The 57,671-nt window shown below is 56.1% G+C and carries 49 protein-coding genes and 2 tRNA genes; 24 read left to right on the top strand and 27 right to left on the bottom strand.

What is annotated here, in order from left to right; genetic code table 11:
- Window positions 1-334: 334 nt before the first annotated feature.
- Genes HNQ38_RS13460 through HNQ38_RS13470 form a run of 3 tightly spaced genes read right to left on the bottom strand, consistent with a single transcriptional unit; the run spans window position 335 to window position 3,285 of the window.
- Window positions 335-1,585: an amidohydrolase family protein gene (locus HNQ38_RS13460; RefSeq protein WP_183722220.1), complete on the bottom strand. Its 1,251-nt coding sequence runs from the start codon at window positions 1,583-1,585 to the stop codon at window positions 335-337.
- A gap of 9 nt (window positions 1,586-1,594) precedes the next feature.
- On the bottom strand, window positions 1,595-2,461 hold the full coding sequence (locus HNQ38_RS13465) for a YitT family protein (protein WP_183722224.1): 867 nt from the start codon (window positions 2,459-2,461) through the stop codon (window positions 1,595-1,597).
- Window positions 2,462-2,487: 26 nt separating this feature from the next.
- Window positions 2,488-3,285, bottom strand: a complete 798-nt coding sequence (locus HNQ38_RS13470) for a sulfite exporter TauE/SafE family protein (protein ID WP_183722227.1) — start codon at window positions 3,283-3,285, stop codon at window positions 2,488-2,490.
- A gap of 418 nt (window positions 3,286-3,703) precedes the next feature.
- On the opposite strand from HNQ38_RS13470, the gene HNQ38_RS13475 reads away from it, so the two are divergent.
- From HNQ38_RS13475 to HNQ38_RS13525, 11 genes are all read left to right on the top strand, one after another.
- A complete protein-coding gene (locus HNQ38_RS13475; protein ID WP_183722230.1) occupies window positions 3,704-4,660 on the top strand; it encodes an aspartate carbamoyltransferase catalytic subunit in 957 nt (318 codons plus the stop codon).
- A complete protein-coding gene (locus HNQ38_RS13480; protein ID WP_183722233.1) occupies window positions 4,657-5,919 on the top strand; it encodes a dihydroorotase in 1,263 nt (420 codons plus the stop codon). The genes HNQ38_RS13475 and HNQ38_RS13480 overlap by 4 nt, the downstream gene beginning before the upstream one ends.
- Before the next feature lie 31 nt (window positions 5,920-5,950).
- Window positions 5,951-7,411 (top strand): NAD-dependent succinate-semialdehyde dehydrogenase, encoded by a 1,461-nt coding sequence (locus tag HNQ38_RS13485; protein ID WP_183722236.1) that lies wholly within the window; start codon window positions 5,951-5,953, stop codon window positions 7,409-7,411.
- 335 nt (window positions 7,412-7,746) lie between these two features.
- Window positions 7,747-8,661: an AmmeMemoRadiSam system protein B gene (gene amrB / locus HNQ38_RS13490; protein WP_183722240.1), complete on the top strand. Its 915-nt coding sequence runs from the start codon at window positions 7,747-7,749 to the stop codon at window positions 8,659-8,661.
- Between the two features lie 1,121 nt (window positions 8,662-9,782).
- Window positions 9,783-10,133, top strand: a complete 351-nt coding sequence (locus HNQ38_RS13495; RefSeq protein ID WP_183722243.1) for a NifB/NifX family molybdenum-iron cluster-binding protein — start codon at window positions 9,783-9,785, stop codon at window positions 10,131-10,133.
- A 6-nt stretch (window positions 10,134-10,139) separates the two neighbouring features.
- Entirely contained in the window at window positions 10,140-11,192 is a 1,053-nt protein-coding gene (locus HNQ38_RS13500) for a nucleotide-binding protein (RefSeq protein WP_183722246.1), read from the top strand.
- On the top strand, window positions 11,185-12,099 hold the full coding sequence (locus HNQ38_RS13505) for a nucleotide-binding protein (protein ID WP_183722250.1): 915 nt from the start codon (window positions 11,185-11,187) through the stop codon (window positions 12,097-12,099). The genes HNQ38_RS13500 and HNQ38_RS13505 overlap by 8 nt, the downstream gene beginning before the upstream one ends.
- 12 nt (window positions 12,100-12,111) lie before the next feature.
- On the top strand, window positions 12,112-12,492 hold the full coding sequence (locus HNQ38_RS13510; protein WP_183722253.1) for a NifB/NifX family molybdenum-iron cluster-binding protein: 381 nt from the start codon (window positions 12,112-12,114) through the stop codon (window positions 12,490-12,492).
- An 8-nt stretch (window positions 12,493-12,500) separates the two neighbouring features.
- Entirely contained in the window at window positions 12,501-12,878 is a 378-nt protein-coding gene (locus HNQ38_RS13515) for a response regulator receiver protein (protein WP_183722256.1), read from the top strand.
- A 236-nt stretch (window positions 12,879-13,114) separates the two neighbouring features.
- Window positions 13,115-13,825 (top strand): DUF134 domain-containing protein, encoded by a 711-nt coding sequence (locus tag HNQ38_RS13520; RefSeq protein WP_183722258.1) that lies wholly within the window; start codon window positions 13,115-13,117, stop codon window positions 13,823-13,825.
- Window positions 13,826-13,916: 91 nt separating this feature from the next.
- Window positions 13,917-14,645, top strand: a complete 729-nt coding sequence (locus tag HNQ38_RS13525; RefSeq protein WP_183722261.1) for a TetR/AcrR family transcriptional regulator — start codon at window positions 13,917-13,919, stop codon at window positions 14,643-14,645.
- Window positions 14,646-14,878: 233 nt separating this feature from the next.
- On the opposite strand, the gene HNQ38_RS13530 is transcribed toward HNQ38_RS13525, so the two are convergent.
- Complete coding sequence (locus HNQ38_RS13530; protein ID WP_183722264.1) at window positions 14,879-17,623, bottom strand: cation-transporting P-type ATPase; 2,745 nt, start codon at window positions 17,621-17,623, stop codon at window positions 14,879-14,881.
- 783 nt (window positions 17,624-18,406) lie between these two features.
- Between HNQ38_RS13530 and HNQ38_RS13535 the strand changes: the two genes are divergently transcribed.
- Both HNQ38_RS13535 and HNQ38_RS13540 read left to right on the top strand, forming a co-directional pair.
- On the top strand, window positions 18,407-19,759 hold the full coding sequence (locus tag HNQ38_RS13535) for an MATE family efflux transporter (protein ID WP_183722267.1): 1,353 nt from the start codon (window positions 18,407-18,409) through the stop codon (window positions 19,757-19,759).
- A 60-nt stretch (window positions 19,760-19,819) separates the two neighbouring features.
- Window positions 19,820-20,347, top strand: a complete 528-nt coding sequence (locus HNQ38_RS13540) for a metal-dependent transcriptional regulator (protein WP_183722270.1) — start codon at window positions 19,820-19,822, stop codon at window positions 20,345-20,347.
- Between the two features lie 453 nt (window positions 20,348-20,800).
- On the opposite strand, the gene HNQ38_RS13545 is transcribed toward HNQ38_RS13540, so the two are convergent.
- The 18 genes from HNQ38_RS13545 to HNQ38_RS13630 form a co-directional block, all read right to left on the bottom strand.
- Complete coding sequence (locus HNQ38_RS13545; protein WP_183722273.1) at window positions 20,801-21,661, bottom strand: energy transducer TonB family protein; 861 nt, start codon at window positions 21,659-21,661, stop codon at window positions 20,801-20,803.
- Window positions 21,618-22,016 (bottom strand): ExbD/TolR family protein, encoded by a 399-nt coding sequence (locus HNQ38_RS13550; protein WP_183722276.1) that lies wholly within the window; start codon window positions 22,014-22,016, stop codon window positions 21,618-21,620. The genes HNQ38_RS13545 and HNQ38_RS13550 overlap by 44 nt, the downstream gene beginning before the upstream one ends.
- A gap of 9 nt (window positions 22,017-22,025) precedes the next feature.
- Complete coding sequence (locus tag HNQ38_RS13555; RefSeq protein ID WP_183722279.1) at window positions 22,026-22,712, bottom strand: MotA/TolQ/ExbB proton channel family protein; 687 nt, start codon at window positions 22,710-22,712, stop codon at window positions 22,026-22,028.
- Window positions 22,713-22,901: 189 nt separating this feature from the next.
- Window positions 22,902-23,420 carry a flavodoxin family protein gene (locus HNQ38_RS13560; protein WP_183722282.1) on the bottom strand — a complete coding sequence of 173 codons (519 nt, stop codon included), beginning with the start codon at window positions 23,418-23,420 and terminating at the stop codon, window positions 22,902-22,904.
- Entirely contained in the window at window positions 23,420-23,956 is a 537-nt protein-coding gene (gene hutX, locus HNQ38_RS13565) for a heme utilization cystosolic carrier protein HutX (RefSeq protein ID WP_246388165.1), read from the bottom strand. The genes HNQ38_RS13560 and hutX overlap by 1 nt, the downstream gene beginning before the upstream one ends.
- Before the next feature lie 12 nt (window positions 23,957-23,968).
- A complete protein-coding gene (locus tag HNQ38_RS13570) occupies window positions 23,969-25,432 on the bottom strand; it encodes an ABC transporter ATP-binding protein (protein WP_183722285.1) in 1,464 nt (487 codons plus the stop codon).
- Window positions 25,432-26,214: an energy-coupling factor transporter transmembrane component T gene (locus tag HNQ38_RS13575; protein ID WP_183722287.1), complete on the bottom strand. Its 783-nt coding sequence runs from the start codon at window positions 26,212-26,214 to the stop codon at window positions 25,432-25,434. Before HNQ38_RS13575 ends, HNQ38_RS13570 begins: the two co-directional genes overlap by 1 nt.
- On the bottom strand, window positions 26,192-26,737 hold the full coding sequence (locus tag HNQ38_RS13580; RefSeq protein ID WP_183722290.1) for an MptD family putative ECF transporter S component: 546 nt from the start codon (window positions 26,735-26,737) through the stop codon (window positions 26,192-26,194). The genes HNQ38_RS13575 and HNQ38_RS13580 overlap by 23 nt, the downstream gene beginning before the upstream one ends.
- Before the next feature lie 73 nt (window positions 26,738-26,810).
- On the bottom strand, window positions 26,811-28,916 hold the full coding sequence (locus HNQ38_RS13585) for a TonB-dependent receptor plug domain-containing protein (protein ID WP_183722293.1): 2,106 nt from the start codon (window positions 28,914-28,916) through the stop codon (window positions 26,811-26,813).
- The gene (gene hutW / locus HNQ38_RS13590; RefSeq protein ID WP_183722296.1) at window positions 28,900-30,315 is read right to left on the bottom strand and encodes a heme anaerobic degradation radical SAM methyltransferase ChuW/HutW; all 1,416 of its coding nucleotides are present in this window, start codon (window positions 30,313-30,315) and stop codon (window positions 28,900-28,902) included. Before hutW ends, HNQ38_RS13585 begins: the two co-directional genes overlap by 17 nt.
- Window positions 30,316-30,846: 531 nt before the next feature.
- Window positions 30,847-32,676 carry an SLC13 family permease gene (locus HNQ38_RS13595; RefSeq protein ID WP_183722298.1) on the bottom strand — a complete coding sequence of 610 codons (1,830 nt, stop codon included), beginning with the start codon at window positions 32,674-32,676 and terminating at the stop codon, window positions 30,847-30,849.
- A gap of 218 nt (window positions 32,677-32,894) precedes the next feature.
- Window positions 32,895-33,347, bottom strand: a complete 453-nt coding sequence (locus tag HNQ38_RS13600; protein ID WP_183722301.1) for a hypothetical protein — start codon at window positions 33,345-33,347, stop codon at window positions 32,895-32,897.
- Window positions 33,348-33,414: 67 nt separating this feature from the next.
- Complete coding sequence (locus HNQ38_RS13605; RefSeq protein ID WP_183722304.1) at window positions 33,415-34,083, bottom strand: DUF1641 domain-containing protein; 669 nt, start codon at window positions 34,081-34,083, stop codon at window positions 33,415-33,417.
- A 12-nt stretch (window positions 34,084-34,095) separates the two neighbouring features.
- Complete coding sequence (gene sqr / locus HNQ38_RS13610; protein ID WP_183722307.1) at window positions 34,096-35,337, bottom strand: type III sulfide quinone reductase, selenoprotein subtype; 1,242 nt, start codon at window positions 35,335-35,337, stop codon at window positions 34,096-34,098.
- 579 nt (window positions 35,338-35,916) lie between these two features.
- A complete protein-coding gene (locus HNQ38_RS13615) occupies window positions 35,917-37,629 on the bottom strand; it encodes a sensor domain-containing diguanylate cyclase (protein ID WP_183722309.1) in 1,713 nt (570 codons plus the stop codon).
- 459 nt (window positions 37,630-38,088) lie between these two features.
- Window positions 38,089-38,430 (bottom strand): carboxymuconolactone decarboxylase family protein, encoded by a 342-nt coding sequence (locus HNQ38_RS13620; RefSeq protein ID WP_183722312.1) that lies wholly within the window; start codon window positions 38,428-38,430, stop codon window positions 38,089-38,091.
- A 650-nt stretch (window positions 38,431-39,080) separates the two neighbouring features.
- Window positions 39,081-39,157, bottom strand: a tRNA-Pro gene (locus HNQ38_RS13625).
- A gap of 41 nt (window positions 39,158-39,198) precedes the next feature.
- Window positions 39,199-39,274 (bottom strand) — tRNA-His (locus tag HNQ38_RS13630).
- Between the two features lie 266 nt (window positions 39,275-39,540).
- Between HNQ38_RS13630 and murA the strand changes: the two genes are divergently transcribed.
- The 3 genes from murA to HNQ38_RS13645 all read left to right on the top strand — a co-directional run bounded on the left by murA (window position 39,541) and on the right by HNQ38_RS13645 (window position 42,150).
- Window positions 39,541-40,794 (top strand): UDP-N-acetylglucosamine 1-carboxyvinyltransferase, encoded by a 1,254-nt coding sequence (gene murA / locus HNQ38_RS13635; RefSeq protein WP_183722316.1) that lies wholly within the window; start codon window positions 39,541-39,543, stop codon window positions 40,792-40,794.
- Between the two features lie 19 nt (window positions 40,795-40,813).
- A complete protein-coding gene (locus HNQ38_RS13640; protein ID WP_183722319.1) occupies window positions 40,814-41,527 on the top strand; it encodes a BON domain-containing protein in 714 nt (237 codons plus the stop codon).
- 161 nt (window positions 41,528-41,688) lie between these two features.
- Complete coding sequence (locus HNQ38_RS13645; protein ID WP_183722321.1) at window positions 41,689-42,150, top strand: GNAT family N-acetyltransferase; 462 nt, start codon at window positions 41,689-41,691, stop codon at window positions 42,148-42,150.
- 215 nt (window positions 42,151-42,365) lie between these two features.
- Here the strand turns inward: HNQ38_RS13645 and HNQ38_RS13650 are convergent, their stop codons facing one another.
- The 4 genes from HNQ38_RS13650 to HNQ38_RS13665 are packed head-to-tail and all read right to left on the bottom strand — an operon-like array spanning window position 42,366 to window position 45,615.
- Window positions 42,366-42,869: a translation initiation factor 2 gene (locus HNQ38_RS13650; protein ID WP_183722324.1), complete on the bottom strand. Its 504-nt coding sequence runs from the start codon at window positions 42,867-42,869 to the stop codon at window positions 42,366-42,368.
- 46 nt (window positions 42,870-42,915) lie between these two features.
- Window positions 42,916-43,419, bottom strand: coding sequence for a cob(I)yrinic acid a,c-diamide adenosyltransferase (locus HNQ38_RS13655; RefSeq protein ID WP_183722327.1), 504 nt, complete (start codon window positions 43,417-43,419; stop codon window positions 42,916-42,918).
- Window positions 43,419-44,441, bottom strand: coding sequence for an AmmeMemoRadiSam system radical SAM enzyme (amrS, locus tag HNQ38_RS13660; RefSeq protein ID WP_183722330.1), 1,023 nt, complete (start codon window positions 44,439-44,441; stop codon window positions 43,419-43,421). The genes HNQ38_RS13655 and amrS overlap by 1 nt, the downstream gene beginning before the upstream one ends.
- A gap of 1 nt (window position 44,442) precedes the next feature.
- Window positions 44,443-45,615: a hypothetical protein gene (locus HNQ38_RS13665; RefSeq protein WP_183722333.1), complete on the bottom strand. Its 1,173-nt coding sequence runs from the start codon at window positions 45,613-45,615 to the stop codon at window positions 44,443-44,445.
- Between HNQ38_RS13665 and HNQ38_RS13670 the strand changes: the two genes are divergently transcribed.
- From HNQ38_RS13670 to gmhB, 4 genes are all read left to right on the top strand, one after another.
- Window positions 45,602-45,901 carry a hypothetical protein gene (locus HNQ38_RS13670; protein WP_183722336.1) on the top strand — a complete coding sequence of 100 codons (300 nt, stop codon included), beginning with the start codon at window positions 45,602-45,604 and terminating at the stop codon, window positions 45,899-45,901. The two genes, HNQ38_RS13665 and HNQ38_RS13670, sit on opposite strands and share 14 nt — an antisense overlap.
- Window positions 45,858-46,919, top strand: a complete 1,062-nt coding sequence (gene purM / locus HNQ38_RS13675; RefSeq protein WP_183722339.1) for a phosphoribosylformylglycinamidine cyclo-ligase — start codon at window positions 45,858-45,860, stop codon at window positions 46,917-46,919. The genes HNQ38_RS13670 and purM overlap by 44 nt, the downstream gene beginning before the upstream one ends.
- Before the next feature lie 273 nt (window positions 46,920-47,192).
- On the top strand, window positions 47,193-47,645 hold the full coding sequence (locus tag HNQ38_RS13680; protein ID WP_183722389.1) for a YccF domain-containing protein: 453 nt from the start codon (window positions 47,193-47,195) through the stop codon (window positions 47,643-47,645).
- Window positions 47,646-47,816: 171 nt separating this feature from the next.
- The gene (gene gmhB / locus HNQ38_RS13685; protein ID WP_183722343.1) at window positions 47,817-48,506 is read left to right on the top strand and encodes a D-glycero-beta-D-manno-heptose 1,7-bisphosphate 7-phosphatase; all 690 of its coding nucleotides are present in this window, start codon (window positions 47,817-47,819) and stop codon (window positions 48,504-48,506) included.
- A gap of 174 nt (window positions 48,507-48,680) precedes the next feature.
- Here gmhB and fliM read toward each other — a convergent pair whose 3' ends face one another.
- Window positions 48,681-49,661 carry a flagellar motor switch protein FliM gene (fliM, locus tag HNQ38_RS13690; protein ID WP_183722345.1) on the bottom strand — a complete coding sequence of 327 codons (981 nt, stop codon included), beginning with the start codon at window positions 49,659-49,661 and terminating at the stop codon, window positions 48,681-48,683.
- Between the two features lie 173 nt (window positions 49,662-49,834).
- On the opposite strand from fliM, the gene HNQ38_RS13695 reads away from it, so the two are divergent.
- The 4 genes from HNQ38_RS13695 (at window position 49,835) to HNQ38_RS13710 (ending at window position 57,164) form a co-directional block, all read left to right on the top strand.
- On the top strand, window positions 49,835-51,649 hold the full coding sequence (locus HNQ38_RS13695; protein WP_183722348.1) for an ASKHA domain-containing protein: 1,815 nt from the start codon (window positions 49,835-49,837) through the stop codon (window positions 51,647-51,649).
- Between the two features lie 873 nt (window positions 51,650-52,522).
- Window positions 52,523-54,091 carry a small ribosomal subunit Rsm22 family protein gene (locus HNQ38_RS13700; protein WP_183722350.1) on the top strand — a complete coding sequence of 523 codons (1,569 nt, stop codon included), beginning with the start codon at window positions 52,523-52,525 and terminating at the stop codon, window positions 54,089-54,091.
- Between the two features lie 244 nt (window positions 54,092-54,335).
- Window positions 54,336-56,645: a vitamin B12-dependent ribonucleotide reductase gene (locus tag HNQ38_RS13705; RefSeq protein WP_183722353.1), complete on the top strand. Its 2,310-nt coding sequence runs from the start codon at window positions 54,336-54,338 to the stop codon at window positions 56,643-56,645.
- A gap of 12 nt (window positions 56,646-56,657) precedes the next feature.
- Window positions 56,658-57,164: a metal-dependent hydrolase gene (locus tag HNQ38_RS13710; protein WP_183722356.1), complete on the top strand. Its 507-nt coding sequence runs from the start codon at window positions 56,658-56,660 to the stop codon at window positions 57,162-57,164.
- The last annotated feature ends 507 nt before the right edge of the window (window positions 57,165-57,671 follow it).

Consider the following 57,671-nt stretch of genomic DNA (forward strand, 5'->3'; position numbering starts at 1 on the left):
CGCTGCCATACTAGGCTGACGCCGTATATATGCGAGCATCCGAACGAATTTCCAAAGTCTATTTTCCCTTGACCATAGGGCGGGGCCATATATGCACTAATGCTGCACAGGGGAACGACACGCCGTAACACGGTGTGGATTCTGCTGAAATTCGTATTCTTCGGCAGAATGACAACTTTGAAATGTACTACATTTCAAAATTCATCTGCTCCAGAGCTATTTACGAATGAGATGAGCCACTTGTTCTGCAAGAATTTGCGTACAAATTCTTGCCGCAAAATAGGTGCAGGCGGGCTTTGCTAGCCGTTAAGCGGCTGCTTCAGGTGAAGACGCTCTAGTAGGTGAGCGCTTCAGGCAGAACGCAGAAGTCTGCAGGGCTTCCCGGTTCCAGGCGTCCAGCGCCGCTCTGGAGCATGTTGAGGGCTTCTGCCCCGTTGATGGTCATGAGGCGCACTAAGGCTTCGGGGGGCACATCGAGATTTTCACGTAGCCACACGGCTTCTTGCCGCACATCCAGGTCTCGGTTGCTGGTCAGGCCATCAGTGCCGAGGCAGAGCAGGCAGCCGCTTTCAAGCAGATCGCGTACTGGCGGCACGCCCAGCCCAAGGTTGCGGTTTGAGCGCGGGCACATGCACAGGGCCGCGCCGCTGGCAGCCAGCACTTCCACTTCCTGCGCGTCCAGTTGCGTGCCGTGTACAGCCAGGGTGCCAGCATCCAGAAGACCCAGCTTGACGGCATAAGCAAGGGGGCGCAAACCGGGGGCCTGCCAGTCGGGGGGCAGAACCACCTGTTCGTAGCACTGGCGCAGGGGGCCGTCGCCTGTGGTCAGCAGTTGTGTTTCATCCGGCGATTCCGCCAGATGAAAGCTGAAAATGCGGCCCATGCGGGCGCAGTCCTGCTTGGCTGCACGCAAAATATCAGGCCCGGTGGAGTAGAGGCCATGCCCGCCCGGCGCACAGCGTGCAGCCAGAAAAGGATCTTCTTCAAGGGCTTCGCGGCAGCGGGGCGGCCAGGGGCGCACGCCGTCGGCAAAGGGAGCGCCAAAACCGAACCATTCGCAGAAATGGTTCACAGCAAGGCCCGCTTCACGGCAGGCGGCGTCAGCCAGCAGCATGCCGCCGGGCAGGGACCCGGTGATATTGCCAGCGTATAAGGTTCCGGTTCCTGCCATATGGGCGCAGGCGTTTTCAGCGGCTTGCGGGTCCGGTGCTTCGCGGAGCAAAGAGATAAGGCTTTGCAGCCATGCCGTGAAGCCTTTGCCCCAGCGGGTACGCTCTGCAAGGTGCGAAAGTTCCAGGTGGGTGTGGGCGTTGACGCAGGCAGGGGCAAGGCATACCGCGCCCAGATCCCGCACCAGCGCTCCAGCCGGGGCAGCGCTTGCGGACCAGGGCCGCACTTCGTCCACCATGCCGTCCCGCACGATGAGTACGGCATTATCAATTTTTTTCAGGGGGGCGAACAGGCGTGCGCCCCTGGCCGGATCTTCCCCCGCAAGAGTAACAATACTTTTAGCTCTGATGGCCAGCGCCTGAGGCTCTGGCTTGTCAGAATAGGATTCGGGCGTGAGGGGGGCGAGGGGCGCCATGCTCTGATCCTACCTGCCCCTGCGGGCGAACTGCCCGCCGGAAACGTAAAAGGTGTTTTCAACAATGAAGAGCGCGTTGCGGTCGATGCTGAAAACAAGATTTTCCAGCCGCTTGAGCGCGATATTGTTGGTAACTGTAAGCAGAATTTCGCGGTCAGAACCGGAGTATGCTCCCTTGCCACGCAGCATGGTAGCGCCAAAGCGTTCTGTTACCAGAATGGCTTCGCTGATTTCCTCACCGTGATCGGAAATGATAAAGACCAGCTTGCGTCGGTTGAACATGCCCAATACATACTCAAGCGCGTTGGACGAGATGAACATCATAATCATTGAGGCCACTATGAGATCGAAAGGCAGGCGGTAAGCGCCCAGCAAGAAAAGCAGGCCGTTGAAAATGACGTTGAACTGGCCGATGGAAAAATTCCAGCGGTCCTTGAGTACCACGGCGATAACGTCCGTACCCCCGCCACTACCCAGGGTACGCAGCATCAGGCCCCCGGCGGCGCCGTGCAGAACGCCGCCCACCACAGCGGCATACAGCTCGCTTTGCAGGGGGATGGTAAAGTTGATGAAAAAGCCGAAGACCGTCGTACAGAGGGTGCCGTAAGCTGTATAGAGCAGAAAGCGCTTCCCCACAAAAAACCAGCCGAAAAGATAAATGGGTACGCAAATCATAGCGTACCACACAAGGGGCGTTAGCGTGCCTGTCCAGTAGTTGGTAAGCAGCGCCACGCCCATAATGCCGCCAGCGAGAAAGTCGTGTGGAGCCGCTACGCTCTGAATGCAGACAGCGGTTAGCAAACCGCCCAGAGTCAGCAGAAAGAGGTTCCACCAGACGGATTCAGCCAGTTTGTGGTTGTAGGAATAGAGTTTCATGTTCCTATCTTGACAGCAATTACGGGTTACAGCAATCCCCAGGCCATCTTGACGGCCACGATAATCAAAAAGCAGGCAAAGCCGCGCTTAAGTTTGTCGGCGGGCAGGGCGTGCGACAGCTTGACCCCAAGGGGCGCGGTAAGAAAGCTGGCCGAGGCTATGCCCAGCAAAGCCCACAGATTCACAAAACCCAGCGTCATTGAGGGAAGGTCGGGCCGTCCCCAGCCGCCCACAATAAAGCCCAGAGTTCCGGCCACAGCTATGGGAAAGCCGATGGCGGCTGAAGTACCCACGGCATGGTGCAGGGGCACATTGCAGGAAGACATGAAGGGCACGGAAAGCGTGCCGCCGCCAATGCCCACAAAGCTTGAAAGAAGACCTATGCCCAGGCCCACGCCCGATGTGCCGGCAAAACCCGGCATGTTGCGTGTGGCCGGAGGCCGATAGCCTGAAAGCATCTGGGCAGCCACCACAAACAGAAAGCAGATGAAGATAATCTTGAGAGCAAGCGTGGGCATGTGTGTGGCGATAAGCCCGCCCACAAACGTGCCAAGAAGGATGCCCGGCGTAATGTTGCGAAAGATGTCCCAATGCACTGCGCCGCGTTTGTTGTGAGCGCGGGCGCTGGAAATGGAGGTAATCATGATACTGGCGAGGGACGTGCCCAAAGCCATTTGCTGCACGTATTCCGCAGGCACGCCAACGGTGGGAAATATGGCTACCATCATAGGCACAAGCACTATGCCGCCCCCCACGCCCAGCAGTCCGGCCAGCACGCCAGCCACAGCGCCACATGCAAGGTAGATCACAAGAGTCAAAAGCATCGGTTACATCCTCCAGAAGAGAGCCTGATGGAATACTGATGAAAAAGGCCGGGTTTCGGTAACAAGCCGTGCTGCAACACTGAAACCCTGCGTATGTTGGCGGCCGCATACAGATGCCAGTCGTCAGCCGGATTGGCCTGTGCCGTCAAGAAGACGGTATTGCCCTCCTCTAACTAGACAATGGCCCAGCGGGCGTCAACAGACTTTTTGCTTTACAAAGCCCCTTTGCGCGCCTACAAAATAGGAATGATGTCTGCCGCTCCCATACTCTGCATATTCAGGGGGGCGCCCCTATCGGCGCCTTGGACGCCCGGTTTTTTTGAACTCAAATCGTTCCGGGTCAGGGCCGCAGCCATTCCCGCCGTTCCCCGTTGATAAAGTCAGCGGGGCTTTTTTTTACCTTTTACACAGCAGTGCCATGAATACTGAAAATCGTTACCACTGGCCACACAAAGACCTTCTGGACGTGACCCAGTTGAGCAGGCCCGACACCCTGCATCTTCTGGATCTGGCCGCCAGCTTTCAGGAAATAAACACCCGTCCCGTCAAGAAAGTGCCTACACTCAAGGGAAAGACCGTGGTGCTCTTTTTTGTGGAAGACAGCACCCGCACCAAGACCTCCTTTGATGTGGCGGGCAAGCGTCTTTCGGCGGATACCTTCGCTCTGGGCAAAAGCGGTTCCAGCCTCAACAAGGGCGAAAGCCTCAAGGACACGGCCCTGACGTTGCAGGCCATGTCGCCAGACGTGATTGTCATTCGCCATTCCAGCAGTGGCGCGGCCCGTTATATCGCGGACCTGCTGCCCTGCGGTGTGGTTAATGGCGGCGATGGCTGGCATGCCCATCCCACCCAGGCCCTGCTGGACTGCTTCAGCCTGCGTCAGGCATGGGACAATACTTTTGAAGACCGTACCCTGCTTATTCTTGGCGACATTGCGCACAGCAGGGTGGCGCGGTCAAATATTCACCTGCTCACCAGCCTTGGCGTGCGCGTGCGCATTTGCGCTCCGCGAACGCTGCTGCCCGCAGGGGTGGACCACTGGCCCGTGGAAGTGTACACAAATCTTGAGAAGGCCGTGCGCGACGTGGACGCCGCCATGTGCCTGCGCCTGCAGCTGGAACGCCAGCAGGCCGGGCTTTTGCCGGATTTGGCTGAATACTCGCGGCGCTTTTGCCTGGGCCTCGGACATATGGAATTGGCCCGGCCCGGAGCCAAGGTGCTGCACCCCGGTCCGATGAACCGCGGGTTGGAAATTTCCGATGACATGGCCGACGCTTCTGCCAGTCTGGTGCTGAACCAGGTGGCGGCGGGCGTGGCAACGCGCATGGCCGTACTCTATCTTCTGGCTACGCGCAACGATGGAGGACGCGCATGAGGCTTTGCATCAAAAACGCCCGTCACCTTGAAGCTCCTGTGGATCTTCTGGTGGACGACAACAAGATTATGACAATGACCCCGGCTGGCCATCACGCGGCTCCCGAAGGGTGCGAAATTTTTGATGCTTGTGGCCTCGTGCTTATGCCAAGCCTCATTGATGCCCATGTACACCTGCGCGAACCCGGCTTTGAATACAAGGAAGACGTGGCTTCCGGGCTTGAGGCCGCAGCGCGCGGCGGGTTTGGCGCGGTCATGTGTATGGCGAACACCAAGCCTGTAAACGATACTGCCAGCGTCACCCGGCATATGCTGGACAGGGCGCGGCAAAGCCATCCCCACGGCCCGCGCCTCTTGCCCATAGCGGCGGCCACCATCGGCCTCAAGGGGGAAACGATGGCCCCTCTGGCTGAACTCAAGGAAGCGGGCTGCGTGGCCGTGTCCAACGATGGCCGTCCTCTGGAAAATACCGAACTGGTACGCCGTATTATGGAATATGGCGCTGATCTGGGCCTGATTCTTATTGACCACTGCGAAGACCCGCACCTGGGACGCGGCTGGATCATGCACGAGGGGGACGTCAGCGGGCTTTTGGGGCTCAAGGGGCAACCGCCCGCAGGCGAAGCCCTGCAGGCAGCGCGTGACATAATGCTTGCGGAATATCTTGATATTCCTGTACATATTGCACATGTTTCTGCAGCGTTGACTGTGGACATCATTCGCTGGGCCAAGGAACGCGGCGTTAAAGTGAGTGCTGAAACGTGCCCGCACTATCTGCTGCTGGACGAAACAGCCCTTGAGAATTATAGTACCCAATCTAAAGTGAGTCCGCCCCTGCGTACGGCGCATGACCGCGAAGCTTTGCGTGAAGCCGTAAAAACGGGCATTGTGGACATTCTTGTGACTGACCACGCCCCGCATGCCGCGCACGAAAAAGACGGTACGCTGGATGAGGCCCCTTGCGGCTTTACTGGGCTTGATCTGGCCCTGAGCCTTACCTGGGCGCTTGTGGACGAAGGTGTTTTGACCGAATCGGACGCGCACCGCCTGTGGTGCCGCCGCCCGGCGGAAATTTTTGGTTTGCCCTGGAACGGATTTGCTCCTGGCGACCCGGCAGATTTCTTTTTGTTTAACCCGGAAGAAGCATGGATTCCTTCAAGGGAGACCATGTATTCAAAAAGTCTGAACACGCCCTTCTTGGGGCAGACCTTGCGTGGGCGCGTCAAGCACCACTGGATGGGAGGCAGAAAGCTTTTCTGATCCCCCCAGCCTGCGCATAGCGGGGGCACACATGCATCGGATACTACAGGATAAGAGTCTCTTTCGTCCCCACTGCCTGATCAACGGGCAGTGGCGTGATGCGGCAGACAAAAGCGTTCTGAATGTCATCAATCCGGCTAACGGCAAACAGTTGGGCCATGTGCCCAACTGTGGTGCCGAAGAAGCCCGGCTTGCCGTTGAAGCCGCTCACACTGCTTTTACCGCCTGGAGCGCCAAAAGCCCGCAGGAACGCGGGGCTTATCTGCACGCCTGGGAGCAGGCCATTCACGCCAATCTTGAAGATCTGGCCCGCCTGCTCACGCTGGAACAGGGAAAGCCTCTGGCTGAAGCCAGAGGGGAAATTCTTCAAGGAGCTTCCTACTTTCCCTGGTATGCCGAAGAAGCCCGCCGCGTCAGCGGCGAGGTGGTGCCCGGATTCCGGCAGGGCGTACAGGCGCTCACCCGGCACGCCCCCGTGGGCGTGGCCGCGGCCATCACTCCCTGGAACTTCCCCATGTCGATGATTCCCCGCAAGGTTGCTCCGGCACTGGCTGCGGGTTGCACGGCCATTGTCAAGCCTGCCAGCGCCACGCCCTACAGTGCGCTGGCTATGGCAGAACTGGCCATGCGGGTAGGTATTCCTGCCGGGGTTTTCAACGTCATTACGGGCAGTGCCGGGGCCATTGGCTCCGTCATCACTGAAAGCCCGCTGGTGCGCAAACTCAGCTTTACGGGTTCCACGCCTGTGGGCAAAACACTTGCCGCCCAGTGCGGCCCCACCCTCAAGCGTGTGTCTCTCGAGTTGGGAGGCAACGCGCCCTTCATCGTTTTCGACGATGCCGATATTGACCTGGCGGCCCGCATGGCCCTGGGCAATAAATTCCGTAACGCGGGGCAAACCTGCATCTGCGCCAACCGTTTTCTTGTACACAAAGACGTGTTCGACGCCTTTGTGCGCCGCCTGCTGCAAGGCATACGCGAACTCAAGGTCGGTGACGGGCTCAAGGCCGATACCACAATGGGGCCGCTTATCAATGCCGAGGCTGTAGCCCATGTGGACGCTCTTGTGCGTGACGCCCTGCAAAACGGCGCTTGCCGCATTGCAGGCGGGCAGGCCCACAAGTTGGGCGGCAATTTCTACGAGCCTACACTGCTGACAGGTATCAAGCCTGATATGCGGATTTTCCGCGAGGAAATATTCGGTCCTGTGGCGGCTGTCATGTCCTTTGAAGACGAAGAAGAAGCCGTGGCCCTTGCAAATGATACGGAATACGGTCTCGCGTCCTATGTCTGCACGCGCGATATGGCGCGCACATGGCGGCTCTGGAAGAGCCTGCAGTATGGCATGGTGGGCGTTAATGATGCGGGGCTGGCCTCAGCCGAAACGCCCTTTGGCGGCGTCAAGGGCAGCGGCATGGGCCGTGAAGGCGGCCGGGAAGGTTTGCTGGAATATATGGAAACCCATTATGCCTTGCTTGGAGGCATAGGATAGGCGATAATAAAAAATCATAAGTGCACGGCGCGTTGCAGGTGCAGCTTGATGTTCTGTAAGATGTGATGATTTCGCAGTCCGCAAGGATAGCGGGTCGGCGCGCGGAAGTCCGGGAAGTTTTGAAACCCGGACAACCCCGTTGTGCGGGGTTCGCAGCGTTTATTCCAGAGTAGATTAGCTTTGCAATGGTCAACAGTTCGACGTTGGCTTTCTGCCACAACGCGGATTGGCAGAATCCACACTGCATAGCAGCGGATGCTTCAGTCTACTCGCCGCCGGGTATGTAACATTTTATATGTTAACTACCTCTAATTCGCCATATTTCGGGAGCGGCCATGAGCACACGACACCCCATAGCGGCAGGGCGTTTTTACCCTGCTGATGTTGAACAGTTGAAAAAAGAACTCCACGCATGGCTTATGACAGTGTCCAGCTCAGCGGGATCTGTGCCGGACGGGCACGCGCATGATGCTGGTTCGCGTTTGCTGGGGCTTATGCTGCCTCATGCCGGATATGTTTATTGCGGGCGTATTATAGGGGGCACGCTGGCCAGTTCGTGGAAAAACTCCACTGCCGGAGCCAGTTTGCCGCAGCGGCTTTTTGTCCTGTGCCCCAACCATACCGGTCAGGGAAAACCGCTGGGGGTCTGGGCCGAAGGGCAATGGATGACGCCATTGGGCCCCGTGCAGGTGGATGAAGAGCTGGCTCAGACCTTGATTCAAGCACCAGGTGGTTTTTTGCCAGACGAGCTTTGCCATTTGGGCGAACACTCCATAGAAGTTCTGCTGCCCTTTTTGCAAAGTCTTCCTTTGGCAGCGGGAAAGGATGGCTCTACGGCCATGCACCGTACCATTGTTCCTGTGTGCGTGGGCACGCGCCGGCCTGATGTTCTGCGTTCGGCGGGGTTGGCCCTGGCCCAGATTGTGGAAGACTACAGAGCCAGCGGGGAGGATGTGGGCTTCATCGTCAGTTCTGACATGAATCATTACCAGAATCAGGAGCAGACCCTGCATAAGGACGCGCAAGCTCTGGCGCAAGCGCTGGCGTGTGACCCCGAAGCCCTTTTGGCCGTAGTGGACAGGGAAGGCATCACCATGTGTGGGGCCGGACCGCTGGCCCTGGCCTTGTTTGCCGTGCGCTCCCTTGGCAACCCGTGGGCCGAGCTGTGCTTGTATGACACCTCGGCGGCGGCATCTGGCGACACCAGCCGTGTCGTGGGATATGCGGGGCTGAGGTTCGGCCTTGCCTAGGTGTACTGCTGTATTTTGAAATAACTTGTGGGGTAGGGACCCTTTTGCAAAAGGGTCTCCTCCCCCTAAAACGTTTACTCCTCCTTCAATACGCCACAAGGCGTCCCCGTACCCGTTGGGCACACTGAGCTTACTATTGCGTAAGTAACTTCAGGAGGAATGTCCTGTTCCCGCTGGGTACTACACCGGGCTTGTTATGCGTAAGAAGCGTCCCGCAGGGTATTCCCCACCTCTCGCCAAAGCGACTCCCTCTCTTTCTTCACTACGCACCGCTAACTATTCCCACTCCGCGGCTCAAAATTCTCACGATATTTACACTTCGATCTCCCACCAAGCAAAAGCTATCGGGTATTCCCACTCGAATTTGACCACCCCTCAAAAGTAATCAGATAGATCCTTTCCACCTCGTCCACCAATGAAAACCCGGCCTGATCCTTCATTCCAATCCGCCCATCATTCAAAGCCTCACCCGTTGATGGCATTGCGCGGCGCGCAGGGAGATCACCCGACCGAAGGGAGGGAAGCTCCCGAAGCGGAAGCCGCGCAGCCTTCGGATATTGGTAAAATATGGAAAGCCCTTGAAGGTTAACACGGGGGAATGGAGAGGTATGAAAACGCAGCGGGGTTGTCCGGGGGGAGTGCAGAGGGGGCCCCGGAGGGGCGCAGCCCCTAACAGGCCCCCTCTGCCGCCCGCCGCGAAGGCGGTGCCGTCACTAGCGCATTTTCAGTTATTTCTGCGTTGAGCCTCCGAGGCGACCAAAACAAGATAAAATAAAAGCCTCCGTGCCCGCAGGGCATCCCCACCCCTCGCCAAAGCAACTCCACCTCTTTCTCCTCTGCTTATCACCAGCCCCCGCCGCCTATTTGAAGTGCTTTGTGGCTCCTCTTATTCTGGCCTTAAAGCAGCCCTGACAGCCTGTACTCCGCTTGATTGCTTATGTCTGCTTCCGGCTGCGTATGCTCATATTTGGCTGCTTTTGCCTGCTCTAGTTTGCCTGCCTTTTCACCTATGCAAGAACGTCTGTGAAAAGTCCACACCTTCGCTTGACATTTGAGATGTGAAGATTATGCTCGTTTGAGCAAAACAATGGCGTGGCATGGCTGCGCAAAGGAGCGGACACATGAAAATTGCCGTCTCAAGTGAAGGCCCGGGCCTGGAATCCCAGGTAGATCCGCGTTTTGGGCGCGCCGCTGGTTTCGTGATTGTGGATATGGAAAGCATGAACACGGAATATGTAGACAACGGCGCATCCCAGGTCATGGCGCAGGGCGCGGGCATTGAAACTGCCGAACGCTTGTCTGCCCTGGGCGTTGGCGCTGTGCTCAGCGGTTACGTCGGACCCAAGGCCTTCACCGCTCTTCAGGCGGCAGGCATGCAGATATATCAGGATCTGGATGGCCGCAGCGTGGGAGATGCCGTGCGCTGCTATGCCGGAGGAACCCTTAACCCGGCTACGGCCTCCAACAAGTAGGCTGCCATGCGCATAGCATTTGCCAGCGGCAAGGGGGGCGCGGGAAAAACCACGGTGGCGGCTTCGCTGGCCGCCATATGGCCGCACCCTTGCCTGATAGTCGACGCTGATGTGGAAGCTCCGAACCTGCATCTTTTTCTGCATCCCCATCTGGAAGCGGCCCAATCTGTGTATTTGACAGTGCCGGAACTGGACTCGGAAAAATGCACGGCCTGCGGCGACTGCGCAGCCATGTGCTCCTACAAGGCCATTGCCAAACTGGGCGCAGGTCTGATCGTCTTTGCAGACATGTGCCACGGTTGCGGCGGTTGTTTTGAGGTTTGTCAGGCCAATGCCTTGAAAAAGGGCAAGCGTGAACTGGGCAGCCTGCAATGGGGTTCGTGGAGCCTGAAGATGGGCGCGGACCAAAATTCTGACCAGAATTTGAACCAAGCTTTGGGACAAACTTCCAGCCAGACCTCGGGCAAAAATTCCGGCAAAACCCTGCTTATGGGAAAAAGCCGGGTAGGGGAGGCTATGTCGCCGCCCTTGCTGCGTGCGATTGATGGCGCGCTTGCCGCTATTTCTGTGGGTGATGCTGCCTCTGTGCCGGACATTCTTATTGACTCGCCCCCCGGCGTGAGCTGTCCGGCCATGACCACAGCCCGCATGGCCGACGCGCTTGTATTGGTGGCGGAATCCACTCCTTTTGGTACTTACGATTTCAAGCTGGCGCATGCGGCCTTTAAAAAGCTGAATATGCCTTTGGCAGTTGTCATGAACCGGGCTGGTATGCCGGGAAATGAAAGCGGCGACGCAGCGCTGGAAAAATATTGCGCAGCAGAAGGCCTGCCGTTGCTGGCCCGTCTGCCCTTTGATCTGCAAGCCGCAGAGGCTTATGCGCGCGGGTATCTGCCCCTTTTGGAGCAAAGCGCCAATGCCTTGATCTGGCAGAGACGTTTCGGGCTTCTTTACGATGCCGTGCAGCGGTGGGCAGGGGGCAAGATTGGTCAGATTGCGGAACCTTGCAGCGCCGTGAACATATGCGCGTCAGGCACAACAGGGGCGGGGCATGCGTGAAATAGTCGTCATCAGCGGCAAGGGCGGCACAGGAAAAACCACGGTATGCGCGGCATTGGCGGCTCTGGCGAGCCGCGAGGGCCGCAACCCGGTGCTCTGTGATCTGGATGTGGATGTGCCGGACCTGCACATCATCTTTGATCCCCATGTGCAGCAGGAACATCCCTTTGTTTCGGGCAATACGGCAGTCATCAATGAAAATGTCTGCACGCAGTGTGGCCGTTGCCTGGAGTTGTGCCAGTTTGGAGCAGTGGGGCAGAACGGGAACGGGCAGTTCATAATAGACGCCCTGGACTGCGAAGGCTGCGGCGTGTGTCACAAGCTTTGCCCCACGGGAGCCATAGAGTTTCCTCAACGGCACTGTGGCACTTGGTACTTGAGCCAGACGCGCTTTGGTTCTTTTGTTCACGCCCAGCTTGACCCCGGTCAGGAAAATTCGGGCCGTCTGGTCAGCCTCCTCAAACAGCAGGCGCGCCAGCTGGCCCCCACCGCAGAAGACAGCCTTATCCTCTGCGACGGATCACCCGGCATCGGCTGCCCCGTCATCAGTTCTCTTTCGGGGGCCACCCTGGCTGTGGCGGTGGTGGAGCCAACTCCTTCGGGACGGCATGATTTCGAGCGGGTGGCGGATTTGTGCAGGCATTTTCGTATTCCTGTATCCGTCATCATTAACAAGGCCGACCTCAATAACGATGAGGCGCGCGCCATAGAAGAGTACGCCGTCCGGCAAGGCTACACGCTGGCAGGGTGTTTGCCTTTCAGTCCTCTTGTGACGGAGGCCATGATACGTGGCGAAGCTCTTACGGAAAGGGATTCGCCCCTGGCCAGCGAGCTTGAGAAAATATGGGGGCGCATCTGCGCCGCGGCAGACAAGCCCGCCCGGCGGGCCAACATCAACTCTTTGTAAGGACATACCATCATGAGCAAGACAATTCTGGCAATTCCCTCTGAACTTCCCGGCGGCATGGATGCGGGTATGGGTATGCATTTCGGCCATTGCGCCATCTATACCATTGTGGAAATGGAGAACGGCGCGGTGTCCGCCCAGTCCACGCTGGCTTCCATACCGCATCAGCAGGGTGGCTGCATGGCTCCTGTACAGTATCTGGCCGAACACGGCGTTACTGCGCTGCTGGCCGGGGGCATGGGCATGCGTCCTCTTATGGGCTTCAACCAGATGCATATTGACGTCTTTTTTGCTGGCAACTATCCCACAGTGGGGCAGGCTGTTGAGGCCTTTTGTCAGGGCAAGTTGAACCGTTTCAGCACAGAACAGACCTGCGGCGGCGGCTCGCACTAGGGGCGGCCATGAAAAGCAGGCATATCATGCTGCAAACCAGTCGACCTGAAGCCTGGGCGGACTTTGTGGCACAGCTGCATGCCCACGGCTGCACCGTGGGCATGGCGGAAAGCTTTGAACAGTGTAAGGAAGCGGCGCAGCGTGAACATCCGGTTTTGGCTGTACTTGACCCTCCTTCCGGTGAGCTTGCGCGGTCTTGGGTGACGGCTCTTATGATGATTGATGCCGGAATGCACACCGCTGTTGTGACGGACATGCCCGCAGAAGTCTTTCATGATGAAATGGAGGGGCTGGGCATACTAACGTCGCTTCCGCTGAAACCAACAGCGCAAGATGCGCAAAAGATGTTTGAGCTTTTGAGGGGAGTGATGGGGAACTGGGGATAAATTCAGCTGCCATCATGCACCGCTGGCATATAGAATACCAGATGTAATATGCGGAACCGGTTTTTGCCGCTGGTTCCGCTTTTTTACTTTATCTGTTTGCAGGTAATATATGCGGAAAATCGGTATGTTGCCTGTTTCAAACTGCGGTACCGAGCCGTCTTGCAGTAACTTACATCACTCTTGACGTGTGCCATTCCGTGCCGTACTTTATAATAAAATCGTATCAGTGTGAGAATATGCCAAGACCCAGTCATTGCAGGCGTGTGAGCGCCCTTCCCAAAGTCAATTATTTCAAGCCTAAAGGCATCCCCATATCAGACCTCGACGAGAGGGTTCTGCCGCTGGATGGCCTTGAGGCCTTGCGTCTGGCCGATTACGAAGGCCGAAACATGGATGAAGCCGCTGCCCGTATGGGGGTGTCGCGCCACACCTTTGGCAGGCTGTTGCGAAGGGCCCGGCATTGTGTGGCCGAAGCCCTTGTGGACGGTCTGGCCCTGCGTATTGAGGGCGGCGTGTGCGCAATGGACGCCTTGACCGACGATGTGCGTCCTTCCGATTCCGATGGCGTGCTGGTGGCGGTTCCCTCGCAGGAACCTGGCGGGCTTTTGGCCGCGCCTCACGCACATTTTGGCCGATGTAGCGTCTACACCCTGGCCAGGGTAAAAGCTGGCGAAGTTGGCGAAGCTATGGTTCGGGCAAACGCGGGGCATATGCCCGGAGATTGCGCCAACCCTGTGCAGATATTGGCCCGCCTGGGCGTGACTGTGCTGCTGGCTGGCGGTATGGGGGTTCGCCCTTTGCAGGCCATGCAGGCAGCCGGAATAGCCGTCTACCACAATGCGGGATTGCCCAGTGTGGGGGCTTGCCTTGAAGCCTTTGCGCAAAACAGGCTGGCGGCTTTTGGCACCGAACACCTCTGCCGAAGTGGCTGTGCTTCAGGGGAATGAGGTTTCGCGAATCTGTAAATTTGTAAAAGCGCCCTTGCTGTTCGCCGGAGGTGTTTTTGCAGTAGATGTGCGGGTTGGCCGCACTGCCTGAATGTTGATAAAACAAAAACATTGGTTGGAGCAGGGCAACGCCTTTCACGACCATTATAAAAAATGCAGGGACGCTATGAGCAATGCAGTCAAAAATGACGGCAATGCCCCTGTAGCCGCCATGCCTCCCGAACAATTGCACCCAGTGGCGGAGCAGGGCAAACAAGGCCGCAATGCGGCACAAACTCGACAGCGGATACTGGTTGCAGCACGTTGTCTTTTTGCCAAAAATAACTACGAAAGTGTGGGCACGAGAGAAATTGCGGCAAAGGCTGGGGTGAACGCCACCCTTATCAACAGATACTTTGGTTCCAAGAAAAAATTGTTTGCAGCAGTAGTGAATTCCTTGACCGAGCTCGCCAAGGCGCCAGGGTCGAGTATCAGGGATACCCTTGATCAGGCTTTGGACAGCATAGTGCTCGCGAAGGAGCATAACATATGGATAGACGAGTTTCGGATCATCCTTTTTTCTGCCCTTAATCCGGAAGTTGCAGACATCATCTCTGATTTTTTTGAGCAAAAACGTCAAACATTCAGAGAACGCCTGGGTGGCCCAAGCATGGGGGCCAAGGCGGATGTTGCCTATTCTCTGCTCACGGGTTCGGCTGTGATTCTAACTCTCTTGCGCAGCAAGAAGTACAGTAAAAAAGACCGGGAAGATTTTCGTCATGGTCTTGGTCTGGTACTGGATCAACTTCTTGCCCCCGAGGCGTTGGCACCCGCACATTGATGCCCGCCCTGCAAGGCTCATGAACTAGTACGCCCAAGAGCTGATATTTTTAAAAACAATCATGTCCAAAAAGGCCGCCTGCTCATATGCAGGCGGCCTTTTGAGTGTTTGTTTCTAAAGCAAATCAACGTTGCGAATATATATTCGCAACGTTGATTTGCTCAAAGCCTTTTCACTGCGCAATACTTGCGTAAAGGCATATGCTCCAGCATTGGCGCGCATGCGGCGGCGCATCAGATTTCGCAGTGATCGTTGTCTCCAGCGGCAGCTCCAGCCTTGGTTGTAAAGTTTTGTGCATCTCTTTTGCGCATAAAGGCCTTTTCGCCCTCAACTATCAAAAAGACAATAAAACCGAGCAGTATGGGGACTGGCCAATACTGCAAGGGCAGGGGCACGGTGCCGAACACGCTGTTCATAAAGGGAATGTACGTTACTGAAAGCTGAAGAACCACAAGCAGGGCGCTGACCACAAGAACGGCCCGGTTGGAGAAGGGATTGATCTTGAAGGCAGATCCTCGGATGCTGCGGCTGTTGAACAGGTGGAAGAGCTGGCACATGACTATGCTTTGCACTGTCATTGTGCGCACAAGGTCTTCGGCATAGCCCATTCGCCCAAGGCCCACGCTCATAATCAGGGTCATGCCGCCGATAAGTATGGACACAAAGGCGATGCGCCAGATAAAGTAGCCGTCCAGAATTTTTTCTCCGGCAGGCCTTGGGGGACGCCGCATGACGCCGTCTTCTTTAAGCTCAAAGGCCAGGGCAAGAGACACCGTCACCGACGTGACCATATTCACCCAAAGTATCTGAACTGGCGTCAGGGGCAGTGTTGTGCCAAACAGGATGCTGGCTATGATGAGAAAACTTTCGGCCCCGTTGGTGGGCAGGATAAAGAGGATGGTTTTTCTCAGGTTGTCGTAAACCCTGCGGCCTTCTTCCACCGCTGCCACGATGGTACTGAAATTATCGTCCGTGAGCACGATTTCAGCAGCGTCCTTTGTGACTTCGGTTCCCTTGATGCCCATAGCAATGCCCACATCAGCCGCTTTAAGGGCCGGGGCATCGTTGACGCCGTCGCCAGTCATGGCCGAAACCGCGCCGTTGGCCTGCAATGCTTTGACAAGCTTGAGTTTGTGCTCGGGGCTTGTTCTGGCAAAAATGTCGCATTTTTTTACCGCGCACTGGATCTGCTGGTCTGTCATTTCGTCCAGCTGTTGCCCGGATATGGCCATACTGCCGTCACCGATGCCCAGTTCAAGGCCAATGGCTTTGGCAGTGTCCACATGGTCGCCGGTGATCATTTTTACGGTGATTCCTGCGTCCTTGCAGGCGCGTATCGCTTCAAGCACTTCATTGCGCGGCGGGTCAACAATGCCCGCCAGGCCAAGAAAAACAAGGCCGTCCTGCAAATCTTGGTGGGTAATGGTTCTGGTTTGTGGGGGCATGATCTTCAGGGCTGCGCCAAGCAATCGCTGGCCTTTGCCCGCCGTAATGCTCATGGCGCTTTCCCAGCAGGCGGGATCAAGAGGCACGTCACCCGCTGCGGTACGCTGCTGCGTAGACATGGCCAGCAGGCGGTCGGGCGCGCCCTTGACCAGAAGCAACGTTTGCCCGCCTTCTTCAATAAGTATGGCCATATATTTGTATTGGGAGTCAAAAGGCAGGGTGGCAATTCTGCTTTTGCCAGCGCCCGTGAGGCCTGATTTTTTATAAAGGGTCTGCAACGCGCCTTCAGTGGGTTCACCCTGTATGATCCAGGCTCCATTGGCGTCTTGCGTAAGCACAGAGTCGTTACACAGGGCGAAGCAGCGGATCATTTCCGCCAGCAGGGGGGCGGAAGCGGCGTCTACTGTGGTGCCGTGCTGTGTAATGGAGCCTTCGGGCGCGTATCCCGACCCTTCAACATCATAGCGCTCCTCCGCAAGAACAAGACTTTTAACGGTCATTTCATTTTTGGTGAGTGTGCCCGTTTTGTCAGAACAGATGACGGATACCGACCCCAGCGTTTCCACAGATGGCAGGGTGCGCACAATGGCCTTGCGCCGGGCCATGTGCTGCACGCCGACAGCGAGAATGATGGAAAGAATGGCGGGAAGCCCTTCAGGAATGGCCGCAATGGCCAGCCCTATGGTGGCGAGCAGCAGTTCGCTGGCGTCGTAGTTGTGAAAGAACCGCCCGAACAGAAAGATCAGCAACGACACGCCAAGAATGAACAGGGCCACGGTTTTGCCAAGCTGGGCCATCTGGCGGATAAGAGGCGTAGATATGTTCTGCGTTTCTTCCAGCAGCTGACTGATGCGCCCCAGCTCTGTCTCTTGCCCCACAGCCACCACCAGGCCTGACCCTGTGCCTGCGCTTACAGAGGTTCCGCTGAAAGCCATGTTGATTCTGTCGCCAAGCATGGTTTCCGGGTCAAGGGAGTGCGTGGTTTTTTCGGAAGGAACGGATTCGCCAGTCAGCGCGGATTCTTCAACGCGCAGGTTGTCAGCGATCACAAGGCGCAGGTCTGCGGGAATTTTGTTGCCTGGTTTCAAAAGTACAAGATCACCCAGAGCCAGATCTTTGGAATCCACTTCGGTGCGTACGCCGTCGCGAATAATGGAGGCCTTGAGAGACAGCATGCTCTTGATATCCTCAAGAGCCTTTTCTGCCTTGAATTCTTGCGAAAACCCTATGAAAGCGTTCACAACGGCCACAAGCAGAATGACAATGGTATCCGCGTAATGCCCCAGAACCAGCGTCACAAAGGCTGCCACAAAAAGCATGTAGATGAGAATATCGTGAAAGTGACGAAGAAAGCTGATAATGCGGCTTTGCTTTTTCTTTGCTGGCAAGGAGTTGGGGCCGTATTCTTCAAGTCTGGCGGCAGCCTGTTCCTGGCTGATGCCCTGCCGCACGTCGGTCATCAACACCGCGGCGACGTCAGGCACATCCTTGGCAAACCATTTGCGGTGGGTGTGAACATACTGTTTTTGCATACAGACCTCGTTCCAGAGTTAGAGCAGTCGAGGGGTACATATGGATCAGCGCAATACAAACCTTCTGGTTATGTGTGGTGGCTGGCAGGCGGCGCTTTGGGCACAGCATCTGCTGCCAGTTCAGCCTGATGCCTGATTTCAAAGAAGTGTTTTGCGGCAACATCCTGGCCGGGCGTCACTGCGATCAGCGGTTGCAACAGAGACACATACCAATACTGGCACATATCATTATTGATATTGTTATCGAAAAACCCTCTGGCCGTAAACCTCTGGGCAGTTGGCGCAGCGGTTTTGAGCTCCGGTGTGTTGATGAACCGGGCAACAGTTGCAACTGGAGTTCCAGGGAGCTACGGCAACCTCGAAACCCGCGGCAAGCGGGGCAGCTGTTGCGCAAAATTATTTATTCAGGGAAGCACTGACTAAAGAGCCTTCTGGAAACGAGCAGTTATTTCGTTTGGCAAGGCGTGATCTTTTTTTGAAGCAGGAGTGGACTCTTCCGTGCTCGACGGTTTCAAAAAAGTGAAGCAACGCAGCCAAACGGAATAAATCAGCGTTTCCTTAGAAACAGCTCTTGGAGCTGAGTTAAAACTGGCTTTGATGCTGGCAGGCAGCACCTCCATTTTGGGTGTGCAAAGGCTGCGTTTCCTTACGGTAAAGGAAAGGATTTTTCGAAAATACTCCTGTTATTATGGTCTGATATGTGTATTAACTATTATATGACTAATTAAATTATTTAAAGCTAACTTTATTTGACATTGAGAATCCCGTGCGGCACTATGCCGCATGCCCGAAACCAAGGTCGTTTCCGCCCGCGAAGTCGCGCTTCTTACCATTCCGCAGCTGGGTCTGATGTTCTGCTACATGGTCATGTCCATGATAGATCTTTGGGTGGCGGGGCAGCTCAATGAGGGCGTGTTGGCCGCGCTGGGATTTACAGCCCAGATACTTGCCTTTTTGATGCTGCTGACGGCTGTGGTGGGCAGCGGCTGTATGGCTATGGTCAGCCAGTCGCTTGGGGCGGGAAAACCCTTGCGTGCCCGCCGCTATTCCGGCCTGATAGTTGCTCTTTCCTTTACCGCTGGTTCCGTCATTTCTCTTTTGGGGCTCGGCGTGCTTCTGGCATTGCCCATGACAGATCTTGTGCCTGAGGCCATAGCGCCGATGGTGCGCACCTTTGGCTTCGCCTACGCAGCCCAGTTGCCCTTCTATTACAGCCTCGTCATGCTTAATTCCGTGTTTCGCGCACACAAGATGGTCTGGCTGCCCACGGCCACGCTTTGTCTTGTGACAGCCATCAAATTTGTCAGCAGCGTGGGGTTGGGCCTTGGCTGGTGGGGCTTCCCACAACTCGGGTACGCCGCCGTTGCCTGGACAACGTTTGCCTCGTCTGTGGCAGGCTTTATCTGCAACATCATTCTGGCCGTGCGTGTAAATATTTTGCGGGCGTCGTCATTTGCCGGGTGGCGGTGGAACAAGCTGGCCATGCCCCGGCTGTGGCGTGTGGGCGCTCCGGCGGCACTTGGCAATGTGGCCGGGCATGCGGGCAGCATTGTGCTTCTTGCCTGCGTTTCCAGCCTTCCTTTGCATGCGGTGGACGCCATAGCGGCGATGACCCTTGGTATGCGCGTTATGGGCTTTTTGTTGTTTCCGCTTGCCGGGCTGGGCATGACCCTGACCATCCTCAGCGGGCATTTGCTGGGGGCTGGCCTGGGGCGCGACGGGTATGCCCTGGGGTTGCGCTATGGCCTGTGGGTGGCTGCGGCTCTGGCTGTGGCCGGGCTGGGTTTGTATGTGTTATGCGGGCCAGTGATAAGGCTTTTTACACAAGAGTCTGGCACCGTAGCCCTTGCGGAGACGTTTTTGCAGATTTCCTGCCTTGTGCTGCCCTTGCAGGGGATGAGCCAGATGTTGAGCGCGGTTCTGGCCGGAGCCGGAGCCACGCGCTTCACCTGCCGGGTAAGCTGTTTCACAACCTGGGGAGTGTCGGTGCCGCTGGCGTATTGTCTGGCTCACTGGCTGGATTTCGGGGCCTTTGGGGCGTATGTTGGCATGGCTTGCGGCACGCTGGTGGCATCCATCTGGACGCTGCAAATCTATGTGCAAAAAAAATGGTTTGGTGCCATACGTGTTCTCTGATATTTGTGTGGCACGTTTTTAGGCCTATGGACGAAGCAGAATATGCAAGGAGCTTGTTCAATGGATCAGGAAGAAAAGGATCTTTCTCCTGCCCTGGAAAACTACCTGGCCATTATTTTTAAGCAGGAGTTCGCCACTGGCGCATGTCGACCCAGTGATATTGCCGATGCGGCCAAGGTTGCGCGCCCATCTGTAACCAATGCCCTGCGCTCGTTGGCCAAGCGTGGCTATATCAGCTATGAGCCGTACAGCCTTGTGAATTTGACGCAAAAAGGCCTTCAGGCCGGGCAGCGACTGGCTCACCGGAATATGGTTTTGCGGGAATTTTTTTCAACGGTGCTGCAATTGCCCGAAGAAACCGCGGCTGACATGGCCTGTCAGCTTGAGCACGTCATGCCCGATGACGTGATGCTGCGCTGGCGGCTCTTTGTGTTGTACATGCGTCACACCATGCCCCAGTGGGAAGGCTGGCTGGAAAAAAGCCTTGCCCTGCGGGACGCGCATGCGGCCAAAAAGCACAGACTGCCCACGGCCGATGAGGCTCCCCCTGCAATCGTGAACCGCCGTGATTTTGTGGATGAAGGCTAGAACATTTAAACTTTTTCAAAATTTAAATGTTCTATCGCTGCCAAGAGTGCAGTGCGCCGCAGCGCGGCGTGGATTCTGCCATAAATCGCATTTTGGGGCAGAATGACAACTTTGAAATGTGATGCATTTCAAAGTTAACCTGCTCCAGACCGGATTTTTAGCGTTTTTTACAGCTGCTGTGTCAGGTGGCCCTTTTTCCCGGACGTGTATGAAGAGTACACTCCGGCGAAAGGGCCGCTTTTTTATTTTTGGGTCAACCTGCCGTTGAAAACAGCTCATGGTCGGCACGACAAAAAACAAGCAGCCCGGCGATGAATCTGCCGGGCTGCTCGACGGGAAGGTAAAAAATCCTGTAACATGTTGCCTTGAAACAGAAAATCTTTTCAGAGGCTTACCCCCCTCTGGGGTTCCTCACGGCGCAAAAGATCTTTTGCACCTGTGCGGCTTCAAGGGCTATTTCAGTTTGTATTCCACGGGCACGCGCACGCTGAAGGCCGCGCCCTGCACCCCGGTGTTCAGGCCAATCAGCTTTTCCCCCAATTCCTTGGTGGCATTGTCCAGTGCCGCCTGCCCGCAGTGTTTGTCCAGACTGCTAGCCGTAATGCGTCCCTGATCATTTATGCTGACCAGCAGAATCACAAGCCCTTCTGCGCCGCTACGGCGGGCATGCTTGGGGTAGTTTTTATTTTTCTCCACAGCATTGAGAATTTTGCTCAGGGCCGTGTTTTTAGTGGAGGCTGAAACGCCGCCTGCTACCCCGCCAGCCACGCCGCCTGGTTTTCCGCCGGGTACGCCACCCAAGACTCCCCCCGCAACGCCGCCGTCAGGGCTGCCCTCAGGATGGCCCACCTGCTGACGCGGGCCGGGAACCGCATTTTTCTGCTCAAGCAGCTGCGTTTTTTGCGCTGCGATCTTGCGCGGTTCAGGCTTTGCCACGGGCGGTTGAACCTTGGGCTTTTGCTCCACAACCTTGGGTTTTTCTTCCGGCTTGGGCTCTTCCCTTGGTTTTTCCAGCTCGGGTTGGGGCGGCAGCACCGCAGTAAAGGGCGAATCATCGGCCATAAGGCGTCGCTCGACGGGTTGCTCGCTAGACTCAATGCGAATCTCCACAGATTCAAGCCGCATGGACATGACCATAGGCCCTGCCGCAGCGGCAGGAAGCAGCACCCTTTGGGGTTGCCTTGGCAAGGACATGAGCAGCGCCGCCAGCATAATTATGCCGGATGTTATGCACAGGGCATAATTGCGGCTGCGCGTCTGCGCCGCAACGTCACAATGGCGTGGACGCCGAAGTCGCTTGTGTGCTGATAACAAAGCGGCCTCCTCTCTTGGTCTTGGCCTGGTCCACCACACCCACAAAGGCGTTGAATGGGGCCTTTTCATCCACATGCAGGTTCAGCAATGCGTCGGGCATGGTCTCCAGCAGGGCGGGCAGGGCTTCTTTGCTGACCTGCTGCCCTTCATGATGGATGGTGCCGTCCTGCTTGATGGAAATGACCAGCTCCCGGGTGCGGGTAGCGCCCGGGTCTGGGGCTTCGGCCTTGGGCAGAACGATTTCCAGTATGGGTTTGCTGAACGAGGCCGTGAGAATAAAGAAAAAAAGCAGCACAATGATAACGTCAACAAGCGGCGTGAGGTCAATGCTGACTTCTTCGTCCAGATCGAACATAGGATCTCCTTATGCGGATTCCGGTTCCGGACTCACAGGGCATGACGCCGGGGTGTCCACCACGCCGTGCTTCATGGCGGGCGCGGCTACGCGAACAGGACGGGCCGCTCCCTGGCAAAGCTCAAGGGCGCGGTAGCTGTGTTCCACAGCCTCAATATGAAAGCCTTTGAACTTGAGCAGCAGGAAATAGTAGGCAATGAGCATGGGAATGGCCACGCTCAGGCCCATAGCCGTGGTAATGAGCACTTCCCAGATGCCAGCTGCCAACTGGGCAGGATCGGGAGTTGCCGTGTCGGCAATGGCCTGAAACACGCGCACCATGCCAAGCACCGTACCCAGCAGGCCCATGAGGGGAGAAATCATGGCCACAAGGCGCAACCAGCACAGACTTTTGGTAGTCTGCTCAAAGTTGCGGTGAAACAGGTAGGCCACTTCAGCCCTGATGTCCTGCGAGTGCCCGCTGTGGGTTTTGACCACATCACGCACAATGGCGATCAGGGGGTTATCGCTGTTGTTGTTGCGCAGGCAGCGGCTTTCCCCCGTGTTTTCCAGATCAAGAAAGCCGTGCTGAAAGTTTCTCCACACCAGAGCGAGGTAGAAATATGTGCGGAAAGCAATGTACACGCCAGCGCACCCCACAACCACAAGGGCGCAGCCTGCAGGGCCGATGGCGTTATAAATGGCGGCCAAATTCATGCCTGATATCCTTATGCGTTGTCCTGAGCGTTTGCAGCGCCCGGGTTTGAACTGGAGTATGCAACCTTGAAAGAGGCTGCATACTCCAACGCTGCACGAGAGTGCAGCACGCCGCAACGCGGCGTGGGTTCTGCCGTAAATCGTATTTGGGGGCAGAATGGCAACTTTGAAATATGAAGCATTTCAAAGTTACTCTGCTCCAAGTGCGCGGGCAAAATCCACAAAGGCTTCACGAGCCTTGCGGCAGTCTTCTTCGTCGGGGTGCTTGGCCGCTTCTTCAAGGCGGGCACGGCGTTCTTCAGTCATAGGGTGAGCGCTGTTGGCCATTTTCTGCATCATGGCCACCACGGCGGGGTCCACGCGCCCCTGGCAAAGAAAGGTGCCAAGCACTTTGTTGCCCTGCGCGGGGTCGGTCAGCAATGCCTCGCCCTGCACCTTGCAGTGGGCGGCGTGTTCAGAATCCGGCCACGCGCCGAGTGTGCCGAAGAGGGCCACGTTGCAGTTTTTGATCTGCTCCATATACTTTTTGGCCTTGTCGTCAGGCATTCCCTTGTCTACCCAATAGCCCACGGCCACGAGGTCGTAGCCCTCGGGCAGCGGCGCTTCTTCAACCGGGTGCAGATGGCAGCCGGGCAAAGCTTCGGCCACGGCCTCGGCGATTTTGCGGGTATTGCCTGTACGCGAAGAATAAACCACAAGACTTTTCATTATATTTCCTCCTTGCCGAAGGCGTCGCGCAGGGCGAAAAAGCCGTCGCGGGCTTCGGGAATAAGCGCTTTCTTTTCACGGCCCACATAGATGGCGAACAGCACCGCGCCCGCCGCATCCAGAAATTGCACGCTGTGGCTTTCCAGCCCCATGAAGGGCAGGGAAAGGAAGCAGATGTGGGCAACTTCATCACTGCAAATATGGCCGCTCAGGGGAAGGCCGTGCTCAAGATTGAAGTAGCCTCCGCCGTGTTTGCCGCCGGGAATGCGCCCCTTGATCTCCACAACACTGCGTCCGTGACGCATGATGAAGGTCGCACAGGGCCACTGGGCCAGACCTTGCCACACATCGTCAAAGGCCGTGCCGGGGGCAAAAGCCCTCATGCTTTCGGGCAGGGCGCGGGCGGCGCACAGTTCAGTGACCGCGAACTGCCGGGCAATGGTGTCGAGCATGACCATCTTTTGCGTGGTCAGCATCGTTTCCACCTGCGGGCGCAGGGCTTCAATGGCAGATGTGTCTGCAGTGCAAGTGCTCATAATAAATCTCCTCTATGCTGCCGGAGCGGCGGCGTCGTGTATGCCGGTACGGTCCCCTTGCGCGGCGGGTAAGCTGTAATCCGGCGGCAGGGGCAGCCGCAGGGCATGGCGGCCCATGCGGGCCAGTAATTCAAGGTCATGCGTGATAAGCAGTATGCAGCGGCCTTCCAGCGCCTGAGCTTCCAGCGCCTGCGCCAGCCGGGCCATGTTTTGTCCGTCCAGGCCGCTGGTGGGTTCGTCCAGTATGAGCAGACGCGGCTTTTTAGCCAGCGCGCAGGCAATGACAAGACGCTGCTTTTCGCCGCCGGAAAGCGATTGGGGATGGCGCTGCGCCAGAGCTTCCAGCCCGAAGGCTGTCAGCAGGTCCAGAGCGGCCTTTTTGTCTTTTTGGCCTGCCAGATCAAGGCAGGTCTGCACCTCTGCGAGCACCGTTCTCATATGGAGCTGATGGTCGGCATTTTGTAGCACGATGCCAGTGCCAGCGAGACGTTGGCGCGGGGGCATGGGCTGCCCGTCCAGCGTGATTTCTCCGGCCTGGGGCAGGTTCAGTCCGGCCAGCACGCGGGCCAGTGTCGTCTTGCCCGTGCCGTTGGGGCCGATGAGCGCCGTGATGCCCGAGGGCAGCGCAATGCGGGCGTTTTCGTACAGGGGGTCCTGCCCTTTGTGAGCATAGGTGAGGTTGTGCGCTTCCACCGGGCATGATTCGGCGATGGAACAGGAGGGCAGCACGTCGCGCACGTCAGGCACGCAGGCTTCCCGCAGACCGTAACTGGCACGCAGGTCTGCATCGTACAGGATGGAAAAATCTCCCTGCTCGCGGATACGCCCGTCCTGCATGACGATGACCCTGTCGGCCACGTCGGCCAGCCAGTACAGGCGGTGATCCACCACCAGAATGGCCATGCCCTGTGCTTTGAGCTGCTTGAGTTGCAGGGCCAGTTCTTCTGTGGATTCGGGGTCCAGGTTGGCGGTGGGTTCGTCCAGAATGAGCGCCTGCGGGGTTTGCGTCCACAAGGTCGCAAGGCCAACTTTTTGTTTCTGCCCTTCCGAAAGTTCGTGAATGGACGCGCCCAGCAGCGGTTGCAGGTTGAACTGGCGCACTGACCGCTTCACGGTTTCGTGCATTGTATCCACGGGCATGCCTTGCCATTCAAGGGCAAAGGCCAGCTCGTCCTCCACATTGAGCGCAAAGAACTGCTGTTCCGGGTCTTGAAAAAGCGTACCTGCCTGCTGGGCCAGATGAGGCAAATCCTGTTCCACGGTGGGGGTACCGTTGACGAGCACCTGACCCTCCAGAATACCGGCAAAATGCAGGGGGCACAGCCCGTTGGCCAGGCGGATGAGCGTTGATTTGCCGCAACCGCTAGCCCCGGTGCAAAGCACCACTTCGCCGGGTTTGACATGCAGCGAGATATTTTCCACCGCTGGCCGCCCCTGGAACGGGTAGGTGTAGCTGACATTATTAAAGCGCAACATCAGCGCATGCCTCCTGTCACAGGATTATTCAACATGTACTGGCAGGCAAGCGCGCCGACCACCACAAGCATAGCTGCTGCCAGCAGCAGGCTGTCGCGGCGGGTCCAGGCATTGGTGCGGTAGGGAGTGAGTTTTTCACCCATGCCAAGCCCCTTGAGCTCAGCCGCGACCCCCAGATCTTCCGAAGTGCGCAGGGAGCGGAACAGGAGGGGCGTAAACAGCAGGCGCAGGCTGAGTATGGGATGGCACGTCATTGTCCACGGATTCAGCTTGTAGCCACGCAGCTTGAGGGATTCCGTCACCTGCTTCACGTCATTGATGAAGGTGGGGATAAACCGGATAATGACCGCCGCTGGCAGATATATGCAGAAGGGCAGGCGCATCCCGCGCAGTGCGTCCAGCAGATATTGCACCCGGCTGGACAACGCCAGCGGCAGCACCACATGCAGCATGGTCAGCACACGCAAAAAGGGAATTGCCAATGACGTGAAGTTCATCCCGCCCATGAGGCGGGGCGAAAACTGCCCCATAATCCATACGCAGCCCATTGCCATAAAAATCATGACAGTCAGGACGGCATAGGCCACAAGCAGGGCCTTGGGTTTGCGCATGCACAGGGCATAGCACAGTGAGGCCCCGGCCAGCACCAGCTGGCCTTCAAGGTTGGAAACAATAAGGGTACCCAGCGAGGCAAGCACACTTACCCCGATTTTGGCCCGCACGTCGGCCTCATAAAGCCAGCCCTGCGGCAAAGGGCGGTTACTGGCGTACAATGCCTGCATGGCGCAGCTCCCTTACGGCTCTGACGCCGGTAAAAAGACCTATAAGCGCACCCGCGTACCCCAGAATCACAATGGGCACGGCGGCCACGAGCATGGCTGGGTTTTCACGCATGTACAGCCATGAAACACCCAGAGAGCAAATCCTGAACAGGAGGTCGAAGACGGCCACCGCCACCAACGGCCCCCAGGGTCTTGCATAACCGCCTGCGAGAGCCACTGCTGTTTCCGCAACCAGAGCCGCCGCCAGCATGGCTGGCAGCAAGGTAATGCTGGCACCGAGCAACAGCGCGCTCACCAGCATGTTGATAAGCACGAAAAGCAGCAGGGTGCCGGGCTTGCGCACCTTGTAGAGCATGACTATAAGCAGGGTGGTAAAAACGAGGTTCTTCAACAGCAGGGACACCGGATTCATGCCCCCTCCGGCCAGGGCCACCAGTAAGGTGGAGATTTTGGCAGCTGCCGAAAATACCCCTATGACCACCAGTTCATGGGCACTCCAGTAGCGGTTGACCGTGGACTTCATGATGCGTCTCCTGGCCCGTCTCTTATAGGAATTGAATATGAAATTCAATGCCAAAAAGAGACGGGCCCGATTATTAAAACTCTACACTGACCTTGATGTTGGCATGCACGCCGGGCTCATAGATGGAGTTACCGGTATTGAGTGCATACTTTTCATTAAAGATGTTAAGCACTTCACCCACAATGGCATACTGCTTTTCAGAACCGAACTTCACACCCAGCATGGCGTTGGCTGTGGTCCAGGAGTCATTGGAGTACACGGTGCGGGTGGCGGTGCCGCTTTCCTGTTCGGTTTTGCTGGCAAAGCGAATGTAGGCGTCGCCCATAATATCCAGATTCTCATTGACGGGGTAGAGCGCGCGTACGCCGGTACGGCCAGTCCATTCCGGCGTGCCGGTTTTCCACGTGGTGTAATTACCGTTGTCAAACTGGCGCTTCATCCAGGTAACGTCGATGTAGGGCGTGAAGCCGAAGGGCAGATCGTAGCCTGCGCTGAATTCCACACCGTGAGTCTTGGCCTGGCTGACATTCTGGTAGTGGTACAGATTGGTGCCAGTCTGCATGGATGAAATATAGTCGTCGGCCACGGTGTAGAAGCCTGTGACGTCAAGGCTGAGGCCGTGGGCGTAGTAGCGTGCGCCCACTTCCCAGGTGTTGGACTTTTCAGGCTTGAGATCCTGGTTGGGATATACCGTGCCGCCGCCCATGCTGGAGGTGATGTATTTTTCCTGCAAGTTGGGCACGCGGAAGCCTTGAGAAAATCCCGCCCGCAGGGTCAGGTCGTCAATGCCCTGCCACATGAGCGAAACGTTGAACACCGGCTGGGATTCCCACGTGTCGCCAGTGCCGCCGGCATTGAGATCGCTGTAGGTGGTGCTTGGGGGCATAGAGGTTTTTTTGCGCTGCCAGCCTTCGGCTGTGCCCATGTGCGAACTCACCCACGTCTGGCGCACGCCATAGGACAGCGTGAAGTCCCAGGGCAGCTTGCTTTCCATCAGCGCGTACAGGGCATGGGTGTCCATGTGGCCTTTGTACTTGTAGTGGCTGTCAGTCAGGGTATTGATCTGCATCATGGGGTTGGGCTTCACGGTCATGTTCATATCCGTGTCGGTTTTGGCGTCAAGATCGTCCCGATTGAACTCGTAGCCCGCGATAAGGTAATTGCTTTCGCCAATGGCCCAGTCAGATTGAAGGCTAGCGCCCCACTGCTCATTTTTGTTGTTGGCGTAGTTGTCCATAAGCATGGACATAGGACCGCTTGCCGACTCCACATGGTTGAGCATTTTTTTCCGGCTATGCTGCCAGAAGGCATCCATGCGCAGGCGCGGCAGGAAGAATGCGATATCCTTGGCTTCTACGAAGACTGCGGCTTTTTTGCGTTCCCAGGGGGAAATGTCAACATAGAAATTGGGGGTGCTTGTGTCGCCAGCCAGAATTTCACTGTAAAACTGTTCGTACAGACCGCCAACCGTGAGGTGCGGGTTGAAGTCATAACTCAGAAAGGCCGAGCCGGACTGCTGCTTGAACTTGGAATGCTTGGCCTCGCCATCAGGGGTGGACAGGTTATACTGGTAGGTATTGGCCCCGGTGACGCGGTACTTGAGTCCTTCGTATCCGCCGTATAGCGAAAGGCTCTCGTCAAAGCCCCGTGTGGAGCCGTTGTAGCTGGTGGTTATCTGCCCTTGAATGGGCTTTGTGCCGCCCTTCTTGGTTATGATGTTGATAACGCCGCCCATGGCTTCGGAGCCGTAAAGTACCGAAGCCGGTCCCTTGATGACCTCAATTCTTTCAATCATGGCAGGGTCCACAAGCAGGGCAGTGCCATCCATAGACTTGTTTTCAGCAATTTTTTGCCCGTCAACAAGCACCAGCACCCGGTTGGGGCTTTCGCCACGGATGGCAATGCGCTTCAAGCCCTGTGCCCCGGAGTTGACGACCTGCACGCCGGGAATGTCCTGCAAAATTCCGCCTACTGTGGCCGCAGGAGAAAGCTTTATTTCCTCTTCCGTCACCACGCTTACGGCCATAGGCACGTCCAGCAATTCTTTTTCAACGCGCGATGCTGATACCTTGACGGTATCGGTCTGAAGAGGTTCGGCATGGGCAGGGGCGCTCCAGAACAGTGCCCCGGCCAGACCCAGGGGGAGAGCATGCCTGCGTAAGTTACGCAGCAAGATCATCGTTTTCCTCCAGTATGAGTTTGAGATAGTTGAGCAACAACTGTGAAAGATTCACCTGCCAGAACTGCCCGGCCATAGTCAGCACGGCGCGGCCCCGATCGCGCATCAACAGACCCGCGCGCTGCCACTGGGTCAGCAGGGGGGACCATATATCGTCAAGGGGCAGGGCAAAGCGTTCTTCAAGGGCGGACAGGTTCAGACAGCCTTGCTCCATATCTTCGGCCACGGCCCTGAACAGGGCATAATGGGAGGACGGTTTTTGAAGCATGCTCACGGGCTTGCGGCCTTCAGCCACTTGCTGCCGCCAGGAGTCGTAATCGGGGGTGTTGATGTAGAAGTTTCCGGCAAAGTTGCCGCCGCCGCCGGGGCCGAAGGCAAGGCAGTTGGCGGAACCCTTGACGTAGAGGTTGTACAGGTTGCGCTCTCTGGAGGTGCGCGCCCAATGGCTGATGGACAGGCGGCGGTAGCGCGCTTCAGTCATGGCCTCGACCGAGGCCGCAAACATGGCCGACTGCGCGGGTATATCCGCTGATGGCGGGATGCTGCCGCTTTCAATGGCTTTGCCCAGCGGGGTCTGGCCATACACGTTGAGCTGGTAGCAGTCGGCGCCGTCCAGATTGAGGGACTGGGTAAAGGCGATGTCTTCCAGCCAGCAGTCCATATCCTGTCTGGGGAACCCGTAAATGAGGTCCACAATAACCGCTGACTGGTCGTAGCTCATGAGCAGTTCAAGCCCGCGAGCCATGTCTTCCCTGGTACCCAGGCGGCCCATTGAACGCCGGATTTCAGTATTGAAGCTCTGCACGCCCAGCGAGAATCTGTTGGCTCCCCCGGCAAAGCAGGCTTCCATTTTGCGGGCGTCAAAGTTGGTCAACCGTCCTTCGACGGTTATTTCGCAGTCATTGGCCAGGGGCAGGCTTTGACGCGCGGCCTTGAGAATACGCTCCAGGTCTTCAGCTTCCAGAGCGGTGGGGGTGCCGCCGCCAAGATACACGGCATGCACTGGAGTGCTCTGCGCGGCCGGGCTGTCGCGCCACAAGGCCAGTTCGGCCAGCAGGGTGTCGGTGTACTGGGCGCTTTCGTCCTCGCGGTAAGGTTTGTTGTAGAACCCGCAGTACAGGCAGTGGGTCTGGCAAAACGGCACATGAATGTACGCCACGGTTTTGCCCTGCAAGGGCTTTTGCAAAAGCGAGGTAATGAGGGGCTGTATTTCTTCGGCAGGCGTTGACCCGCCGCCCATGCCAGGATGCATGGCAATTTTGCCTTCAAAGGCGTGTGAAAGGGCGGAAACACCTTCTTTGGCAAAGTACTTGTCAGGATTGGGGCGCTTGAGAGAATTCAAACCATTTTGGTTGGAATTCTGCACTGATGCATGAAAGTTGTGAGTGTCGAACTGCATGATCCTTCCTTTGTGGGGTCGGGCTGCCCATTAAGTTAGTCTTGTCTAATTTGTTTAGGTGAGTCTACAAAAATGAAATCGAATGTCAATTGCTTTCTTCATATTTTTTATTACAAAATATTTTATATTTTATTTCAGTAAGATATGATGGTTGATAGTGCCCGGTGCCTGCTGCAAAATCTTACCCCCAGGCAAATACAGCGGTTAGTAGACGTATTTATGGGCGGTTTGAAGCGTCATAAACGTGGAGAACGACAAGTAGCTTGTTGGTCTGCTCGCAGTGCTGTTCATCGCATGGGGGCGCAGGGCAGCGGCACCTGGAATTGGTGCGGTTTGCCTGCACGATGGCGCGGCTTATGTGAATAGCAATGCGGGTGGTATTCAGCAAAAAAGCCCCCTGTTGTCAGGGGGCCAGTTGGAGCCAGTTGCTGCTGGCTGTCTGTATCATCTGCGTCATCTGCATCAGGGGCGGCTACACGTTTTTAGTGGTAAACGCCTGCGGAGGAGACGCATGTTTTTGGTGGTGTAAAATCAGCGTAAATAGAAAAACCAGCATAAAAGCAGTGTTGCCAGCAGCGCCAGACCAAGTAAAGGAGCGCCAACCTTGGCGTAGTCCTTGTTGGTATAACCGCCGGGGTCACGCACCAAAAGGTGTACTGCGGATCCCAGAGGGGACACAAAGACTGCGGAACTGGCTATGGCTACCGACATGGCGCAGGCCTGCGGGCTGATGCCGAGCTTCAGCCCAATATCCACCGCCATTGGAGCAACAAGAATCGCCACAGCCGAGCCTGACAGGAAAAAGCCCAGTATGGCTGCCAGAAGAAAGAGGCTCGCCAGAATAGGGAACGGCCCGCTGCCTGCAAGAATGCTGATGACGCCATCCGAGGCCAACGACAACACCCCTGTTTTCTGCAATGCCAAAACCAGAGGCAATATGCCGGCAAGCATGACGATGGTCTGCCAGTCCACCACTTCATAGATGGAGCTTTTGGGAACACAATGCACAAGCACCAGCGCGGCAGTGGCAGCCAGAATGGCTGTTACGGGCGGTAGCAGGCCGGAAGCCATAAGCGCGACCATAACGCCCATAATGGCGAGAGTGAGTTTTTCTTTTTGGGGAGCGGGAATGACTTCTTTATAGTCCTGCGGCAGCGTGAGCAGCAGGTACTGGCTCTTGTTGCGCTCCATGCGCAAAATGTCGGCCCACGCGCCGCAGACCAGCAGCACGTCGCCAAACTTCAGGGGAATATCCGCCAGATCTTCTGTCAGGGTTTTGCCCTTGCGGCGTATGCCCAGCACCATGCTCTGAAATGTCGTCTGGAAAAGAGTTTCTTTCAGGGATTTGCCAATGAGTGACGATTCCGGGTTGAGCATCACTTCTGCAAGTCCTACCACCTGAAAAAAACTTCTCCTTCTTGTGGCGGAGGCGGAAATCTTTTCCAGAGAAAAGGCCTCGATAAAGGCTTCCAGCTGTGCTTCCGTGCCGATGAGCATGAGCAGGTCGCCAGCCTCCAGTACCATTTCAGGTTTTGCGGCTGCGATGACCCTTTTTCTGCCGTGATCTGTGCTTTCTACGGCAAGCAGGGTTATGCCATAGCGGGCACTGAGCTGCATGCGCGCAACACTGCGGTCCACAAGACTGGACCCTTCTGGAATACGCAACAGATACTGGCACTTGTTGATTTCGTGATGGCGCAGCAGGTCATCAATGGAAAGGCCTTTTTTGTGCTCGATGCGTGAGTCCTTGGAGGCCAGCATGTTCTGGCCGAACAACAGCATGAAACCAATTGCCAGCAGCAGAATAAGCACACCAAAGGGAGTAAAGCTGAAAAATCCCAGCACTTCCACCCCGCGTTCTCTCAGTATGCCGTTGACGATAATGTTCGGCGTGGTGGCCACCAGCGTCATCATGCCGCTGATAAGAGAGGCGACAGCCAGCGGCATGAGCAGGCGTTTGGGATTGATATGGGTTTTTTCCGCCACGGAAAGCGTTATGGGAATAAAGATGGCGGCTGTGGCTGTGGAGCTCATGAACGCGCCCACTGTAGCCGCCGCCCCCATAATCATTGTCAGCAGGCGCGTTTCGTTTCTGCCGCCACGGCGTATAATGGCATCGCCCACACGTTGTGCTATGCCAGTGTGTATGATGGCTTTGCCCACAATGAACATACAGCTGATGATAATCACTGTGGTGCTTGAGAATCCCGAAAGCGATTCTTCAATGGTGAGTACGCCGCTCAGCGCCAGTGCCAATATAACAAGAATGCCCACTACGTCATTACGCAGGACTTCTGTGACAAGCAAAATGACAGCACCCGCGAGAATCATGAGCGTGGCGGCCATGTCATAGCTAAGCATATAAAATCTCCACAGGCGAAGAGTTTTGCGTGGCAGCCTTTTGATGGCAGGCATGCCCCCTTGGGCAGATTGGAATAAAGATCATGTCAGGCATCAGGCAATGCACCATGCAAGATGATATATAACCGGAGACTGCTTTGCCAGCTTCCACTAAAACAGAATTAAATACAAGCCGTAGGGCGAGTTGTCACGGTATGAAACAGTGGTTGTTTCATACGTTACGGCAGTGGCGGCGTGAAGCAATATAGAGAGTAGATACAACCATAAAAAGAAAACTGCTGCCAGAGCATTTCAACTTTGAAAATACACATTTTCAAAGTCAATTTGCTCATGTTCAATTGAATTGAAACCGGGGACCTGACGACACTTTCAGGTAAAGGTGCAATTGCCAGTATTGCCAGCGTTGAAAAAGAAGGGGTTGGTCTGGGGAAGGGCGGCAGAAGCAAGTGTTGCCTGACGCCTTGATGATTCTGGAAAAAATTGAGCGGTGGCCAATGCGCTGTAGCAGCCTCGCCGGCTTTTGCGGCCTGCGGCAGGCTGTTGCCATGCAAAAACCATAGGCGTTGCTGCGGTTTGGTTTGGGGCTTACGGGCGTTTTTTGTTGGGCTACGAACAAGCCTGCACAGCTCACAAAAATAAGGCGGGCCGCCAATCTGAACCCATGTGTGCACGGAACCAGTGTTTCGTGTACAAGCATGCGCTCTTTTGGGCGGTCCGCCTCTTTAGTATATCCAGTAGCTACCTGGACGAATTCCCTTCAGCAGAGAATTTGCCAGCGGCCTTCATGATTTCCATCATGAGGCCCAGAGCCTGCTTGCCTTCAGGGCTGCGCAGGGTCGCAATCATGCTCATCACGCCAGCGGGTTTCGCGTTTGACGTGTCGATGGTGCTCATCATTTCGATCATTGCAGTGATCTTGCTCTGCAGCTTGGGATCAGCAAGGCGCTGCAACAGGGTGGTCGCAAAAGCGAGGCCTTCACCTGTTTTGGCAATGTCTTCGGGGCTCATCGTGTCCAGCAGGTTTCCGCCAGCGTCTTTGAGCGCGGCTGCCTTTTTGAACACACCCTTTTGTTCCCACTCGCCCATCTTTTCAACGATGTGCGGGAAGGTCTGACCAACAGCGGGATGAAGCACATGCCACAGGTCCGTGGCGTTTTCAATCTGGTCGAGCAGCCAGGTGAGCCTGGGGACAGTCAGCAGGCCCTTTCTGGCGAGATCCAGAATATCGTCAAGCGTAACCCGGCCATTGAGGATTTCCATCTCTTCAACCATAAGCCGAAAAGCGTGGTTGCCGATGGGGGTCAGCTGTTCCATCAGCATATTGGTGTTTTCTTTGCTTTCTTGAATCGCGGCAATCCGGTCTTCAATGGCGTTCAAACGCTCGAGGATTTTATCTTCAGATGTCATATCCCCTCCAACCTACTTGTTACGCAGCAAGGAGGTATCTTTCCCTGCAAGATACATGTTGGGCTCAAACGGAAGCTCATGGCCTTTCAGCATGAGGTTGTAATACACCCACTTGAACATGAGCTTGCCCCAGTAGTTGATGTGGCTTTCGCCCAGCAGCTCGAAGGGACCAACGCCGGGCAGGGGGAACATGCCGGGCAGGGGTTCGACGGAGTAGCTGAAGTCGATCAGCGAAGCTTTTTCAAAGCCCGTGACGATAAAGCAGTTGGTGTGACCGTCGAACTTGTAGTAATTGTCAGTTCCTTCAATGTCAGACATGAGGTTCTGGGCAATCACGTCCACTTCAAAGTGGGCGACAGATCCGGCCTTGGAGGCGGGAACGTTGGTGGCGTCGCCGACAACATACATGTTGTCGAACTTTTTGGCGCGCAGCAGTTCTTTGTCGGTGTCGACATAGCCGGTCACGTCAGACACTTCGGAGTCGATGAGGAATTCCTGGCCCAGGTTCGGGGGAATCGCCACCAGCAGGTCGTAGGGGATTTCGTCGCCGGTCACGGACGCGATAACGGAGCGGTCGGCTTCAACGCTGTCCACAGTCCAGTTGGTCGTGACTTTGATGCCCTTCTGTTCGCACAGCGCGCCAAGAATGTTGTTGGCAACAGGCTTGGTGAAGGCGCCAGTGAGAGGAGTGACAAGTTCGATTTCGACGTTCTGGCGCACACCCATCTTCTGCAGGTACCAGTCGGCCATGTACACAAATTCCAGCGGCGCTACAGGGCACTTGATGGGCGTTTCAGCAATGTGCAGAACAAGGCGGCCCTTCTTGAAGCGCTTCATCTTTTCGTAAAGAGCAGCGGCGCCGTCAGGGGTGTAGAAGTTATGGATTTTTCCGCCCCAGTCGTCCAGCATGCCAGGAACTTCATCGGGGGCGATACGTGCACCGGTGCCGATGATGATCCAGTCGTATGTGTAGGTGCTGTTCTGGCATTCGACCTTACGGGCTATAGGATCAACCGCGTTAATCGTGTCGATGACAAAATTAACTCCGCGGCTGATAAAGTCTTTCTTGGGGCGCACACAACCCTGAGGAGTGTCGACTCCGAAAGGAACCAACAACCAACCGGGCTGATAGTGATGGATAGGATCGCGGTCGATGAGAGTTATTTCCCATTCTCTTTCGCTCAATAACTTTCTCATCTTCGTGGCAATCATGGTTCCACCAGCGCCAGCACCAAGAATAAGCAATTTTTTCATACAGTTAACCCCAAAGTTAAGTATAGATCTTTTGCATTGAAAAGGTTCCCTCACTACGCGCAACCAACTCTGTTGCAGGCCGATATCATAGTAAGATGGTATTTTTCTACGTCTAGCATAAATATTTGCGATCTGCATCATATTCGTCAATAAAACTGATTATGTATCTTTTAATTAATACTACTTTTGTATGTTTTAGGCCGCCAACTATTGCTTATATAAAAGTAAATTATTTACAAAAGTGGGACGTTTTTTCGGAGGGGACGGTTACGAAAGTGAAATCTTAGTTCCGAAAAAAATGGAAATGACAAGCCATACAAGCGTGCGCCATCATGAAAAGTGCTGGGTGGAGCCAGAAATTTTATCCGTATGTCTGAAACTATGGGTTGCGCACAGGTTCTGTTAGCCGAGTTGTCCACTTGTGTGGGGGCAACAACCTATAATTGCTTACTTTATAGGGCCTGTTGCAAAAAAGGGTTATGGAAAATTTCCATAACCCCTTGGATAGCTGCCTGGAGCAGAAAGTTTGAATTTCACGAGGCTGGTCAACGTGGACTCACGTACACCTGACCCGTGCGGCTAGGCTTTGTCATGTGCACATTCAGTCTGGTTGCTTTTTGCCTGACGTGTATCAAGGCGGCGGCATGAAGAACGGGGTTTGGCGCACAGAGTATCAAGTGATCCCTCCTGCTGCGCCTCTATATCGGGTGAATACTGGCATATTCTGTGTTTTCCAAGACGCTTCGCCTCATACATGGCGATGTCTCCACGGCGGACCATCTCATCTCTGCTGATGCCGGGAGTGTCTATCACTACGATGCCAATGCTGGCGGAAAGCCCTTCCCTGGGAGTGTCTTCAGCAAAAACGGCTTTCATTGCCTTCTGCAGGCGGTGTGCCTGCTTGACCACTTGTTCCGCAGTGTGGGTTTTGTTCAAATACAGAACAAACTCATCGCCGCCCATGCGGGCGATAAGGGCTCCAGTAAAGTTTTCGCGCAAAAGCCGGGCCGTCAGTTTCAAGGCGTCGTCTCCGGCACGGTGACCGTACGTATCGTTGACTTCTTTGAAGTTATCCAGATCGACAAAAAGCATTGATGTTCCTGCCTGGCCGATTTCTGGCAAGTTGTTGTAAAAATATCTTCTGTTGAACAGCCCGGTGAGTTCATCGGTATTGGCGCTGTGCTCCAGTTCCTGCTGGGAGTTACGCTCCTGCGTCACGTCTCTGTATATGACCAGCAGGCCGATGCGGTTTTTAAATATATCCAGGATCTTTTTTTCGTAAGACTCTAGAATTATTTCTTTCCCATCGTCCCAGGACCGCACTTCAAGGTGGTCGCCGATCTGCTTCAACTTATGTTTTTTGATAGCAATATCACGCAGACGGGAGCGGTAGCTGCCAATAATTTCTTCCGTGCTCTGGAATTGGAAAAAATCCAAAAACTTTTGGTTTGTGTTAACAATCCTGTTGTTTGCATCCAGGATGATAGCGGCAAAAGGGAGGTTTTGCAGGATTATATCAACTTCGGCGCTCGAATTTGTAATATCTGTCATATCATAGGCAATGCCCACTGTGCCTATGACCTTTTCGTCCTCATCAAATATGGGCGATTTGCGCGTTTTGAATTGACGCATACCCATTTGGGTTTTTACAACTTCATCGAATATACAGGTCTCAGCTCGTGCTATAACTTCTTCTTCGGATTCCAGGCAGACGTACTCGCCGTCAGTGTATTCGTCTGGCGTGATGTCCCAAATGTAATAGTGCCCCCGCCCAGTAACATCCGCTTTGCTTTTTCCCACAATATTGCAAAAGGCGTCATTAACCTTGAGGTGCGCGCCACGTATGTCTTTGAACCAGATCAGGTCGGGGGTAGTATCAATGGTAGTATCAAGGCAGCGCTGCAACTGCGCATATTTTTTGTCCAGCAGCGCGTTGTTTAACAGATTTTTGACACGCATGGTCATGAGTGCCGGGTTGTTCGTCAAAGGCCAAATTTCGTTCAGAAGGGAGATCACATTTTTGGGCAGGGTGGCTTCTTGCCCGGCGGTGTCTATCAAAACAATCCGCGCTGTGGGCTTGGCCGCTTTTTTGAGGTAGGGCAATGAGACAAGATGCTCTGGGCCGAGAAAATAAATATCTTCTTTGGCTTGAGCTTCCGCAAAAAGTGATTGCACTTCGGTGCTGAAGGATATTTTGTGCTTGAAATCAGCATCAGCCTGCAGTGCTTTAAATGCACCTTCAAGTAGCTGGTCTGCAGAATAGAGGCTGATCCGCAATACACTCTGAAACATGGAACTGCTCCATTGCAAAGCTGTGTTCCATTAAATGGAATCAAGCTAAGTATAAAATCGTACTAAAGTAGTTTGTATCATGTTCAGTATAGTATGTGAACTCTTTTCGGAGGTGCGTAAAAACAATCGCAGCTCAGTCGGAGGGGCAGTTTGCGGCTTGCATGCGTGCCCCTGTGGTGGACAATGGCAGCGACTGTGTGGATAGCTATTCAAGAACGCTAGCTTTTTTTGCACGCTGAAGATGTGATGAACGAGACTCATTTGGGAGTATTGCGGGCAGTATTTTGTGGTTTATCTGGAGAAATGATGGGCCAGGGGGCGATTTTACACAATTTTTCTGCCTAATAGTCGCAAAATAAGCAAGCGATTATCTGTTAACTATAGATAATCGCTTGCTTATTTCTAGGCGGCGCGAAAAAAATTGACTTTCGTCCTTCTTCAAAGACTACTTTAGGATGCCTATTTAGCAGAAAACTGGTCGAAGGCTTCAAGAATTTTTGAAGAATACACCAATGCAGCGCCAGCATTCAGGTTAATGGCAACCGCCAAGGTTTCCAGCAACTCATCGCGGGTTGCCCCTGCTTTTACAGCGGCAGCAGCGTGCACGGAAATGCAGCCCTCGCAACGAGTTGTTGCAGCAACGGCCAGGGAAATAAGTTCGCGAGTCTTTTCGTCCAAGGCTCCCTTGCTTGATGTCGCCTTACCCATAACTCCCAGGGCTTCTATGATGCCGGAGTTGCCTTTGGCCAACGTGCCGATTGTGCCCATGCTTGCATCAAGAGTTTCTTTCCAATTTGCCATGATAGCCTCCTTTGTGAATGCCAAGGGTAGAACTGATTTTTTAGATTGTTCAGTATAGTTTTATATTAAATTCCTAATCAAGTAGTAGGTTATTCAGGCAGTTCGTGGAGCCTCTGTACACCGGCGCATACTGAAGAACTTTTTGTGCTGCCATGGAAAAAACTTTAGCAATACTAGGCTGTTGGAGTTCCTGTTGTGATTTTTACAAGCACGAAGCGGATTAGAAGTTGTTTGAATATGTTGTAGCAGCGCAGGTTTAATTAAGATTGCGCTCTTTTTGTGCTATCACGGGGGGAGGTATTTGGGGTGAGTGCTTGCTACTATATCTGTTGAGAGAGCTTCAGCAAAAGTCTCTTCTAATTACGCGGATAATTTTAGACCTGTATTAATTGCAAAAAAGAAAGTTCCTCAATGGGGCTGGAACCGTTGCTGCGTAGGGGTGATTAGAGGGAGGTGGTAATTGCAGCTATTGCAATAACTTGCAATCGTTTGCATTTGGATTGCTAATTAGCAAAATATGCCAATGTTGCAATATGCTTATTTTATTGCTTCTATTTTTGAAGGGCAACCAGTTTTTATACGTCGTGCCTCCTTACGTGTCTCCTAACACAAAAAGGGTTATGGAAAATTTCCATAACCCTTTTGAAATCTGGTCGGAGCGAAAGGATTCGAACCTTCGACCCCCTGCTCCCAAAGCAGGTGCGCTACCAAGCTGCGCCACGCTCCGAAAAAAAACCGCGCCGTGGCTTGTGCTGGCGCGGAAATTTGTGGGGCGAAAGATGGGACTTGAACCCACGGCCACCTGGGCCACAACCAGGTGCTCTACCTACTGAGCTACTTCCGCCACGAGAAAGTTCTTATAGGCAGGATAATTTCTTTTGGCAAGCCTTTTTTAGCACCATCGTGATCTGGATTTTATCTAGAAAAAAAACTACACTTCGCCAACCCGCCAAAAGAGGCAGCCTGCGGGTTCATACCGGCCCCAGAATGGCAAGTCCAACTGGGCCGTATTCACCCGCCCACGCACGTTCGCATCTGCCCGACGGGGCGCAACACAACACGACACTATAGGCCGCAGAGCGGCAATAACAGTACATTCGGGGACATCTAATGGACAAACTGGTCATTGAAGGCGGTGTGCCGCTTACAGGCGTTATTGAAGTCAGCGGTTCCAAAAACGCGGCTCTCCCTATTCTTTTTGCCGCTATCCTGGCTGAAGAGTCTGTAACCATCACCAATGTGCCCGACCTGCGCGATATTCACACGACCATCAATCTGCTGACAGTGCTCGGTTGCGACTGCCATTACGAAAAGGGGCAGGTGCGCATCACCCCCGGAACCTTGCTGCCCGAAGCGCCCTATGATCTTGTTCGCACCATGCGGGCCTCAGTGCTTTGCCTGGGGCCGCTGCTGGCGCGTATCGGGCAAGCCCGCGTGGCCCTGCCCGGCGGCTGCGCCATTGGTGCGCGCCCTGTTGACCAGCACCTCAAGGGGCTGGAGCTGATGGGGGCCAGCTTCCAACTGGAAGAAGGGTACATCATTGGCCGCTGCCGCAAACTGACGGGCGCGCATATCACTTTTGACATGCCCACCGTGGGCGGCACCGAAAATCTGCTTATGGCCGCTGCCCTGGCCGAGGGCGAAACTATTTTGGAAAACGTGGCACGCGAGCCTGAAGTGGTGGATCTTGCCAACTTTTTGTGCGCCTGCGGCGCGCGCATCACGGGGCAGGGCACGTCCACCATCCGCATCAAGGGGGTCAGCTCCCTGCACAGCGCCACCTATCCCGTCATGTCAGACCGCATCGAGGCGGGCACATTTCTGGTGGCTGCCGGTATTACGGGCGGCGAGCTGCTGCTGAACAACTGCCCTTATGAAGAACTTGAGGCGGTTATTCTCAAACTGCGCAGCATGGGTATGGAAATCACCCCGCAGGGTGAAGGCGTGCTGGCCCGCTGCTGCTCCGCGCCCTTGCGCGGCACGGACGTGAAAACGCAGCCCTTCCCGGGCTTTCCCACCGACATGCAGGCGCAGCTTATGGCGCTGATGTGTCTGGCTCAAGGGGCCAGTGTGGTGGAAGAGAGCATTTTTGAAAACCGCTTTATGCATGTTCAGGAACTGATGCGCATGGGCGCGCAGATCAAGATTTCAGGCCATACGGCCATGGTGCGCGGCGTGCAGAAACTCACGGGTGCGCCCGTGATGGCCTCGGACCTTCGCGCCAGCGCATCGCTGGTGCTGGCTGGCCTGGCGGCTCAGGGCACGACAGAGGTACGCCGTATCTACCATCTGGACAGAGGCTATGAGCACATTGAATACAAGCTTAACGCCGTGGGCGCGCGCATTCGGCGTGAAAAGCAATAAAGGCCCAAAGGAGAAAAACATGCAACGTCTGGCGCTTGTTCTGCTGCTGGTCATGCTGGCTGCCCTTAATGGCTGCGCTTATGGCGGCTACGGTGTTTACGACGACCAACGCCTCGTGGACACCATTTCGGACGACAAGGCTTTGTCCACCAAGATCAAAACAGCCCTTATGGACGAAAGCTTCACCGGGGGCTGGTCTGTATCGGTGTACAGCTTCTATCGGCATGTTTTCCTTGTGGGCGAGGTCCCGGCAGATATGCAGGGCAAGGCTCTGACTATCGCCCGCAGGTACAATCCCATTTCTGTGACGCCACACTGGTTTACCCCGGCTACCAGCGACAGCAACAATATGATGCTGGCCGCAAGACTGCGCAAAGATCTTATTGGCACCAAGGGCCTTTCGTCCTCGCGTATAGATACGGAAGTGAACGCGGGCCGCGTAGTGTTGCTGGGCGTTGTCAAAGATGACGCAGAAAAGCAGTTGGCCATACAGGCTGCACGCGGAGTGCCGGGCGTAACTTCCGTAACGAGTTACCTTATGCTGCCGCAGAAGCTCGGGCAGCTTGGCACGGGCACGACCGAGCAGCACGACGGCGCGGGCCTTGCTGGCGACGGTGCCACGGCTGATGGCGGGGCTGGCGGCATGAATACCACGCCCGCGTCTTCGCCGTCTTCGTCGGGCAGCGCTTCGGGTGGTTCGTCGGGCGGTCTGGATAGTAAGGATTTGCCCTAACGCAGAAATTTGTTGAAACATAGATCAGTATGGATGGCCTGGTTTTGGCGCAATTGCCTGTAAACCGGGCCATCCTGATATTGGCGGTCAGGCTGCAATCTGACGCAATGACTGAATAGAGCAGTTCAGTATCGAAACTGCCCTGAACGTAAGGAAAATCAATGAACAAAAACGATACCGTACTCATACGGCCCGCCAATACGGCGGACGTGGAAGCCATTTTTCACATCCGCACCAGCGTGAAGGAAAACCATCTCTCGCGGGAGCAGATGGCAGATATGGGTATTACGCCTGAAATCATTAAAGAAACCATTGCTGCCGGGCAGTGCGCGTGGCTGGCTGAAGTGGATGGCCGCCCCGTGGCATTTGCAATGATTGATGTGGAGGAGGGCTGTGTTTTTGCGGCCTTTGTGCTGCCAGAATTTGAAGGGCGCGGCCTTGGAAGCAAGCTTATGGCTGAGGCCGAAGCTGGCCTTTTTTCCGCACATGAATCCATCTGGCTGGAAACTGACGGTAAAAGCCGGGCCTATAGATTTTATACGCGCCTGGGCTGGAATCCTGTAAGCACCTATGAAAACGGTGACGTACGCCTTGAAAAGAAGCACCCTCAGGCAGGAAAATAAACTGTCTGCGCTGCCTGAGGCATGAGCGGCGGGGCAGACCAGAGCACCTTACATGGCAAATGCTCACAAGAGCCTGTTCCCCACCTGTTGCCGATACATGGCACAGGTGGGTTTTTATTCGCTGATAAACTGGCACCCTAGGCATAACAGCCGAATAAGACGGGACGCTTTCGGCTTGTCAGATTCCGAAGCACTGCCTGCCGGGCCGTCTTTGCTCAGGCCTTGTCAGGGCGCAGAGCCTGACCCATGCGGCGCAGCCCTTCATGAGGTTCGGCGTCCAGTTCCATCCAGTTTTGCTCTTTGTGGCGCAAAAGGGCAGCAACAGCTTCAAGCGCGTCTTCGGCGCTGTCCACCCAATGACTGACGGCCCCGTGCAGCATGAGGCCCGGTCCTTCCAAAGGGCCGCGAATGCCCATTACCGGAACTCCGGCTCCTGCTGCCAGACCGACCTCAACCCCGGCGTCTTGTCCAGATGCGCCATAGTAAATGACCAGATCAGCCTGAATGCAGGCATCGCGGCAAAAACTGTAAACCTGCCCGCCGTTTCTGTCCGTATCCATCCAGATACGGCGTTCGCCGGGTGTGAGCCCCGGCGGCGGCACGGCTTTTTCCGTCCAGTCAAGAATGCAGCAACCCATGCCGCGCAATTCGCGCCCGAGAAGCCGCACGCCGTGTTTGTGTTTGAATGAACCAGCCACATAGATGGTCAATGCCGCCATGAAAAAATCCTTTAGCTACATACAATCCGTCAAAACGTGGAGCCTTCTAGTACTCAATGCCCGGCGCAGCCTTGATGCCAGCCCGCCACGGATGTTTTATTTCGGTCATGGATGTCACAAGATCCGCTGTTTCCACCAGCCAATCCGGGGCATCACGGCCTGAAAGCACGAGATGTTTGTCCTGCTGGCGCGTGCGGGCAAGCAGGTCTTCCACTTCCTCGCGTAAAAGAATGCCAGAGCCAAGAGCATACAGGCTTTCGTCCAGCACCAGCATATCCACTTCAAGCAGTTGCTCCCGCGCCCAGTCAAGCACACGCAGGGCGGCTTCGCGGTGGGCGGGGCGTTCTTCGTCGCGGCGTAAAAAGCCGAGGCCCCCCGCCAGAAAACGCGGCCCCAGCCATTGAGCCAGCATTGTCTGCTCCCCGGCCTGTCCGTCGCGCTTCATAAACTGCCCAAAGGCCACCTTCATGCCCTGACCCATCGCACGCACAGTCTGGCCTGTGCAGGCGCTGGTTTTTCCTTTGCCATCACCAGTGTAAACAAGAATCATCAGGTCCATACTCCGGGCAGGGTTGTGTGGCAGGAAGGGCAAACGCCCGGTGCGCCCGCCTGCATGTGCATGTTGATACTGTAGCCCTGGCGCTCAATAACCATAATGCCGCATTGGGGGCAGAAAGTATTGCTGCCCATAGCGCTCAGCGCATTGCCGATATACACGAAGTGCAGGCCTTCCTGGCGGCCAATGCTCCATGCCTCCTCAAGCTTGGAAAGGGGAGTAGAGGGATGGTCGGCCATCTGGTGAGCGCCATGAAATGCTGAAAGATGCCAGGGGGTATGAGCGCCCAGCTCATGATGAATAAAGGCTGCCGCTTCCTTAAGCTCTGCGGCGCTGTCGTTGACGCCGGGAATGACCAGCGTTGTCACCTCCAGCCACCAGCCAAGCTTGCGCATGGCCTTGAGGTTGTCAAGAACAGGTTGCAACCGTGCGCCGCAGTATTGGCGGTAAAAGCTGTCGCGGAATGACTTGAGGTCCACATTGGCGGCGCATACCCGTCTGCTGAGGGCCAGCAGGCAGTCTTCCGACATATAGCCGTTGGTCACCAGCAGGCAGCGGATGCCGCGCGGGGTGGCCAGCCCGGCTGTTTCGTAGGCCAGCTCAAAAAATACTGTTGGTTCGTTATAGGTAAAAGCCATGCTGCGGGCGCGTTTTGCCTGGGCCAGAACCACCAGATCTTCGGGGGCAGCACGTTTGCCGGGCACAATGCCGCTGGGTGGTATGTGGGCTATATTGCTGTTCTGACAAAATTTGCAAGTAAAGTTGCAGCCAGCGCTGCCAATGGAAAATGTTTTTGTGCCCGGCAAGAAATGGTAGAGAGGTTTTTTTTCCACCGGGTCCAGATTGATGGCCGTGACCACGTCGCCCACCAGAGTCACCAGATTGCCGTTCATGTTGGCCCGCACGCCGCACAGACCTTTGTCTCCTTTTTTCAGGCGACAGCCCTGAGCGCACAGGCGGCACTGGACAGACCCCTTATGTACGCCGTCCAGCGCATGCCAGAGTAACGCCTGCATATCAGCGCCCCCCTGCGGGAGTATTGGGGGTTATGGTGCTGTAGGGTACGGCGGGGGCGGCTGCTCCATTGGGCATGACTGGCGGTTGTTCCGGTTGCGGGGCACGTTGCTGCATTGGCTGTGGTGCTTGCCCGGCGTAATTCGGCTGCTCAAAGTTTTGTTGTCCGTAGCCCTGCTGGGGAGCCTCAAAAGGCTGTCCGCCGGGTTGGGGCATGGCATCCTGCATGTATTGCGGATCGCCTTGCTGACGCCATTGCTGTTCGTCGGCAAGAATGTCGGCCTCTTCATTGGCTCTCTGGTTGATGGTGGGAGGGGCGTAACCCCCATATTCCTGAGCATTGTAGCCCTGCCCGTATCTTTGCCCGTCATAGCCCTGGTTGCCAGAATTGTAGTTATTATAAGCGGGCTGCGTATTATTCTGCTGCTGCGGTGAACCAGAACCCTGCTGCGGGCCGTCTGTGGGCCAGGAAGGGCCGCCGGGGTGCGGATTGCTGTTGAAATAGGGGTCTTGCTGCCAGTTGCCGCCAGAGCCGCCCAATTGGGGGCCTCCTGATTGGGAACCGCCAAACTGGCCGCCAGATTGCGGAACCCCGGGGCGCGGGCCGGGCCGTGGAGCATTGGGGCCGCCGGGCTGCTGATGGCCGGGGCGCGGGCCGCCTTGATATTGGCCGCCGGGATGATTTTCAGAAGGTCTGGGGCCGTGGTATCCGCCGTTTGGCCCGCCTGGATACTGTGCACCGGGATTGCCGTGGTATCCGCCGCCGGGATACTGCCCGCCCGGATATGGCCTGCCAGGGTATTGACCGCCAGGGCCGGGTACTCCGGGCATGGGCCCGCCAGGATAAATGCTGCCCTGACCACCGCCAGTATAGCTGCCATCGGGGGACACCCAGGGCGTGACATAGATGGGGCCGTTCCACTGCTGCGGCTGGGGGGGCGGTGGCGGCGGCACCACAGAAGTGATAATGTCGCCATTACTGTCGCGCCATGTATCAGTACGCGCCCGCCGTTCGATGTTGCTGCCTTCAAGATCCTGCGTGCCCCAAACTTGTGCTCCGCCCTGCTGACCGGGCGGCGGCACGTAGCCTCCGCCGCTGGTGGCTGCCGAAGCCGGGCAAGCTCCAGCCAGAGCGCAAGCGGCGCACAACAAGCATATGGCCGTGTTTTTTTTCATGGCTATCCTCTTAATGGCGGCATTTCCACTCTCTCCCCGTATTACTCTAGCAGCGGCGGCGAAACTGGTCTACGAAAAATGGAAGAGGCGGCGCGCTGGTGAAAACAGTGGAACTGGCTTTTATAACGCACCGGAAAGTGCGGCGGCATACGAAGAAAAACGGGCGCAGCGGGCGGTTAAAAAAGTCGCTTGGGCTTTGCGGCAAAATCTGCTAAAGAACGCCAATCCAAAGGAGGCTACGGATGTCCAGCGATCGCGCGAAGGCCTATACGCAGGCAGGCGTTGACATTGAGGCGGGGAACACCCTTGTTTCACGCATCAAATCTATGGTGCAAAGCACCCAGACCAGGGGTGTCATTTCAGATATAGGCGGCTTTGGCGGCCTCTTCCGACCTGACCTCAGCGGCATGAGCGAACCTGTGCTGGTTTCCTCTACGGATGGCGTGGGCACCAAGCTCAAGCTGGCCTTTGCCTTTGACAAGCACGATACCGTGGGCATCGATCTGGTGGCCATGAGTGTTAACGATATTTTGGTTCAGGGGGCCAATCCTCTGTTCTTTCTGGATTATTTTGCCACAGGCAAGCTCAATGTGGATACGGCGCAAACCGTCATCGGCGGCGTGGCCGAAGGCTGCCGTCAGGCCGACTGCGCCCTGCTTGGTGGTGAAACCGCCGAAATGCCCGACATGTACGCCCCCGGCGAATATGATCTCGCGGGTTTTTGCGTGGGCATTGTCGATAATGCCAAGCTTATTGACGGATCGGGCATCCAGGTGGGCGACCATATCGTAGGCATTGCGTCCTCTGGCCTGCACTCCAACGGGTATTCCCTTGCCCGCAAGGTGCTGGAAAAGAGTGGACTCAAGCCTGACGACGCCTTTCCCGGAGCCGACGGCGCCAGCGTGCGCGACGTCATGCTGGCCCCCACCATCATTTATGTTGAAGCCGTCCGTTCCCTTCTGCGTGATCTCAACGTGAAGGGCATGGCCCATATCACTGGCGGTGGTTTTTACGATAATATTCCCCGCGTGCTGCCCGCTCAGGTGGAAGCCCGTATTAATTTCGGCAGCTGGCAAATGTCGCCTGTCTTCCGCTGGCTTAAAGAAACGGGCGACCTTTCCTGGCCCGAAATTCTGCAGATTTTCAATGGCGGCATAGGCTATGTGCTGGTGCTGCCCCCTGACCAGAGCGAAGAGGCCATCAGCCGTATCCAGGCCTTCAATCTGCGTGCCTGGCACATCGGTGATGTGGCCCGCCGCAGCAAGGACGGCAATGAAACCGAACAGGTTGTAGTGAACTTCTAGTTCAAGTCACCCCTGAGGATACGCATTCTCAGGGGTGAATGCATTTTGCCCTGATATTTGACACGCAAAAATAGTAATGCTGCCGTTCGCAAAGGCTGAAGCCTGCGCTCCAACGTCTGGCATCAGTATTCTTTGAACTGCGGCAAAAGCAGTATTTGTGTCTCCAGAGCGGGCAGGCGCTCGCAATCCTCAGGCCATTGCAAACAGGATTGCCTCGGCGCGGCTTTTTGTAACGCAATCACCCACACTTGGGGGAACTCCGTGAACAGCACCTTGGGTTGCCTTGGCAATGCGTTGTGGTTTTTATTGGGCGGCGTTTTTATGGGCCTTATGTGGTGGATGTTCGGCGTGCTCTGTTTCATCTCCATTGTGGGTATTCCCTGGGGGCGCGCGTGTTTTGTCATGGGCAACTTCGCTTTTTTCCCCTTTGGCAAAATGCCCGTTTCGCGCGACGTGCTGACTGGCACTCCTGATGTGGGCACCAGCGTGTTCGGCACAGTGGGCAACATCATCTGGCTGCTGTTGGCAGGTATATGGATTGCCATCGGGCATCTGCTGTCGGCCATCTGTTGCGCTGTAACCATTATCGGCATTCCCTTCGCGTGGCAGCACGTCAAGCTGGCGGCTTTGGCGCTGTGCCCCATTGGCAAGACCATTGTGCCCGCTCCGGTCGCCCAGGCTGCCGAGGAAGCCGCGACCCTGCGCGACTATCACAACAAGCGCTGATCTGCGTTTTTTCAGATACCTTTGCGGCCCCATGTCTCCCTGGATGTGAGGCCGTTTTTCATGTCATGACCTGCCTGTTTTTTGCGTTGAACCAAGATTTGCGGCATACTGTTCTGTGTCGCTGACAAGGCTGTGCATCTGCACATAAACAGATCGGGCAGTGGTGGGCGTGTGAGCGCCCTTGAACAGTATGCGCGGGATTGGCGTACCGAAAATGGCGGCGATAGCCGCGTGAAGAACGGCCAGGAGAAGAATATGGGTGACAGCAAGGTTTTGCGGCGGGCAGTATTTCTTGACCGTGACGGTACCCTGAACAAGGATACCGGCTATGTGCACCGCAAAGAAGACTGGCAATGGCTGCCGGGTGTGCCCGAGGCGCTCAAGCGCCTGCACGCTGTGGGCTATGTGCTTGTGGTGGTGAGCAACCAGTCTGGCATTGCACGCGGCATGTATGGGCACGAAGACCTGCGCCTGCTGGAACAATGGGTCAATGCAGAGCTGGCTGCAAAGAATGCGGTTGTGGACGCATGGTACTATTGTTCTCATCTGCCCGAAATCACCGGGCCGTGCCAGTGCCGCAAGCCTGAACCGGGCCTTATACTGCAAGCTGCCCGCGAACTTGAGCTTGATCTGGCCAATTCCTGGATGATAGGCGACCGCGTGCGCGATGTGCAGGCAGGCCTTGCGGCAGGCTGTCAGAGCATTCTGCTGCATCCTGACGGCAGCAGTAACAAGGACGATGATGAGGTTCCAGAGGGCGTGGCTGTGGTGCCGCATCTGCCTGCGGCCACGGTGCGCATTTTGGCTCCCCGTATGCGGCAGTTGCGCACGGCGCGTATGCTGGAAAAGATGAAGGAATGAACAGCGAATTGAAAAATAATCTGCTCTAGATTTGGCAAGAAACGCAGAGGCCCGGCATAAACCGGGCCTCTTGCTGTGGAGGAGTCTGCGAAGTTCCGTTATGAACTTGCGACATATAGAATGCTTTTATTTTGAAATGTTCAGGTGTCGAACCTGGGCCGTCGGCGAACATCATCAAGTGTACTGGGGTTCGTTTTCCTTGACGATCTGGAAAGATTTCATGGCCTTCACGGTTCCGGCGATGCCCTGATATTTGCACACGCCCGCCACGGTGCAGTCCAGCAGGTCTTCCTGGTCGGTATCCAGCACCAAGACGTCGCCTACCTGCATGCGCAGCAGCTGGTTGCCCGTGATGGTGGTGCCGCCAAAGCGCACCTTGAGTTCAATGGGGGTTTCCAGAAGGCGTTCTTTAAGGCGCGCCACCCAGGCATGGTCCACTTCAAGCCGTTCTGTCTGAAAGCTGGCGTGCAGTTTGGAGCGGATGGGTTCAATGGTGGCGTAGGGAAGGCAGATAATCATAGACCCCAGGGCCGTATCAAGCTCAACTTCAAAGGTGATGACCACAACAACGTCGCTGGGCGGCACAATGGCGGCGAACTGCGGATTGATCTCGCTGCGCACCAGCTCCAGCTTCACGTCGTGCACGGGCCGCCACGATTCTTCCATATTCTCCAGCGCGATTTTGACGATCTTGTCCACCACCGCCTGTTCGATGCGGGTGAATTCGCGCCCTTCCACCTTGGGTTGCGAGCCAGCGCCGCCAAAAACGCTTTCCACCAGGGCGAAGACCAGCCGGGAATCCACCACCATGATGGCATTGCCGCGCAGGGGATCCATCTTGAAGATGTTGATGGACGTGGGTACGGGCAGCGAACGCATGAATTCGCCGAATTTGGTCATATCAATGGATATGGGGTTCAGCTCGACGCGCTTGCGCACCGAGTTGGAAAGGGCGTTGGTACAAAGCCGGGCAAAGCGGTCGTTGACGATTTCAAGCACGGGCATGCGCCCGCGGATGATACGGTCCTGATTGGCAAGGTCAAAAGACACGATGCCGGAATCATCTTCCGTGACCTCGACTTCGCTTTCGATTTCACCGCCTGAAAGCCCGCGCAGCAGGGCATCCACTTCATCTTGCGCCAAAACTTTGTTCATGCCAGCCTCAAAAATATCTGGTGAAGGTTCGGTTGTTCTTCTTCCCCAAACCATGCAAGAAAAAGGCCATTTTGACAAGTGCAGTGCAGTGTCCGGGACGGTAAAGTAAGGGCCATACGCTTTTTCTTGCCAACCTGTGCCCCTTGAGGCAGGCTACAGCCGGAGCGACATCCATGCTGTTACAACTTTTTTCCACTGCCAGAACTCCCGTCCTTACCGGGGAAAATGCAGGCGTCACACCCCTTGAAGTAGAGGCCACACCGGGCGAAAGCCTTTCTCGGGCCATCTGGCTTTCCGGGTTGGTGCCTCCATTGCCGCTGTGCGGCGGGTTGGGCCGCTGTGGCCGCTGCCGGGTTCGCTTTGTGGCTGATGCTCCAGCCCCTTTGCCTGCCGAAGCGGATATTTTTTCAGCCGTTGAGCTGAATGAAGGCTGGCGTTTGGCTTGCCGCCGTCAAGTGCCTGACGCTGCAAAGCTTGTACTGGAGCTTCCGGCAGAAAATTTGGCTCTGCCTTCTGATCCGGAAAAAACACCCGATGCCGACTTTATGGTAGACATGCGGCAGGCAACGGCGGATAACACTCCGCCAGCAAGTTCTGCCGTAGAGGGTGCTTCCGTCGCCTTGGCGGTGGATCTGGGTACGACTTCCGTATACTGGCGGGCTGTTGTTGTGCCCGAAGTAGACGAGAGGGGCGCAGTTGGTGGGGGCGCTGGGGCTATTGTAGCCCAGGGCAGCTTTCTGAATCCGCAGGCTGGCGCAGGGGCAGATGTCATGTCACGGCTGGCCGTGGCCATGCAGCCACAGGGCCGCAGGGTTTTGTCCGGGCTGGTGCGCCGCAGCCTGCGTAGTGTCGTGGATGCTCTTGAGCAGGACGGCACAGCACGGGTTACGGATGTGTGCGTGGCTGCCAATACGGCCATGACGGATATTTTTCTGGATCTTCCCGTAGACGGTTTGTGCGCAGCGCCTTACAGGCTTGAGCACCACGGGCATAAAAATGTGGATGTGCCCGGTTTGCCGCCAGTGTACATTCCCCCCTTGCCCGCTCCTTTTGTGGGTGGCGACATAAGCGCGGGGCTGGCTGCACTGCTGGCAGCCGATATGCCCCGGCCTTTTGTGCTGGCAGACCTTGGCACCAATGGCGAACTGGCGCTTGTGGACGCGCAGGGCAGGCTTTTACTGGCCAGTGTGCCTCTGGGGCCAGCGCTTGAAGGCATTGGCCCGCAGTGCGGGCAATTGGCCGGGCCAGGAGTTATTACAGATTTCAGCCTTGCGCCCACAGGCTTGAATGCGCATTTCTTTGCGCAGAGGCCGGAAGACGCCAGACCAGAGAACGATGGGCCCGAACACGGCGGGCAATGCCCTTGCCCTTCCTGTCAGGCTATATCTGCTCAGACGTTGGAGAACGGGCGGTTCGGCTCGGAAGCTGGAGTGCACAAGGCGCGCGGCATCAGTGCCACCGGGTATGTGTCATTGCTGGCCGTACTGTTGCGAACGGGCCTCATGCGAAAGGACGGCGGCTTTGAAGCTGCACCGACCATGCCTCTGGCCCGCAGGCTGGCCTCTAATCTTGAGGCTGGTAAAGACAGCGGTGGCATGCGGCTGCGGCTGCCCCACGGCATGTGGCTGTGCGCCGCCGATGTGGAGGAACTGCTTAAGGTCAAAGCGGCCTTTGCCCTGGCGCTGGAAAGCCTGCTGGCGGCGGCGGAGCTGGCCCCTGCCGAAGTGGCCGCGCTGTGTCTGGCCGGGGCTTTGGGCGAACATGTGCGGGCGCATGACCTGCAAACCCTTGGTTTTTTGCCTTCAGCACTGGCCCCCCGGCTGCGGGCCGTGGGCAACGCCTCTTTGGAGGGAGCGGCTCTGCTGGCCATAGATGCGCGGATGCGCGAGAATCTGGCTGGCCTGTGTACAACATCACGGCTGCTGCCTCTTGTGGAAGAAGAAAATTTTCATCAGACCTATTTGCGCCATATGCGCTTTGGAGCATAAATGTCAGACCAGAATAATAAGAAATCCCGCCCGAACCGCTCCCGCGACGACGGCACTTCACGCGACAAGCGTTCGGATAAACCGGCGCGTTCCGGCGGGTCTCGCCCCGGTGGCCCACGCCCCGGTGGCGGACACTCAGGCAAGCCCGGTCAGGATAAAGACGGCGAAAATCGTTCCCGGCCCGACAGGGCGGGGGCAGACAGGTCTGGCTCTGGCAGCGGCAGACCCGGCAAGCCCGGCTCTGACAAAAGCAGATCCGACAGGTCTGACAGGACCGATAGGCCCGACAGATCCGATAAATCAAATAGGCCCGACAGGTCTGATAGATCCGATCGGCCAGATAGATCCGACAGGTCCGACAGATCAAACAGGTCCGATAGACCAGACAGATCGAGCAGACCTGATAGGTCTGATAGGTCCGATAGACCAGACAGATCGGGTAGACCCGATAGATCCGATAGATCTGATAGGTCCGGCAGATCTGATAGATCCGATAGACAAAACAGGCCCGAGAGGTCTGACAGATCTGACAGATCAAAGTGGTCCGACAGACCGGGCAGACCTGATAAGTCTGACAGATCAGATCGGCCTGATAGGTCCGATAGACCAGACAGATCGAATAGACCTGATAGATCAAACAGACCCGAGAGGTCTGACAGATCCGACAGATCAAAGTGGTCCGACAGACCGGGCAGATCGGACAGGTCTGATAGGTCCGATAGATCCGGCAGGTCAGATCGGCCTGACAGGTCAGATAGATCCGACAGACAAGATAGGCCATATTCCGGTAAGGCTGGAGCGCCAGCCAGGGGCAGAAGCGGTGCGGCACATGCTTCAGACCGCGAAGCTGGTCAGGGCAGAAGCCGGGCATATATGCGCGATGATACGCCCAGTGCGCCACGCCCTGCGGCTGTCTATACTAATGCATGGCGCGGGGCAGCGCCGTTGTTTCCGCCACTGACAGACGAGGTGCGGCATATTCTCGGCCAGCTGCCGGAAGTGCTGGCGCGTGTGTGGCCTTTGAGCGCCGCCCATCGGCGTTCGCTGCCTGATGACGTGGCCCGGCTGTCACGCCTGCTCACGACCGAGCGGGCGGCTCTTGACCGTCCCTATTGGGGTACTCCGGCTTTTGTCAGCGCGTACCTGTATTACTTTTTGCCCTGGAACCTGGTGCGGCTTACCCGCCTGCTGGCGGCCATGCCCCTGCCTGATCCGCATCTGGCTGCGGCTCAGGGCGGCAAAGCTCTGTTACTGGATGTGGGTTCCGGCCCGCTAACCTTGCCGCTGGCCCTGTGGCTGGCCCGGCCCCAATGGCGTCAGGCCCCCATACAGGTGCTGGCTCTGGACAACTCTTCGCAGCCTTTGGAACTGGGGCATACCCTGTTGAAGGAAATGGCCGCGCTGACATACCACCAACCGTGGGCCGTGCAGACTGTGCGCGCGCCGCTGGAACATGCGGCCAGACAGGCAGCGCCTCTGTTGGCCGGAGGGCAGGCTCGTCCCTGGCTGGTCAGTGCCGCCAATGTGCTCAACGAACTGCGCTTTGGCAAACGCGGCGGCCGCGCCAGCTCGCTGGACGGCTATGAAGATGAAATGGATGCCGCAGGCCAGATGGGAGTAGTGGACACTTACAACGCAGATGACCGCACAACTGCTCCGGGTCAGTCCACAGATCCTGATGAACGGCCTGACGACTGCCGTCAGGAAAAGCTTGTGCGTTTTATGGATACTCTTGCTCCCCTGTTTCGCACGCACGGCTCTTCCAGAGGGCGGTCAGAAGAGCAGCCTGCTGGGCCTGCGCTGCTTTTCGTGGAACCCGGCACTCGGCTGGGCGGCTCGACTATTATGGATTTACGCCAGCTGTCGGTGGATGGCGGCCTTACAGCGCTGGCTCCTTGCCCGCATCAGGCGGCCTGTCCTTTGTTGAGCCGACAGGGAGGTCGCACATGGTGCCACTTTACCTTTGACAGTGAAGATGCTCCCCATTGGCTTGAAAATCTTTCAGCCGATGCCGGACTTGCCAAGAGTGGCCTGAGCCTCGCGCCTTTGCTGCTTTCGCCTGCAGCAGCGCCTGACGGCTCGTCCGGGGCGGAAGGGCAGGGGCGCAAAACCTCCGGGGCCATGCAGGCCCGCGTGTTGACCGCCCCCTTTGCAGTGCCCGGTCTGGCTGGCCGGGGCCGCTATGCCTGTGCGGCTTGTGGTCTGTTGTTGCTGGAAGATGCCGAGGGCCTGCCCTCCGGCAACTTGCTTGAGGTGCAGGTAACCCCCGACGCACGGCGTGACGGCAAGAGCGGAGCGCGCATCGTGCGGCGGCCCGGTGGTTCTGCGCCTGCTACGGCCCCTTCTTCGGGCTTTCCCGCATCGCGCCCGCAGCAGCCTTTTCCTGCGAGAAACTCTCGCAGACCCCAGTGGCGTGACGGCAAGGCTGGAAAAAAATCGTAAAAATACTTTTGTAAGGCTAACAAGCCCCCGCAAGGCCTGCACGCACGCGCCTTGTGGGGGCTTTCACATGATAGATGAAGCTTATTAAAAATATTTATCATTATGTAAAATAATTTAATTCAATATGTTAATATAGACCTCAACTTTCCGGGGCTTTTATTTGCTGCGTATACATGTATACTTGGCTTTGGTCCCGCAGGGCCGTTTTTGCCGTGCACAACTTCAATCCAAGGTTATTCTTCCCATGCCTGAAATGCCAAAAAATCTTCCCCAGCCGCAGTTGAAGCCCAATACCGAAGTCGTTTTGCAAAAGCGTTATCTGCGCAAAAATCTGGATGGCCAAATAGTCGAAACCCCGCGTGATCTCTTCTGGCGCGTGGCTTCCTCCATTGCCGTTGAAGAAGAGAAATACGAAGGTTCCAGCCAGAAGTGCCCGCAGCTGGCGCGCGATTTTTATGATATTATGACCAGCTGGAAGTTCCTGCCCAATTCGCCAACGCTCATGAATGCGGGGACGGATCTGGGGCAGCTTTCCGCGTGCTTCGTGCTACCGGTGGGCGACTCCATTGAAGAGATTTTTGACGCCGTCAAGTACGCGGCTATGATACACAAGTCCGGCGGCGGCACGGGATTTTCCTTCTCCCGCCTGCGCCCCAAGGACAGCCGTGTGGGCTCCACAGGCGGCGTGGCTTCCGGCCCGGTGTCATTTTTGCGCATCTTTAATACTGCCACAGAGCAGATAAAGCAGGGCGGCACGCGGCGCGGGGCCAATATGGGCATCCTGCGGGTGGATCACCCGGATATTCTTGAGTTTATTGGCGCCAAGGAAAAAGAAGGCGAGTTTAATAACTTCAATCTTTCCGTCGGACTGACTGAAGCCTTTATGCAGGCGGTGGAAAAAGACGAGCACTATGACCTTGTGTCGCCCGGCAATGGCGAGGTCATGAAGCGTCTGCCCGCCCGCGAAATTTTTGACTTGCTGGTGCGCAAGGCATGGCTGTCCGGCGACCCCGGCATTGTCTTTCTGGACCGTATCAACAGGGATAATCCCACGCCGGATCAGGGCGATATTGAATCCACCAATCCCTGCGGGGAGCAGCCGCTTTTGCCTTTTGAGGCGTGCAATCTGGGTTCCATCAACCTTTCCTGCTTTCATGTGCCGGGGCACGAAAATGATGCCGACCCCGCCGCCAAAGGCATAGACTGGGACGAACTGCGCCGTGTGGTGCATCTGGGCGTGCGCTTTCTTGATAACGTCATTGACGCCTCGCGGTTTCCCCTTGACCGCATCAGCGAAACCGTGCGCAAAAACCGCAAGATCGGCCTGGGCGTTATGGGCTTTGCCGACCTGCTTTTCCAACTGGGCGTGGCCTACGATTCGCAGCAGGGCATTGACCTTGGCGAGCGCATCATGGCCTTTGTGCAGGAAGAAGGGCACAAGGCTTCGGCTGTGCTGGCGCAGGAGCGCGGGCCCTTTCCGGCCTATGAAACTTCAATGTATGCCCGGCGCAAGCTTGGGCCTTACCGCAATGCCACTGTGACCACCATCGCGCCCACGGGCACGTTGTCTATCATCGCTGGCTGCTCGTCCGGCGTTGAACCGCTTTTTGCCCTGTGCTTTACCCGCAATATTCTGGACGGCGAGCGCCTTGTGGAGGTGAATCCGCACTTTGCGGCTGCGCTGGAGGACGGGGGACTGTTCAGCCACGAGCTTATGGATGCGGTAGTAGCCAAGGGCTCCATTCAGGACATGGACTATCTGCCAGCGCCCATGCGCAAAGTTTTTGTGACGGCAATGGACATTGCTCCTGTGTGGCATCTGCGCATGCAGGCGGCTTTTCAGCGCCATACGGACAATGCCGTGTCCAAGACCGTGAACCTGCTCAACAGCGCCACGGAACAGGATATTCGCGAAATCTACTGGCTGGCTTATCAGGAAGGCTGCAAGGGCGTTACTGTCTACCGCGATGGCTGCAAGAGCATTCAGGTGCTGGCCACGGGCGAAGGGCAGAAAAAAATGGACGGCGAATCAGCAGCTGAAGCGGGCGATGCCGCGCAGTCCGGCAGTGCAGCATCCGTTTCACCCATTGCAGCCACTCCTTCGCAGGTGCGCAAACGGCCCGACGAAGTGCAGGGCTTTACCCGTAAGGTGCAAACGGGCCTGGGGGCCATGTACCTTACGGTCAATGAGGTAGACGGCAAGCCCTTTGAAGTCTTTGCCACCATAGGCAAGTCAGGCAGGTCCATTACAGCCAAGGCCGAAGCCATAGGCCGCCTTGTGTCTTTGGCCCTGCGTTCCGGCGTGCATGTTCGTGATGTTGTGGCGCAGATCAAGGGCATTGGCGGGGAGCATCCCGTGTTTCGCGGCAAGGGGCTGTTGCTCTCCATTCCCGACGCCATCGCCTGGGTTTTGGAGCAGCGGTATCTCAAGGATGAGGTTGTGGACACTGTCAACGATCTTACCGGCAGTTGCTGCCCCGAATGCGGCGAAAGGCTGGTTTTTCAAGAAGGTTGCCTTATCTGCCCTGCCTGCGGCTTTTCCCGCTGCGGCTAGTTCGGGTTTGTCATGAAATGGATAACCCATCAGGCCACAGCCGTCGCTGCGGCCCTGGCTCTACATTTGCCCGTGGCTGGCGTTGCGGCGGCCTGCGCCGGAGCCGTGCTGCCCGATGTGCTGGACCAGCGCATGGCAGGGCTGGCCCCAACAAAGCGCGGCCGGCAAAAACTGTTTAATGCCATACACAGGGGAACCACCCACTGGTTCGGCTGGTGGCTGGTGCTGTGTGCGGCGGCCTTTGCGCTGCCCGGCCCCGAACTTGGTCCAATGGGGCGTGACGTGCTGCTGGGGCTGGGATTTGGCGGTTTAAGCCATGTGATTCTGGATATGTTAACGCCTTCGGGAGTTCCCCTCACTCCTTTTTCACGCAGCAACAAGGTTTCGCTCAAGCTGTGTTCAACGGGCAGTCTTGGCGAGTATTGCTTTTTGGTTTGCGTTGTGGGGCTTGTGTGGTGGTTTTATGGCGCAGATCTTTTAAAGGTGACGCGCCAGCTGGCTCATATGAAAATCCTGTAGGCTCTGCGCAGCCTGACCCCTGCTCGCCAGTTTACGGCGCGGCAAACGAAAATGCCCTTGGGCAAGCGTTTGCCGCGTCTTTTCTTTTTCGTGTGTGCAGCTGGATACTTTAAAAATTGATGGATGCTCTTCATAAACGCACATTCAAATTTAATGCAACTGCATATACTTATGAGTCATGCGTAAAAACCACAAATATGTAACACATAAAATATGCGCGCAAAATATTGTATTCAAATATAAATGGCGGTACTCTGAAGTAAACTTACTTTGAAATGATTAAAATTTCAAAGTTGTCATTCTGTCGAAAATTAAATTCGGCAAAATTCACACCATGTTATGGTGAGTTGCATTCGCGTATAGCCTTAGTGCATTTTGGCTTTAAAAAAGTTTAAAGGCACTAGATAAAAATTGTTGTTACAGGTTGGGTTTAAATCATGTAAACAGCAAAAATAGTTGCATTCTGCATGGGCCTTGTGTGCTGACTTGTATCAAGGCCAATATGGA

The organism is Desulfovibrio intestinalis, from assembly GCF_014202345.1.
Lineage (GTDB): Bacteria > Desulfobacterota > Desulfovibrionia > Desulfovibrionales > Desulfovibrionaceae > Desulfovibrio > Desulfovibrio intestinalis.

Excerpts from the sequence above, each read along its gene's own strand:
- HNQ38_RS13460 (WP_183722220.1), bottom strand. The coding sequence starts at position 1,585 with ATGGCGCCCCTCGCCCCCCTCACGCCCGAATCCTATTCTGACAAGCCA.
- HNQ38_RS13465 (WP_183722224.1), bottom strand. The coding sequence starts at position 2,461 with ATGAAACTCTATTCCTACAACCACAAACTGGCTGAATCCGTCTGGTGG.
- HNQ38_RS13470 (WP_183722227.1), bottom strand. The coding sequence starts at position 3,285 with ATGCTTTTGACTCTTGTGATCTACCTTGCATGTGGCGCTGTGGCTGGC.
- HNQ38_RS13475 (WP_183722230.1), top strand. The coding sequence starts at position 3,704 with ATGAATACTGAAAATCGTTACCACTGGCCACACAAAGACCTTCTGGAC.
- HNQ38_RS13480 (WP_183722233.1), top strand. The coding sequence starts at position 4,657 with ATGAGGCTTTGCATCAAAAACGCCCGTCACCTTGAAGCTCCTGTGGAT.
- HNQ38_RS13485 (WP_183722236.1), top strand. The coding sequence starts at position 5,951 with ATGCATCGGATACTACAGGATAAGAGTCTCTTTCGTCCCCACTGCCTG.
- amrB (WP_183722240.1), top strand. The coding sequence starts at position 7,747 with ATGAGCACACGACACCCCATAGCGGCAGGGCGTTTTTACCCTGCTGAT.
- HNQ38_RS13495 (WP_183722243.1), top strand. The coding sequence starts at position 9,783 with ATGAAAATTGCCGTCTCAAGTGAAGGCCCGGGCCTGGAATCCCAGGTA.
- HNQ38_RS13500 (WP_183722246.1), top strand. The coding sequence starts at position 10,140 with ATGCGCATAGCATTTGCCAGCGGCAAGGGGGGCGCGGGAAAAACCACG.
- HNQ38_RS13505 (WP_183722250.1), top strand. The coding sequence starts at position 11,185 with ATGCGTGAAATAGTCGTCATCAGCGGCAAGGGCGGCACAGGAAAAACC.
- HNQ38_RS13510 (WP_183722253.1), top strand. The coding sequence starts at position 12,112 with ATGAGCAAGACAATTCTGGCAATTCCCTCTGAACTTCCCGGCGGCATG.
- HNQ38_RS13515 (WP_183722256.1), top strand. The coding sequence starts at position 12,501 with ATGAAAAGCAGGCATATCATGCTGCAAACCAGTCGACCTGAAGCCTGG.
- HNQ38_RS13520 (WP_183722258.1), top strand. The coding sequence starts at position 13,115 with ATGCCAAGACCCAGTCATTGCAGGCGTGTGAGCGCCCTTCCCAAAGTC.
- HNQ38_RS13525 (WP_183722261.1), top strand. The coding sequence starts at position 13,917 with ATGTTGATAAAACAAAAACATTGGTTGGAGCAGGGCAACGCCTTTCAC.
- HNQ38_RS13530 (WP_183722264.1), bottom strand. The coding sequence starts at position 17,623 with ATGCAAAAACAGTATGTTCACACCCACCGCAAATGGTTTGCCAAGGAT.
- HNQ38_RS13535 (WP_183722267.1), top strand. The coding sequence starts at position 18,407 with ATGCCCGAAACCAAGGTCGTTTCCGCCCGCGAAGTCGCGCTTCTTACC.
- HNQ38_RS13540 (WP_183722270.1), top strand. The coding sequence starts at position 19,820 with ATGGATCAGGAAGAAAAGGATCTTTCTCCTGCCCTGGAAAACTACCTG.
- HNQ38_RS13550 (WP_183722276.1), bottom strand. The coding sequence starts at position 22,016 with ATGTTCGATCTGGACGAAGAAGTCAGCATTGACCTCACGCCGCTTGTT.
- HNQ38_RS13555 (WP_183722279.1), bottom strand. The coding sequence starts at position 22,712 with ATGAATTTGGCCGCCATTTATAACGCCATCGGCCCTGCAGGCTGCGCC.
- HNQ38_RS13560 (WP_183722282.1), bottom strand. The coding sequence starts at position 23,420 with ATGAAAAGTCTTGTGGTTTATTCTTCGCGTACAGGCAATACCCGCAAA.
- hutX (WP_246388165.1), bottom strand. The coding sequence starts at position 23,956 with ATGAGCACTTGCACTGCAGACACATCTGCCATTGAAGCCCTGCGCCCG.
- HNQ38_RS13570 (WP_183722285.1), bottom strand. The coding sequence starts at position 25,432 with ATGTTGCGCTTTAATAATGTCAGCTACACCTACCCGTTCCAGGGGCGG.
- HNQ38_RS13575 (WP_183722287.1), bottom strand. The coding sequence starts at position 26,214 with ATGCAGGCATTGTACGCCAGTAACCGCCCTTTGCCGCAGGGCTGGCTT.
- HNQ38_RS13580 (WP_183722290.1), bottom strand. The coding sequence starts at position 26,737 with ATGAAGTCCACGGTCAACCGCTACTGGAGTGCCCATGAACTGGTGGTC.
- HNQ38_RS13585 (WP_183722293.1), bottom strand. The coding sequence starts at position 28,916 with ATGATCTTGCTGCGTAACTTACGCAGGCATGCTCTCCCCCTGGGTCTG.
- hutW (WP_183722296.1), bottom strand. The coding sequence starts at position 30,315 with ATGCAGTTCGACACTCACAACTTTCATGCATCAGTGCAGAATTCCAAC.
- HNQ38_RS13595 (WP_183722298.1), bottom strand. The coding sequence starts at position 32,676 with ATGCTTAGCTATGACATGGCCGCCACGCTCATGATTCTCGCGGGTGCT.
- HNQ38_RS13605 (WP_183722304.1), bottom strand. The coding sequence starts at position 34,083 with ATGACATCTGAAGATAAAATCCTCGAGCGTTTGAACGCCATTGAAGAC.
- sqr (WP_183722307.1), bottom strand. The coding sequence starts at position 35,337 with ATGAAAAAATTGCTTATTCTTGGTGCTGGCGCTGGTGGAACCATGATT.
- HNQ38_RS13615 (WP_183722309.1), bottom strand. The coding sequence starts at position 37,629 with ATGTTTCAGAGTGTATTGCGGATCAGCCTCTATTCTGCAGACCAGCTA.
- HNQ38_RS13620 (WP_183722312.1), bottom strand. The coding sequence starts at position 38,430 with ATGGCAAATTGGAAAGAAACTCTTGATGCAAGCATGGGCACAATCGGC.
- murA (WP_183722316.1), top strand. The coding sequence starts at position 39,541 with ATGGACAAACTGGTCATTGAAGGCGGTGTGCCGCTTACAGGCGTTATT.
- HNQ38_RS13640 (WP_183722319.1), top strand. The coding sequence starts at position 40,814 with ATGCAACGTCTGGCGCTTGTTCTGCTGCTGGTCATGCTGGCTGCCCTT.
- HNQ38_RS13645 (WP_183722321.1), top strand. The coding sequence starts at position 41,689 with ATGAACAAAAACGATACCGTACTCATACGGCCCGCCAATACGGCGGAC.
- HNQ38_RS13650 (WP_183722324.1), bottom strand. The coding sequence starts at position 42,869 with ATGGCGGCATTGACCATCTATGTGGCTGGTTCATTCAAACACAAACAC.
- HNQ38_RS13655 (WP_183722327.1), bottom strand. The coding sequence starts at position 43,419 with ATGATTCTTGTTTACACTGGTGATGGCAAAGGAAAAACCAGCGCCTGC.
- amrS (WP_183722330.1), bottom strand. The coding sequence starts at position 44,441 with ATGCAGGCGTTACTCTGGCATGCGCTGGACGGCGTACATAAGGGGTCT.
- HNQ38_RS13665 (WP_183722333.1), bottom strand. The coding sequence starts at position 45,615 with ATGAAAAAAAACACGGCCATATGCTTGTTGTGCGCCGCTTGCGCTCTG.
- purM (WP_183722339.1), top strand. The coding sequence starts at position 45,858 with ATGTCCAGCGATCGCGCGAAGGCCTATACGCAGGCAGGCGTTGACATT.
- fliM (WP_183722345.1), bottom strand. The coding sequence starts at position 49,661 with ATGAACAAAGTTTTGGCGCAAGATGAAGTGGATGCCCTGCTGCGCGGG.
- HNQ38_RS13695 (WP_183722348.1), top strand. The coding sequence starts at position 49,835 with ATGCTGTTACAACTTTTTTCCACTGCCAGAACTCCCGTCCTTACCGGG.
- HNQ38_RS13700 (WP_183722350.1), top strand. The coding sequence starts at position 52,523 with ATGCGCGATGATACGCCCAGTGCGCCACGCCCTGCGGCTGTCTATACT.
- HNQ38_RS13705 (WP_183722353.1), top strand. The coding sequence starts at position 54,336 with ATGCCTGAAATGCCAAAAAATCTTCCCCAGCCGCAGTTGAAGCCCAAT.
- HNQ38_RS13710 (WP_183722356.1), top strand. The coding sequence starts at position 56,658 with ATGAAATGGATAACCCATCAGGCCACAGCCGTCGCTGCGGCCCTGGCT.